This is a genomic window from Thomasclavelia ramosa DSM 1402, from assembly GCF_014131695.1.
Taxonomy (GTDB): domain Bacteria; phylum Bacillota_I; class Bacilli_A; order Erysipelotrichales; family Coprobacillaceae; genus Thomasclavelia; species Thomasclavelia ramosa.
In genome coordinates, this window is the sequence record NZ_CP036346.1 from 2,766,477 (window position 1) to 2,824,147 (window position 57,671).

Annotated in this window: 50 protein-coding genes (2 of these 50 cut by a window edge); 4 read left to right on the plus strand and 46 right to left on the minus strand. The window is 32.8% G+C overall.

Translation table 11 applies throughout. The features are described from left to right. The 29 genes from EYR00_RS13240 to EYR00_RS13380 form a co-directional block, all read right to left on the minus strand. On the minus strand, positions 1-2,981 hold the 5' portion of the coding sequence (locus EYR00_RS13240; RefSeq protein WP_003537033.1) for a discoidin domain-containing protein. Its footprint begins 2,860 nt before the window's first position; 2,981 of the gene's 5,841 nt are visible here — the first part of the coding sequence; its start codon is at positions 2,979-2,981; its stop codon lies beyond the left edge, outside the window. 269 nt (positions 2,982-3,250) lie between these two features. Further along, positions 3,251-4,096, minus strand: a complete 846-nt coding sequence (locus EYR00_RS13245) for a MurR/RpiR family transcriptional regulator (RefSeq protein WP_003537032.1) — start codon at positions 4,094-4,096, stop codon at positions 3,251-3,253. Between the two features lie 148 nt (positions 4,097-4,244). After that, entirely contained in the window at positions 4,245-5,714 is a 1,470-nt protein-coding gene (gene gltX / locus EYR00_RS13250) for a glutamate--tRNA ligase (protein WP_009300690.1), read from the minus strand. Beyond that, entirely contained in the window at positions 5,681-6,163 is a 483-nt protein-coding gene (gene ispF / locus EYR00_RS13255) for a 2-C-methyl-D-erythritol 2,4-cyclodiphosphate synthase (RefSeq protein ID WP_008793060.1), read from the minus strand. The genes gltX and ispF overlap by 34 nt, the downstream gene beginning before the upstream one ends. Before the next feature lie 72 nt (positions 6,164-6,235). Beyond that, entirely contained in the window at positions 6,236-6,937 is a 702-nt protein-coding gene (locus EYR00_RS13260; protein ID WP_009300689.1) for a DUF2238 domain-containing protein, read from the minus strand. 71 nt (positions 6,938-7,008) lie between these two features. Next, entirely contained in the window at positions 7,009-7,749 is a 741-nt protein-coding gene (locus EYR00_RS13265; protein ID WP_003537026.1) for a MurR/RpiR family transcriptional regulator, read from the minus strand. A gap of 4 nt (positions 7,750-7,753) precedes the next feature. After that, positions 7,754-8,527: a hypothetical protein gene (locus EYR00_RS13270; RefSeq protein WP_008793062.1), complete on the minus strand. Its 774-nt coding sequence runs from the start codon at positions 8,525-8,527 to the stop codon at positions 7,754-7,756. 153 nt (positions 8,528-8,680) lie between these two features. Continuing rightward, a complete protein-coding gene (locus EYR00_RS13275) occupies positions 8,681-10,168 on the minus strand; it encodes a carboxylesterase family protein (RefSeq protein WP_003537022.1) in 1,488 nt (495 codons plus the stop codon). Between the two features lie 152 nt (positions 10,169-10,320). Then, positions 10,321-11,925 (minus strand): CTP synthase, encoded by a 1,605-nt coding sequence (locus EYR00_RS13280; protein ID WP_003537020.1) that lies wholly within the window; start codon positions 11,923-11,925, stop codon positions 10,321-10,323. A 399-nt stretch (positions 11,926-12,324) separates the two neighbouring features. Continuing rightward, complete coding sequence (locus EYR00_RS13285) at positions 12,325-13,584, minus strand: HdeD family acid-resistance protein (RefSeq protein ID WP_009009297.1); 1,260 nt, start codon at positions 13,582-13,584, stop codon at positions 12,325-12,327. A 97-nt stretch (positions 13,585-13,681) separates the two neighbouring features. Beyond that, on the minus strand, positions 13,682-16,330 hold the full coding sequence (adhE, locus tag EYR00_RS13290) for a bifunctional acetaldehyde-CoA/alcohol dehydrogenase (protein ID WP_003537016.1): 2,649 nt from the start codon (positions 16,328-16,330) through the stop codon (positions 13,682-13,684). Between the two features lie 189 nt (positions 16,331-16,519). Beyond that, the gene (locus tag EYR00_RS13295; protein ID WP_003537014.1) at positions 16,520-17,209 is read right to left on the minus strand and encodes a glycerophosphodiester phosphodiesterase; all 690 of its coding nucleotides are present in this window, start codon (positions 17,207-17,209) and stop codon (positions 16,520-16,522) included. A gap of 9 nt (positions 17,210-17,218) precedes the next feature. Then, positions 17,219-18,160: a calcium/sodium antiporter gene (locus EYR00_RS13300; protein WP_035110947.1), complete on the minus strand. Its 942-nt coding sequence runs from the start codon at positions 18,158-18,160 to the stop codon at positions 17,219-17,221. Positions 18,161-18,315: 155 nt separating this feature from the next. Then, the gene (locus tag EYR00_RS13305; RefSeq protein ID WP_008793066.1) at positions 18,316-19,107 is read right to left on the minus strand and encodes a Cof-type HAD-IIB family hydrolase; all 792 of its coding nucleotides are present in this window, start codon (positions 19,105-19,107) and stop codon (positions 18,316-18,318) included. A 65-nt stretch (positions 19,108-19,172) separates the two neighbouring features. Continuing rightward, positions 19,173-19,646 carry a superoxide dismutase family protein gene (locus EYR00_RS13310; RefSeq protein WP_003537008.1) on the minus strand — a complete coding sequence of 158 codons (474 nt, stop codon included), beginning with the start codon at positions 19,644-19,646 and terminating at the stop codon, positions 19,173-19,175. Between the two features lie 63 nt (positions 19,647-19,709). Continuing rightward, on the minus strand, positions 19,710-21,140 hold the full coding sequence (locus EYR00_RS13315) for a C40 family peptidase (protein WP_003537006.1): 1,431 nt from the start codon (positions 21,138-21,140) through the stop codon (positions 19,710-19,712). Between the two features lie 309 nt (positions 21,141-21,449). Further along, entirely contained in the window at positions 21,450-26,033 is a 4,584-nt protein-coding gene (locus tag EYR00_RS13320; RefSeq protein ID WP_003537005.1) for a discoidin domain-containing protein, read from the minus strand. A gap of 246 nt (positions 26,034-26,279) precedes the next feature. Continuing rightward, positions 26,280-26,837 carry a transcription termination/antitermination protein NusG gene (gene nusG / locus EYR00_RS13325; RefSeq protein ID WP_003537004.1) on the minus strand — a complete coding sequence of 186 codons (558 nt, stop codon included), beginning with the start codon at positions 26,835-26,837 and terminating at the stop codon, positions 26,280-26,282. Position 26,838: 1 nt separating this feature from the next. Next, the gene (gene secE, locus EYR00_RS13330) at positions 26,839-27,027 is read right to left on the minus strand and encodes a preprotein translocase subunit SecE (protein ID WP_003537003.1); all 189 of its coding nucleotides are present in this window, start codon (positions 27,025-27,027) and stop codon (positions 26,839-26,841) included. An 11-nt stretch (positions 27,028-27,038) separates the two neighbouring features. Next, entirely contained in the window at positions 27,039-27,188 is a 150-nt protein-coding gene (rpmG, locus tag EYR00_RS13335) for a 50S ribosomal protein L33 (RefSeq protein WP_009009294.1), read from the minus strand. Positions 27,189-27,236: 48 nt separating this feature from the next. After that, positions 27,237-27,842 carry a sigma-70 family RNA polymerase sigma factor gene (locus tag EYR00_RS13340; protein WP_003537002.1) on the minus strand — a complete coding sequence of 202 codons (606 nt, stop codon included), beginning with the start codon at positions 27,840-27,842 and terminating at the stop codon, positions 27,237-27,239. A 16-nt stretch (positions 27,843-27,858) separates the two neighbouring features. Continuing rightward, on the minus strand, positions 27,859-28,584 hold the full coding sequence (rlmB, locus tag EYR00_RS13345; protein ID WP_003537001.1) for a 23S rRNA (guanosine(2251)-2'-O)-methyltransferase RlmB: 726 nt from the start codon (positions 28,582-28,584) through the stop codon (positions 27,859-27,861). A 37-nt stretch (positions 28,585-28,621) separates the two neighbouring features. Further along, positions 28,622-28,999, minus strand: a complete 378-nt coding sequence (locus tag EYR00_RS13350) for a Mini-ribonuclease 3 (protein ID WP_003537000.1) — start codon at positions 28,997-28,999, stop codon at positions 28,622-28,624. After that, positions 28,999-30,336, minus strand: a complete 1,338-nt coding sequence (cysS, locus tag EYR00_RS13355; protein ID WP_008793072.1) for a cysteine--tRNA ligase — start codon at positions 30,334-30,336, stop codon at positions 28,999-29,001. Before cysS ends, EYR00_RS13350 begins: the two co-directional genes overlap by 1 nt. 258 nt (positions 30,337-30,594) lie before the next feature. Then, positions 30,595-31,116 (minus strand): hypothetical protein, encoded by a 522-nt coding sequence (locus EYR00_RS13360; protein WP_008793073.1) that lies wholly within the window; start codon positions 31,114-31,116, stop codon positions 30,595-30,597. A 74-nt stretch (positions 31,117-31,190) separates the two neighbouring features. Then, the gene (locus EYR00_RS13365; RefSeq protein WP_003536996.1) at positions 31,191-31,970 is read right to left on the minus strand and encodes a Cof-type HAD-IIB family hydrolase; all 780 of its coding nucleotides are present in this window, start codon (positions 31,968-31,970) and stop codon (positions 31,191-31,193) included. Positions 31,971-32,011: 41 nt separating this feature from the next. Then, positions 32,012-33,442 (minus strand): glycogen synthase GlgA, encoded by a 1,431-nt coding sequence (gene glgA, locus EYR00_RS13370; RefSeq protein ID WP_003536993.1) that lies wholly within the window; start codon positions 33,440-33,442, stop codon positions 32,012-32,014. Further along, positions 33,442-34,551 (minus strand): glucose-1-phosphate adenylyltransferase subunit GlgD, encoded by a 1,110-nt coding sequence (glgD, locus tag EYR00_RS13375; RefSeq protein ID WP_003536992.1) that lies wholly within the window; start codon positions 34,549-34,551, stop codon positions 33,442-33,444. The genes glgA and glgD overlap by 1 nt, the downstream gene beginning before the upstream one ends. Before the next feature lie 14 nt (positions 34,552-34,565). Continuing rightward, on the minus strand, positions 34,566-35,690 hold the full coding sequence (locus EYR00_RS13380; protein WP_003536989.1) for a glucose-1-phosphate adenylyltransferase: 1,125 nt from the start codon (positions 35,688-35,690) through the stop codon (positions 34,566-34,568). 237 nt (positions 35,691-35,927) lie between these two features. On the opposite strand from EYR00_RS13380, the gene EYR00_RS13385 reads away from it, so the two are divergent. The 4 genes from EYR00_RS13385 to EYR00_RS13400 all read left to right on the plus strand — a co-directional run bounded on the left by EYR00_RS13385 (position 35,928) and on the right by EYR00_RS13400 (position 39,196). Beyond that, a complete protein-coding gene (locus tag EYR00_RS13385; RefSeq protein WP_003536987.1) occupies positions 35,928-36,347 on the plus strand; it encodes a cell wall hydrolase in 420 nt (139 codons plus the stop codon). Positions 36,348-36,370: 23 nt separating this feature from the next. Beyond that, positions 36,371-36,769, plus strand: a complete 399-nt coding sequence (gene gerQ, locus EYR00_RS13390; RefSeq protein WP_003536985.1) for a spore coat protein GerQ — start codon at positions 36,371-36,373, stop codon at positions 36,767-36,769. A 129-nt stretch (positions 36,770-36,898) separates the two neighbouring features. After that, positions 36,899-38,719, plus strand: coding sequence for an asparagine synthase (glutamine-hydrolyzing) (gene asnB, locus EYR00_RS13395; RefSeq protein WP_003536983.1), 1,821 nt, complete (start codon positions 36,899-36,901; stop codon positions 38,717-38,719). Positions 38,720-38,803: 84 nt separating this feature from the next. Continuing rightward, entirely contained in the window at positions 38,804-39,196 is a 393-nt protein-coding gene (locus tag EYR00_RS13400; protein WP_003536981.1) for a hypothetical protein, read from the plus strand. 26 nt (positions 39,197-39,222) lie between these two features. On the opposite strand, the gene EYR00_RS13405 is transcribed toward EYR00_RS13400, so the two are convergent. From EYR00_RS13405 to EYR00_RS13480, 17 genes are all read right to left on the minus strand, one after another. Beyond that, positions 39,223-40,392, minus strand: a complete 1,170-nt coding sequence (locus tag EYR00_RS13405) for a bifunctional folylpolyglutamate synthase/dihydrofolate synthase (RefSeq protein WP_003536979.1) — start codon at positions 40,390-40,392, stop codon at positions 39,223-39,225. 107 nt (positions 40,393-40,499) lie between these two features. Continuing rightward, entirely contained in the window at positions 40,500-40,634 is a 135-nt protein-coding gene (locus EYR00_RS15930) for a hypothetical protein (RefSeq protein ID WP_003536977.1), read from the minus strand. Positions 40,635-40,763: 129 nt separating this feature from the next. Beyond that, positions 40,764-41,423 (minus strand): uracil-DNA glycosylase, encoded by a 660-nt coding sequence (locus EYR00_RS13410; RefSeq protein WP_003536975.1) that lies wholly within the window; start codon positions 41,421-41,423, stop codon positions 40,764-40,766. After that, a complete protein-coding gene (locus EYR00_RS13415; RefSeq protein WP_003536973.1) occupies positions 41,413-42,243 on the minus strand; it encodes a Cof-type HAD-IIB family hydrolase in 831 nt (276 codons plus the stop codon). The genes EYR00_RS13410 and EYR00_RS13415 overlap by 11 nt, the downstream gene beginning before the upstream one ends. Then, the gene (locus EYR00_RS13420) at positions 42,243-43,064 is read right to left on the minus strand and encodes a Cof-type HAD-IIB family hydrolase (protein ID WP_003536971.1); all 822 of its coding nucleotides are present in this window, start codon (positions 43,062-43,064) and stop codon (positions 42,243-42,245) included. The genes EYR00_RS13415 and EYR00_RS13420 overlap by 1 nt, the downstream gene beginning before the upstream one ends. 58 nt (positions 43,065-43,122) lie before the next feature. Then, positions 43,123-43,899 (minus strand): alpha/beta hydrolase, encoded by a 777-nt coding sequence (locus EYR00_RS13425; protein WP_003536970.1) that lies wholly within the window; start codon positions 43,897-43,899, stop codon positions 43,123-43,125. Between the two features lie 44 nt (positions 43,900-43,943). Then, positions 43,944-44,228: a septum formation initiator family protein gene (locus tag EYR00_RS13430; protein ID WP_008793080.1), complete on the minus strand. Its 285-nt coding sequence runs from the start codon at positions 44,226-44,228 to the stop codon at positions 43,944-43,946. Further along, entirely contained in the window at positions 44,180-44,608 is a 429-nt protein-coding gene (gene yabQ / locus EYR00_RS13435; protein WP_003536968.1) for a spore cortex biosynthesis protein YabQ, read from the minus strand. Before yabQ ends, EYR00_RS13430 begins: the two co-directional genes overlap by 49 nt. Continuing rightward, positions 44,608-44,907, minus strand: a complete 300-nt coding sequence (yabP, locus tag EYR00_RS13440; RefSeq protein WP_003536967.1) for a sporulation protein YabP — start codon at positions 44,905-44,907, stop codon at positions 44,608-44,610. The genes yabQ and yabP overlap by 1 nt, the downstream gene beginning before the upstream one ends. 49 nt (positions 44,908-44,956) lie before the next feature. Next, positions 44,957-45,496: a GrpB family protein gene (locus tag EYR00_RS13445; RefSeq protein WP_008793081.1), complete on the minus strand. Its 540-nt coding sequence runs from the start codon at positions 45,494-45,496 to the stop codon at positions 44,957-44,959. Positions 45,497-45,578: 82 nt separating this feature from the next. Next, positions 45,579-46,904: an MATE family efflux transporter gene (locus EYR00_RS13450; RefSeq protein WP_003536965.1), complete on the minus strand. Its 1,326-nt coding sequence runs from the start codon at positions 46,902-46,904 to the stop codon at positions 45,579-45,581. A 182-nt stretch (positions 46,905-47,086) separates the two neighbouring features. Beyond that, on the minus strand, positions 47,087-48,454 hold the full coding sequence (locus EYR00_RS13455; protein ID WP_003536964.1) for an aminopeptidase: 1,368 nt from the start codon (positions 48,452-48,454) through the stop codon (positions 47,087-47,089). A 98-nt stretch (positions 48,455-48,552) separates the two neighbouring features. Further along, positions 48,553-50,334 carry a DUF885 domain-containing protein gene (locus EYR00_RS13460; RefSeq protein WP_040434246.1) on the minus strand — a complete coding sequence of 594 codons (1,782 nt, stop codon included), beginning with the start codon at positions 50,332-50,334 and terminating at the stop codon, positions 48,553-48,555. 108 nt (positions 50,335-50,442) lie between these two features. Next, positions 50,443-54,504, minus strand: coding sequence for a chitobiase/beta-hexosaminidase C-terminal domain-containing protein (locus EYR00_RS13465; protein WP_040434245.1), 4,062 nt, complete (start codon positions 54,502-54,504; stop codon positions 50,443-50,445). Between the two features lie 190 nt (positions 54,505-54,694). After that, positions 54,695-56,386: a family 20 glycosylhydrolase gene (locus EYR00_RS13470; protein ID WP_003536961.1), complete on the minus strand. Its 1,692-nt coding sequence runs from the start codon at positions 56,384-56,386 to the stop codon at positions 54,695-54,697. A 254-nt stretch (positions 56,387-56,640) separates the two neighbouring features. Beyond that, a complete protein-coding gene (locus EYR00_RS13475) occupies positions 56,641-56,910 on the minus strand; it encodes an RNA-binding S4 domain-containing protein (RefSeq protein ID WP_003536960.1) in 270 nt (89 codons plus the stop codon). Position 56,911: 1 nt separating this feature from the next. After that, positions 56,912-57,671, minus strand: the final stretch of a protein-coding gene (locus EYR00_RS13480; RefSeq protein ID WP_003536959.1) for a putative manganese-dependent inorganic diphosphatase. The gene runs 881 nt beyond the window's last position; the window shows 760 of its 1,641 coding nt (coding positions 882-1,641); its start codon lies off the right edge, out of view; the stop codon is at positions 56,912-56,914.

The following is a 57,671-nucleotide window of genomic DNA, read 5'->3' on the forward strand; positions in this document are numbered from 1 at the left end:
CTTTGAATAACAGGATTTGGCCCATCTAAATATTCATCCAGAACAGCTTCAATAACATCATAAGAGGATTGTTCTCTAATATCCAACGCCCCTGCTTTAAGCATTTTTACTCCAGGAACATTTCTAAAACATTCAGCATGATATGGCGTATCAATTTCCGTAATTACATTGATTCCATAGTTTTTCATGTCAATCTGATATTGACGATACTCCTCTTTAGTGTAGCTGCCATCAGTAGCTGTAATCATTGGATAAGTATCGCACTCTAATCTAAAAGCTGAATACCCTGTAGCTCCCCAATAATCATTTACATGAACTTGAACTTCATTAAGTTTATAGTATGCCATATAAATCGTCATTTCTTGTAAATACTCCATTGGAATATAAGTACGAGCTACATCTAGCATACCTGCCCGAACCTCATATTTAGGGTAGTCCCGCGCTAATCCTTTAGCTACATTATTCATCCCATCATTCTGCGAAAACATTTGGGTAATTGAAATACCACCATATAAAATTCCTGTTTCATAGTTAGATTTAATTTCAATCATATCATCGATGGCAAGCGTATATCCTTCTTTCCCTAAGTTGTCAACACTACCATCTTTTACTAAAACAATATCACCACTCTTTTCACCACTAGTAACAATTTCAAGTTCATGTTTGATCATCTCTTTTAAATAAAACTGAATTTGTTTAGCAGTAGCTTCCAAACTGGCATCTTTAACAACAATTTTTGAATTCTTTGATAATGTGAATTCTCCTTCATTACCTTTCCATTCCCGTAATCCCGGCATTACATTAGGCTTAGCATTAATACTTTCTTCCTTGTTATAAGCTCCAGGTACAATAAAGTTAATATCGGCTTCACTATAAGCAATATCAGTTTCATCATTCAAGTTTTTAACTTGATATAATACATTAATATCCATATCTTCCAATGGCCGAGTAATTGTTCCATCCATTGCTACAACCTGTTTATTATCGCAACCGTATAAACTAATTTCAAAGCCATCAGGTACCGCTGGTAAAACAATTTTATTACCATTGATTTGTGGCGCTTCCTTATTCAATGACTTTAAAACTTCATCAGCAGTTGTAACTGTATGATCTCTTTCTTTATATACTTCAAATTCATAAATACTGCCACTATATTTATTTTTATTAGTATGGGTCCAGCGTTTTAATTGAACATACTTAACATATCTTGCTTTTGTTGCTTCAATTTGAATCTCTTTAATTTCACTAGGTCCTCCATCTGGAAGATCAGCAGCTTCATAAACATCTTGATAGTTTACACCGTCAGTAGATACTTGAATTTTAAATGCTGGTGGGCATGATTCATAATTGATTACAAATTCAGATACTGTCTTACGACTTCCTAAATCTACTAATAACCATTGATTATCTGCAGTTTTACCAAAAGATACCCGACTGTCCTTAGAAACCACTCCATCTACTGCCATTGGTGCAGTAAAGCGGCCATCACCTACTTCTAATGATGAAGCGCTAACAGGCCGATTCAATGCAATATTACTGTAATCTTTGGCATCTGGATCTTGTTCATATACCTCAAATTCATAAATACTGCCACTGTATTGTTTCCCATTACCACTATGTGTCCAGCGTTTTAATTGGACATATTTAACATATCGTGCTTCAGTAGGATCAATTGAAATCTTTTGAATATTGCTAATTTGCCCCTCTAAATTACTAACCTCATAAATATCACGGTACACTTTATCTTCACCAGCAACTTGAATCTTGAAAGCAGGTACTTGTGATTCATAATTAATCACAAAATTAGAAATAGTTTCTGTTTTACCTAGGTCAACTTCTAACCATTGCTCATCTTTATCTTTAGCCAAAGATACACGACTATCACTAGAAACAATACCATCTACTGCCATTGGTGCAGTCCATCTTCCATCATTCACCTCTAGTCCTGATACACTAACGTCTTTATTTAGAGCTAAATTAGGATATCTTGTTTTAAGATTATCCTGTGCTGTTTGAATATCTTTAACAGCCTTATTGATTTGCTCTTGAGTAGCATTTTGATCAAGCAGTTCCCCTGCAACCAATTTTTCATCTAAAGTGTTGTAAGAAGCGTTACTATATTTACCTTCATCTAAAGCATTAGCATCGCTAATCACAAGATCTAAATAATCTCTAGAAGCAACTGGTTGATCTAATAACTTAGCATCGGCATAAAATAAATTATGATCAGATAAATCTGTTTCAACCATTGTAATATTACTAATTTCTAAATTTCTAGAAGTAATAATATTATCGACTGCACTAGTCTTCATACTTGCATCAGTACCATTAAAGGTATCGTACCACTTTCCACCTTTACCATTTGCAATGTTGTAATCTTCTAAAAATGGATAAATTTCATTGTGATTTTGATCTACATTAAAATCCCCAAAAGCAACTTTATATTCTGCCGGATCTTGATCCATAGTTGCTTTTAACTCTAATAACTGTTTCGCACGAGCTTCTACTGACTCATATGTCAAATGAGTATTATAAACTGCAATAACTTTACCGTTTACTTCAATTTCTCCTTTTTGCCATGCTCGAGCTTCTTTAATTCCCTCACTATTCAAAGCTCCACCATTTGTATTGATTAATTCTAAGTTTGACAGTAGTGCAACACCATAATCACCACCACCAGTTTCAATTGCTTTTTGAAATGAACTGTAAGCATAATCACCTTGCTCTACAAACTTCTCTAACATATTGTATGGATTACGACTTGTATTAATATCCACTTCCTGCAATCCTACGATATCAACATTATTTGTCTTCAATAATTCATTTAGCTTGGTTATATCAGGTTTTTTATTAGCCGCAATATTAAATGTTGCTAATCTGACATTATCGGTTGCTGCAGTAACTTTCATCATTGGCATAACTTGCGATATAACTGTTACTGCTGCAACTAAAGAAGCTATAATTCTTTTTGTTCTTCTCATTTTTCCCTTTCCTTTCTTAAAAAATAGTCTACTTTATACTTAATGTTCCCTCCTTTAAAACACTAAAAAAGGCACGACTAAAAAGCTTTAATTAGTGCTCTTTGGTCTTGCCTACTGAAAGTAACAATCCATTAATATTTATTATCTATCCATATTATTAACATAAATACGTTATTTTTTAAACATATGCATTTCTTTTGGAACAATGTTTCTAAATAAAAGCTCACAAATAAAAAAAAGCTGGCACATTGTACCAACTCAAAGTAAAACTATTTCACTGTCTGTGATAATTCAGTATAGTCAATCAATTTATCCATACTCAATTCATGATTTGAAGCAATCACACAGCCCACGAGCGTATTTAAAACATAACGTATTGCAGTTGTATAAATAACAGGAGCTAGATCTGAATAACTAACTCCAGTAGGAATAGTAATCACTTCTTTACAACAAGTTTCAAAAGTGGAATTAATATATCCCGTAACAGCAATCCCAGGAATTGCAATTTTATGATTTAATCTTATCTTCTCTAATAATTGAACATTATGTTCACGATGATTAACATAGATTGCCAATGGATTAGCCGATTCACTTAAACAATTTAATGCTACCCAAAAGTTATCGGTTGCAATCTCTACAGCTTTTCCAATCCGAGCCATCATATACTTAAATTCGTGTCCAATCTGCTCATTAATTCCATCTGCAAAAATATAGATTATTGTAGCCTTGTTGATCAACTTAGTTATACGTTCAATTTGTTGATAATTCAATAACAATTTTGTTCGATCGATTGTATCTTTTTCAACACTTGCAATTTTTTCCATAACAGAAAAAGCTGTTTCTTGTTTTTTTATTTGAAATAAGATTTTATTATTTCCTTTACTCATCATATTTTGTAATTCATAAGCTAAATCGACCTTAAAATCAGAAAAACTACCATCATAAATTTTTTTTATGACTCGCATTACAGTCGATGCCCCAGTATATGTTGTTTTAGCTAATTCTCTAATTGTAAGATGTAATATCTCCTCCTTATTTTCAATAATATAATCTGCGATTTTAGATTCCGACGCTGAAAAATCTTTCTTTTCGGTCAGTTTTGCTATTATACTCATACTCTTTCCCCTTGCTTATAATAGTAACTTGACCCCTCCTCCGTGTATTCCATTGTATATACAATATAACACAAACAATGAATATATCAATCCTTTTTCTTTTACAGAAAAAAGAAGAGCGTTAAATTAAACGCTCCTTAATCGATATTTACCCTAATCTAGATAATACCTTTTCTTTTCCTAATAAGCAAATTGAACTCGCAAGATCAGGTCCATGCATGATTCCTGTTGTTGCAATTCTAAGTGGCATATATAACATTTTTCCCTTAGCTTTAGCCTCTTTTTGAGTTGCTTTAATACAAGCTTGAATATTTTCTTTAGTAAATTCTTCTAAATTCTCTAATTGCGCTTTAAATACTTTTAACGTATTAGGAATAGTCTCATCTTTCATAAATTCTTTAGCTTCTTCATCTAAATTCAATTCATCTGTAAAGAATAAATCGACTAAACTAACAATTTCTTTACCATAAGATAATTGATCATGATACGTTGCAACTAAATCATTGATCCATTGTTCTGATTTACTTGATAGATCATAAGCCTCTTCTAAAAATGGTCGACATAATGCAACAACATCTTCTAATGATCTTTCTTTAATATAACGATTATTGACCCATGTTAACTTATCTTTATCAAACATTGAAGGTGATTTAGATAATCTCGTTTCACTAAATTCTTTAATTAATTCTTCTTTTGTGAAAATTTCTTGTTCTCCTTCTGGTGACCACCCTAATAGAGCCATAAAGTTAAACATTGCATCTGGTAAATATCCTTCTTCTTTGTATTGTGAAACAAATTGCATGATACTTTCATCACGTTTTGATAATTTCTTTCTTTGTTCATTTACAATTAAAGTCATATGTCCATAAGTCGGTGCTTTCCATCCTAACATTTCAAAAACCATCATTTGTTTTGGCGTATTACTTAAATGTTCTTCACCTCTAAAAACATGTGTTATTTCCATGGTATGATCATCAATTACAACTGCATAGTTATAAGTTGGAATCCCATTGGCTTTAACAATTACCCAATCACCAATATCATTCGATTCAAATGATACATGTCCACGGATCATATCATCAAACTCATATGTCTTATTTGCAGGCACTCGAAGTCTAATTGTATAAGGAATTCCTGCTGCTTCTTTAGCTGCTACTTCTTCAGCTGTTAAATCACGACATTTACGATTATACATTGGTGCAACACCAGCTTCAACTTGGCGTTCATGTTCAGCATCTAATTCCTCTGGGGTGCAGAAGCATTTATATGCTAAACCTCGATCTAATAACTCTTGAGTATATTTACGATAAATATCCAAACGTTCCATTTGACGATATGGCGCATACTCTGGTTTTGGATTTAATGGTGATTCATCTGGAATAATTCCTAACCACGCTAGATTTTCTAATTGGCTAGCCTCACCACCTTCAATATTTCTTTCAATATCAGTATCCTCTAACCTAAAAATAAAATCTCCACCATGATGTTTTGCAAATAGATAATTAAATAAAGCGGTTCTTGCTCCCCCAATATGTAGATGTCCAGTTGGACTAGGAGCATATCTTACTCTTACTTTTTCCATTCTTAAATCCCTTTCTTCTTTAACATAACCACACATTGAGAAACAGCACCTTCTTCATGACCAACAAAGCCAAGCTTCTCACCACGGGTTGCTTTAATATTAACATCAGCAATATCACATTTTAAGATCCTGCTAATATTTTCCTTCATTTTTTGGATATGAGGTGCCATCTTTGGTTTTTCAATCAAAATGATTGCATCAAGATTACTTATTTCGTAACCGCGATCATCCATCATTTCATAAGTTTTTTCTAATAGCACTAAAGAACTAATCCCTTTATACTGAGCATCAGTGTCACTAAAATGTTTCCCAATATCACCTAATCCTAAAGCCCCAATAATACTTTCAATAACGGCATGACATAAAACATCAGCATCACTATGTCCTAACAAACCACGCTCATGTTCGATTTCAACACCACCCAAAATCAACTTTCGTCCTGCTACTAGCTGATGAATATCAATTGATTGTCCAATTCGATACATACTCTCACTCCTCCACGCCATATTCTAACACAAAAACGCCCTATATTCTAGGGCATTTTCAATGCTCAAAGTTTACTTATCTTCTTTCTTAGCTTTCTTTTTGCGATAATCCTCTTTACAGTATTCTATTGTTACAATAGCTGTTGCTCCAGCTAAGTCTAACATTAAATCTTTCATCGTATCGCCTAAAGCTGCATGTCCTTCTAAAGGCACATCTTTTTGGCCATATAAAGTTCCTCGCGTAGACTTCATATACTGCTGATTATTAGTCCCAAAAATATCATCAACCAAATACTCTCCAATTTCCCATAAAGCACCCAATGCTAACGAAAACAATACTACACTAGTGCAAATAAACATATGTCCCATCGATATATTTACACTTTCACGTTTAACAAAATAATCAATTAAAACAAAACCTGCATAAGCTAAGATCACACCTGAAAAAGCATGTAGTATTGAGTCCCAAATAGGTATTTTTTTATAAAAATCAAACACATCACCAAGTACAAATCCACAAAAAGCAAATACAGTTAGTGAGGTTTCTAACATAATCGGAATTTTTAAATCAAGTCGTTCCTTTAACTGTTCTGGTAAAATTATAATTCCTATCATTAACAATAATTGAACAATTGAAAAAATCAGACGTCGCTTCTTTTTCATATCATCAACAATGAATAAAAAAATCACTGCTGCCACTAGCATTGCTAAAGTAAGAATACAAATTATTCCTTTAATTATCTTAAATTTCTTAGTTGATTTAGTTTCAAGCATATTACCGCCTCCATAATATACTGTATTATAACAAAAACAAACAAAAATTCCCATCAATAAAAACTTAAGAATTAATAAACAAATTCATAACTAAGACATAAATAACTCATTGCCTCTTCAAATAACTTATCTAAACGCATTTTACGTTCATATATAAGCCCATCAATATCTACGATAAACTGGTATTCACTTAGTGGTTCTTGTCCTAAATCTACTTCTCCCACAAATGCAACTCGACACGGACAATTGAATTGAAAATATCTAACATCCTTATAAAACATCGTTCGATGATCTAAAAAACTTCTAAACGTTTCATGAAGACTGATAAAAATTACCAGATCATCTTTAGATAATGCATATTCATCAAAAATATCCTCCTCCTTACCTAAATAAATAGGAATTTCAAAATCTATCCCTAGATGAATAAAGGCTTTCATATAAATCATCAAACTAAAACAATTACCATCCCCCAAAACAATAACACGTTTAGCCTCTTTAATTATTTTTCCTAATTTAACAGCCTGTTTGTCTAGCTGTTCTTCCTTATAGTTATATTTTATTGTTTCCAAGGCTGTGATGCCTTTAATACTCTCTAATGTGATTATTTCCCTAAAAGAAGTAAAGGTATTAACCCCCAGGCTATTTAAATACCGCATCAATGATGTTTTTGATACCCCAGCTTCTTTAATAAACATTTCTAATGAATAATCTTTGATTCGATTTCCGAGCATCAATGTTTTTTTACTGATCTGATATTCTACACTCCCACGCTTATTAGCACTTTGAGCCATCATAACCTTCCCCAAAATCATCTGCCTAGTTCTCCTTTATATATAATTCATAATATCTTGTTTTAATCATATCTAGATAAAACATAAAAACATACTGCCCCTCATAATAATCATTATCAGTATTTAATGAAATTAAAAAATCACTCTCTAATAATGCCCCGTGTTGAGTAATTAATAACTTCTTACAAGGACCATTAAAGATTTTTAAACGCATTGTTGTCCCTACCATATTCATCGTTCTTCCCATCATTGAAAAAAGCCATACAAAATCATCTTTTTGAGGAACTAGAGCCTTATCTTCATACATCGAACTACGAATAAAATCCTTTCCAAACAGTTTCATATCTATTTGAAAATCATGTGTTAAATTCAACAATCCCATCGCCCCATACATGATAATACGCTTACTTTGATAGATTTGCTTGCAAATCCGATCAATTAACTCAACATTAAAAAAATCATTAAAATCATTATAATTAGTTAAGTTAAAAATAACTCTTGCAAGCGGTTCTTGTTTTTGCCACTGACACTGTTTTACTACTTGCTCTTTACGAATATCACACCACAAGCCAATCCGTTCTTTCAAGATTGAAAAATTGTTGCAGTCATACAATTTATAAAATCGTTTAAACTGACTCCCATTAATATTAGTTGTTTCTAAGAAATCCTCTAAACTCATATCCTTTAACCAAACACAATTCTCTATCACTTTCCGAGCAATATAGGTATTATTATCATTAATATCGACACAGTTAGCAACATCCAAAATACTATCTAATAAAGTTATATTTTTTATCATAGCGCTTTCACCTCTGGGTATTAGTATACTATATTTCATTAATTTTTTGGTGAAATTACTCGAATTTTAAATAAAAAATCCTCATTTGAAATAATCTTCCATTATTTGAATGTTCAAATAATGAGGTTCATTTCAGTTAGAGGATTTTTATTATTAATAATATTTTTTACTTAATACTACTGTTCCCGCTAACAATGATAATCCAGTCATCATAGCCATCAATTCAACTGTACTATCATCACCTGTTTTAACTGCTTTCTTTGCTTCCTCAGAAGCAGTTGTTTCAGTTTTAGAATTATTCGACTCTTCTTTTTCTACTGGAATATTTTCTGAAGCATTTGTCTGTTTAAATAACCAATTCATTGGTGAACCTTCTTCATTATGGTTAAGTACTTTTACCCACGACCAATGTAATAAACCTTCAGCAATTCCTTCGTCAGCCATTTCTTGATTTGACCAGATTGTTAAGTGATTATTTTTAGCACCTAGATTATTTAAAGCTTCATACATAGCTTTTGAACTATTAACATTGCATGTAGTATCATTTTGAGCATGTGTAAAATAAATTGGTAACTCTACTAAAGAAGCAGTATCAACTTGTTTGCTTACCATCATTTCTTTTGTTTCATCCCAAGTGTATACTTGTCCTTGGAAAGCAGTTTCAAAATTTTCAACAATTTGTTCATAAGAATCTTGATAATTATAATGTACCCACACAATCGGATCCATTGAACAACAAGCTATCGCACCCGCAAAAAGTTCTGGGTATTGCATAATAAAGCGCATCGTTGCGCCACCACCACTTGATGCTCCTGTAACATAAACACGATTTTGATCAACTGTTCCTTCTGCAATTAATTTTTTTATTAACGCTGCTTGTAAAGCGTTATTTTGATCGATCAAAGATTTCTTATCTTCATCAAAAGCTGTCCCGTAGCTATAGTTTGGATTAGAAACTTGAATTTGTAATACCGCTGTATTATATCCTGCCTCTACCCATGCAGTTAAACCTCTATTAGCAACAAGTGTATTTTCTAATTGCCCTGCATATTCTCCACCACCATGATTCCATACTACTAATGGAACATTTTTCATGTTAGTTCCATCACTATTTTTAGGCAAATATAAAGCATACTCACGAGTTAATCCCGCATATGTAAACGTTCCTCTGATTGCATCATCCAAAGTTTTTGTTTTCAATGTAGTCACATTATCTTTATTGAAACTTAACACACCATATTTGTTGCAGGTAACCTGCCAAGGATTTTTACTAAAATCAGGATTGTATCGTCCAGTATAATCAAAGGCTTTTACATTAAGAATAATTGTATTTCCTTTAATTTCTAAACTAATTCCATCATCTAAATAATCATCTGCTAAAGCATTTGTCGCAACGTCGTAGGGTACTGAGCTAACGTTATTAGTAATATCAAAATCTTCAGCCTTTAAATCATTTACTAAATTAATATCATTGACAGTGATTTCAAATGAACTCACTTCTCTTTGTCCATCCCCAACATATGTATTAGCAACAATTGAAGTAACTTTTAATTCCTCGATTGCACTAATATTTGTTGTAATAATGCCTAGGGTCATTACTAATGTCATCATCATTGCAAATAGTTTTTTTATTTTTCTCATTTTACTTCCTCCTATATCAATTATTATAGTTATAAGCGAATACAATGATAATGACTAATTAGGGGAGTTTGTATCTTGATTTAGGACTAAAGTTACTATTTATTCACTAAGTATCATATTACGGTACTATATAAAAAGGATAGGTGCAATACCTACCCATGATATTTTCGCTTATGAGCGGCTGTAATCAAACCCTGAAATAGCGGTTGAGAACGATTTGGTCGACTTGTAAATTCTGGATGAAATTGGCAAGCCACAAAATATGGATGTTCCTTAATTTCCACTATTTCTACCAAATTACGTTCAGGATTAATGCCTGCAATCGTAAGTCCATGTTCAACTAAAGCGTCTTTATACTCATTATTAAATTCATAGCGATGACGATGACGTTCTTGAATCATATCGACCCCATATAATTCTCTAGCATGTGTACCGGCAGCCAGTTCACAATTATAATCACCTAAGCGTTGAGTTCCACCCATATCAGTTAATGATTGATCAGACATTAAATTAATAATAGGATTTTTTGTTAGTTCATCAAATTCTAATGAATTAGCATCTTTCAAGCCGCAAACATTACGGGCGTATTCAATCGTTGCCAGCTGCATCCCTAAACAAATTCCAAAAAATGGTAAGTTATTGATTCGTGCATATTCAATTGCATCTATCATTCCTTCAATTCCGCGGTTACCAAATCCTCCAGGAACTATGATTCCATCTGCTGTTTTTAACTTTTCAGCGACATTATCTTTTGTTATTTCCTCAGAATCAACAAATTCAATATTTACAACACTATTTTCATAATATCCCGCATGTCTTAAAGCTTCATTTACTGACAAATAAGCATCTGGTAATTGAGTATACTTTCCTACCAAAGCAATTGTTATTTCATGATCTAAACCTTTAACCCGTTCAATCAAACTCTCCCACTCACTCATATTTGGTTGTGGGGCCTCAATTCTTAGATGTTCAAGGACAAGATCATCCATATGCTGATCCAATAACATCATTGGCAATTCATATAATACTTCAACATCATAATTTGAAATTACGTTTTTTGTTGGAACATTACAGAATAATGAAATTTTATCTTTAAGCTCTTGTTCAATATACTTCTCACTTCGACATACAATAAAATCTGGCTGAATCCCTAAACCTCTTAGCTCCTTAACACTATGCTGTGTTGGTTTAGTTTTAACCTCATGACTCGCTCCAATATAAGGTAATAGTGTCGTATGAATATAAAGAGTATTATCATAACCTAAATCTAAGCGTACCTGTCTAATTGCTTCTAAAAACGGTAAACTTTCAATATCTCCAGTCGTTCCTCCAATTTCAGTAATTACAATATCTGCATTAGAACTTGATGCTGCAGCATAAATTTTTGCTTTTATTTCATTTGTAATATGCGGTACCACTTGTACCGTAGCTCCTAGATAATCCCCTCGACGTTCTTTAGATATAACATTACTATAAATTCGTCCTGTAGTAATAGATGAATTACGATTTAATTCTTCATCAATGAACCTTTCATAATGCCCCAAATCTAAATCGGTTTCAGCACCATCTGCCGTTACAAAAACCTCACCATGCTGATATGGTGACATCGTTCCTGGATCAACATTGATATAAGGATCTAATTTTTGCATAAACACTTTTAACCCTCGCTGTTTTAAAATTCGACCTAACGATGCAGCAGTTAAACCTTTACCAAGGCCTGATACGACCCCACCTGTTACAAATATATACTTTGCCATTTTCTATTCTCCTTTTTGTTTTATATCAAAATAAAAATGTCTTCCTCTGGAAGACACACTGTTGCCCTTTTACATTCTAGCAAATTTTTATTATCTAGGCAAGAATTTTTTTGCACTAACAAATAAAAAAAAGGAAGCATTGGGGAATACTTCCTTTAATGTATAGGTCGTTCTTGGGGAAGAAGGGGGTGACCTATACTTATATATTATCTTGTCTTGACGACATTTGTAATAATATCGGAGAAATGTGAACACTTTATGAACTTTTAAAAAAAATGTATAAAAAAAGGAACAATTTCTTGTTCCTTTTCTGCATAGGTGATTATATGGGAGAGGGGTCACCTATGCAAAGTATTATTGTCTTTCTTTGACATAACCATAATACTCCATTATTATGTCTCATTTATGGTCAATTGTCAATTGGTTATAAACATTTTTTGAAATAATAACACCATTTGCCCTTTGATATTCCTTCTCTAAATAGTTTTGATAAGTACCCGGAGAAATAATTCCATTTAAATCAATAATATCCATTCCTGCTTTTCCCATAATTGCTTCAGCTAACTTAACACAATTAGACCCTAAAACAAAATATGTTTTATAGCGTCCTCTTTTAAATTTAAAAAAGCTAGCTCCCGTTCGTAAATAAAGACGGCTGGCATAGTCATTACAATCATTCCTATCTTTATATGAACGCGGATACCAAGGGTAGGTATTTTCTTTTAACTTTTCAATTTCTCGTTTTACACTCGCTAACTGTTTAACTGTTAAACGAACCCCATAACTAAAAATCGTTTTATGATCAGTTTCGATGCAAAATGGAATATAACTTTCTCGTGGAGCAATAAACAAAACACCATCCCCAATGGTTTCAAATAATCTAATAGAATCGTAATCATAGTTTCCATAAGATATTACTTGATTATCGATACATATATCGCAATGTCCAATTGTCCCAAATCCATCTGGGCTAACATGAATAAAAATTTCTACATTTGCGTGATTCTGATCGTCTAAAAACTTCTCTGTTGGCTCAACTGCTAACCGTTCATTTATATAATCCATCATCACTTTTGGTACAAGGGCAGAAATAAAGATTGGTACGGGTATTCTGATCCGTCTCTTTAAACTGTCTTTATGCTGCTGGGGAATAGCGGTAAAGATTCCATCAATAATGTAATTTATTCCTAATAATAAGCCATAACCGCCAATGAAGATCATCATTGCATTAGCATCAGCATATCTCCCTAATAACAGTGCCAAGCCATAGATGATCAAAAACAGAGCCCCACACAAAACTGGAAATCGTTTACTCACTTTATCTTTTTTATAGTTTAAATAAGAAATAAATTTTATAATTCCATTTAATGTTATATAGATTGCAAAAATAGCAAATAATAATCTAATTGGAATCGCTGTATAAGACAAAATAAATATTCCTACTCCAATATTTCCAATTATATTAATTAAATCTCCTCTAAAGCGACGTCTTAAAAATACACTTAATTCATGAAGACCATTAATAATCAAAATCCATGCCAATACGTCAAATACACGCATTAAAAAATCTTCTCGCTGAATAATTGCCATTGATGAAATAACAATTAAAATCAACCCTAAAACACAATAATATATTGAATTATAAATATTACGTCGCATTAAATCACACCCCGATACTTTAATATATGCCCATTATAACACAAAGTGTCTAATAAAAAAGAGGCAACACTTGGTGTTGCCTCAAAGATAAACATTATTATTTATCGAATTTATTTTTATAATCCCAAATAGTTCTTAAGATTGCTTCCATATCATGTACCATAGGCATTCTTGGATTTGCTGGAGTACATTGATCTTCATAAGCATTCATAGCCATTCTGTGAATTGCTTCATCCCAATCTTTTTTATCGATTCCTTGAGATTCGATGTTAGATGCTAAATTAACTTTGTGACATAATTCTTCACAAGCGTCAGCAAACATTTGAACACCTTCTGCAGGAGTTTTAGGATTTAATCCGATTAATTGAGCTAATTCCATATATTTAACATCAGCTTTGAAGTTTTCAATTTTTGGCCAGATGTTTAATTTAGTTGGCATACTTCCGTTATATCTGATAACGTGTGGTAATAAGATACCATTAGTACGTCCATGAGGTACGTGGAATTCCCCACCAATTTTATGAGCTAATGAGTGGTTCATACCTAAGAATGCATTAGCGAAAGCCATACCTGCGATTGTTGCAGCATTGTGCATTTTTTCTCTAGATAAAGGAGTTCCTTCTTTAACTGATTCTTCTAAGTAATCAAATACTAATTTAACGGCTTGTTTAGCCCATCCATCAGTAAAGTCAGAAGCTAAGATAGATACGTAAGCTTCAACTGCATGAGTTAATACGTCGATACCTGTATCAGCAGCAATTGCAGCTGGTAAAGACATAACGAATTCAGGGTCAACGATAGCTACTGTTGGAGTTAAAGCATAGTCAGTTAATGGATATTTCTTGTTACAAGATTTATCTGTAATAACTGAGAATGGAGTAACTTCTGAACCTGTTCCTGAAGTTGTAGGAATACAGATTAAGTTAGCTTTTTTACCTAATTCAGGGAATTTGAATGCACGTTTTCTGATATCCATGAATTTTTGTTTGATATCATCGAAACATACTTCTGGATTTTCATATAATAACCACATTACTTTAGCAGCATCCATTGAAGAACCCCCACCTAATGCGATAATTGTATCAGGTTGGAATTTGTTCATTAATTCAAGACCAGCTTGAACTGTATCGAAACTTGGATCTGGTTCTACGTCAAAGAATAATTCTAAATCAACTTGATTTCTTCTTCTTCTAATAACATCTTCGATTTTTTCTACATAACCAAGATTGTACATACCTCTATCTGTAACGATCATGGCTTTTTCCATTTTTTTCATGTCTCTTAAATATTTAATCGAATTTCTTTCGAAATAAATTTTTGGAGGAAGTTTAACCCATTGCATATTGTTATTACGTCTCCCGATTCTCTTAATATTGATTAAGTTAACAGCACTTACGTTGTTTGATACAGAGTTATGTCCGTAAGAACCACAACCTAATGTTAATGATGGAATAAATGCATTATAAACAGAACCAATACCACCGAATGTAGATGGAGCGTTTTCGATAATACGGATTGCTTTACATGCATGTCCGAATTTCTTAGAAATTTCATGATCTTCTGTATGAATTGCAGCAGAGTGACCCAAACCATTGAATTCAACCATTTGAGTTGCTTTTAAGATACCATCATCAGTATTTTTAGCTTTTAATACAGCTAATACTGGAGATAATTTTTCTCTTGTTAATGGTTCATTTGGACCAACTTCTTTACATTCTGCACAGATAATTTGAGTATCTTCTGGTACTTTGAATCCAGCTTGTTCAGCGATCCAAGTAGCAGGTTTACCAACTACGTTTGGATTTAACTTAGCAGCGTTTACGTTATCACTGTATGCTACAGCACCAAACATAAATGTTTCTAATTTTGCTTTTTCTTCTTTATTTACAAAGTAAACTTTGAATCTTTTGATTTCTTTCATGAATGCATCATAGATTTCAGTATCAACGATAGCAGCTTGTTCAGAAGCACAGATCATACCGTTATCGAAAGATTTTGATAATACGATGTCATTTACAGCTCTAGGTAATACACAAGTTTTTTCTACATAAGCAGGAACGTTACCAGCTCCTACACCTAATGCAGGTTTACCACAAGAGTAAGCAGCAGCTACCATTGCGTTACCACCAGTTGCTAAGATTGTAGCAACACCTGGGTGTTTCATTAATGCAGTAGTTGCATACATTGATTTAAGATCTAACCATTGGATACAATCTTCTGGAGCCCCAGCAGCGATTGCAGCATCTCTAATTACTACAGCAGCCATTACTGAACATGCATGAGCACTTGGATGGAATGAGAAGATAATTGGGTTTCTTGTTTTTAAACAAATTAATGATTTGAAAATTACTGTAGAAGTTGGGTTAGTTGTTGGAACGATACCACAAACAACACCTACTGGTTCAGCAATTTCAGTGATTCCTAAAAGTGGATCTTCATTGATGATACCAACAGTTTTTAAGTGACGTAAGTTACTTGTTACATATTCACAAGCAAATAAGTTTTTAACTGCTTTATCTTCAAATACACCACGTCCAGTTTCATTAACTGCAGCTTCAGCTAATGTACCATGAGCATCAAGTCCAGCAACTGAACATTTAGCTACGATGTAATCTACTTGTTCTTGAGTGAATTCTTCAAATTTTGATAAAGCTACTTGAGCTTTTGCAACTAGTTGATCAACATGAGCATCGATTTCTTCATTAGTTGGTTCAACTACTTTGTTAACAGCTTTTTTTTCTGCCATTATTTCTTCCTCCGATTCATTGTGAAATATTTAATTTGTTTCCACCGATAGTGTACCCCAAATTTGCAAAAAACACAAGTAATATTGTGCATTTTTTCACAACAAAAACACTAACTTCACAATGAAAACGCTAACACTTGTATCACTGCTTAATTTACTGGATGAGAAAAAATCTAGGGTCTTTTTACCCTAGATATCTTTATTCGTAATTATTGTTTTAACACCCTCATCAACTAAAAAATCTTTAATATCATCACTATCTACTGTCCAAGTATTTACATCTATACCCCGACGCAAATAATCATTGATTTCCTTTTCATTTAAAAAAGTATATTTAGGATGTGCTCCATTAAAACGATATTCAAATACTTTAGCTTTATTGACTTGATAATTATCTTCATACAAATAGCCAAGATAAATACTATCATCAAGTTCTCTAAGATTAAGCAAACTCTCTAAATGAAACGATGAAAACATTACTCGATCTAATAAGCCCTTTTCTTTGATCATCATATAAGTCATTCTTTCAATATTCGGATACTGAATCTTATCAGTTTTTATTTCAATATTTAAGATTACATCTTTACCAATACAATAATCTAACAATTCCTCTAACAACGGAATTTTTGCCTCGATTCCATCAAAACGATAGTTAAAATTAAATTGGCACAATTGATCATAGGTATAATCTTTTACATACCCTTTACCATTAGAAGTCCGATCAATCTTTTCATCATGAATCAAGACTAGCCTATTATCTTTCGTTAGTTGTACATCTGTTTCAACACCATCAAAATTACCATCAATTGCAGCTTTAAAAGCTAACATTGTATTTTCTGGATATTTAGAACTATATCCCCGATGACCTAATTTAATCATATATTTCTCCTATAAAATGCTTACAAAATATGCCAAATAGCCAATCAGCATAATAATTGCCCCACTCTTTTTTAAATACCCATCGCTACCAATAAAAGTATATAATAGAAACAATGCCCCAATTGCAACGATTCCATCAATAATAAAACCACTTTCAAAAGCAACTGCTTTTGGGGAAATTAAAGCTGTTGTTCCTAAAACAAACAAGATATTAAAAATATTACTTCCGACGATATTACCAATTGCCAGATCACTCTTACCTTTCCAAGCTGCTGTCATTGAAGTCACTAACTCCGGCAACGATGTTCCAAAAGCAATAATCGTCAATCCAATCAAACGTTGACTAACCCCTAATTCTTCAGCAATATATGTAGCTGCATCAATCGTTAGATTACTACCAATTACAATTGCCGCCATTCCTAAAACAATCATGATGATTAGTCGGAGCAGCGTATCTTTTTCATCTAATTCTTCAACTTCATCCAATGGCACTTCTTCACCCTTTTTAACCAAACGATATAAATAGTATAAAAACAGTAAAAATAATCCCCATAAAAGCACTCCATCAAATCGATCAATCGAGCTGCCAAACTTTCCTAACATTAATAAAACTAGAGTTATTACCATTACAAAAGGAATTTCATATCGATATGTATTATTATTAACCTTCAGTTTAGCGATACACCCGGTAATTCCTAGAATCAACAAAACATTCATTATATTACTGCCAATAATATTTCCAACTGCTAAATCAACATTACCGCCTAACGCCGAAGTAATAGAAATAGCAGCTTCCGGAGCGCTTGTACCAAAAGCAACGATCGTCAAACCTATTACAATTGGGGGAATATTTAGCTTTGAAGCCAGCTTAGAAGCTCCCTCAACAAAAATATCAGCTCCTTTAATCAATAAGACAAAACCAGCTATTAAACAAAATAATTGTAAGATCATATCTAACAAGGCACTAACACCTATCTCCTTTCTCAAATCTAAAAACACTATGGTTAAAGTATAGCACAATCATCCCTTCTTTCAAGCGAATGTTGTAGACATCTTTAAGTATACCCGTTTAATAAAGAACTAACTGAAAAACAGCCCTAAGGCTGTCAAATTAATTCAAAATGTTTTAAAGCTTTAACAATGCCATCATTTTCGATTCGATCAGTTTCATAGTTAGCAACAGCCTTCGCCTCATCAACAGCATTTCCCATTGCTACACCAATCTTAACTGTTTCCAACATCTCAATATCATTTCGTCCATCACCAAAAGCAATAGTGTCATCAATATTTCGATTAATTCGTTCTACCAGTTTTTCAATTCCAACTGCTTTTGAGACACCCTTTAAAGTTAAATCAAAAGAATAATCACTTTGATGTCTTTGGACATCAAAATATTTACTCAATGCATTAACCATTGGCGAAATATCTTTTTTGTCATTAACAACAATCATCCCAATGTAAGTTTCTATCGTTTCTGGATCAAAATCATCAATAACTGTCTCCGGTTTCATGCCCCAATTTTTTGCAAACCACTGATGACGTTCATCATTTTGATCACGGACATAGATATAATCACTACTTTCAAAATAATAGTTAAAATCGTATTGTTCTGATAACGCCATCGTTGCTTTAATTGCCTCACTAGGAATTATTGCTTTATATACTGGCTCACCATGATATTCTACATAAGCTCCGTTACAAGTCACATACCCACTAAAAGGATAATTCATAACCCCTTCAGTAATAAAACATTTACACCGTCCTGTAGCTAAGAAAACATCATGTCCATTTTCTTTTAATCTATCTAATGCATTTCTAGTATTTTCAGTAATTGAATAGATATCTAAATTACACTCAATCAGTGTTCCATCGATATCAAAAAATAATAATTTACTCATCTTCATACCTCCGCCACTACATTGTACCATAGTTAGATTGTTTTTTAACTTAAGAAAAGTAAATATTATTGATATAATTCCCTAATCACACCACAAGCAATCATCGGCCCAGAATTTCCCGATGGCTGAGTAGTAAAATCATCAACATTTCCATGAATTATAATAGTCCGCCCAACAATTTGCTCTGGTGTAAATTTAGAAATATATACCGCCATCCAAGCTTGTCCGTCCTCAGAAAATAAAGGTGGCAGATCCCCAGTATGATATGGATGTGGACAATTTGTCGTACTATAATGTCCTCCAGCATTACCAAAAGGATTTTCCGGTGTCCCACTACAGCTAGAACCTTCATGAATATGCAAACCATGTATCCCTAAACCACAACCGGTAGCCGGTAACCCTTGAGCCTCAACCACAACGATCGTTCCTTCTTCAAAACTATATGCTAGCATTGTTCCCGTAACTGTTGCTCCTGTAATTAAAGCATAAGCTTTAGGACTAGTATTACATAATACCCTAATAAGATCAAAACTATTCATTATATACCTCCCCTATATTCTTATGCCTAAATATAAAAAAAAGAAAAGGACAAACGCCCTTTTCTATAAATATCTTCTTGCACACACGTAATTACGATTTAAACTAGACACTTTTACAACATCTCCAGTTTGTGGTGAATGAACCATTTGTCCATTTCCAACATAAATTCCAACGTGAGTAATTCTACTTGTACTTGAACCAAAGAAGACTAAATCTCCTGGTTGTAAATCTGCACGATCAACTGCTTTACCACCTTGAGATTGAGCTTGCGCAGTTCTTGAAAGGGAAATTCCATGCTGACGATATACCCAAGATGTAAATCCTGAACAGTCAAATGAATTTGGTCCCGTGGCTCCCCATACGTATGGGCTACCTAGTTTTGTATAAGCAGTTTCTAAAATTTTACTTCCCGGTGTATAAACCTTTACATTTAAAGTTGCAACTGTTTGATTACCAGAACTATCACTTACTGTATAAGTAACAGCTTTATCTCCTGTGCTGCCAGTATCAATATTACCGATTACAACATTACCAGTCACATCACCATCTTTATTATCAATAGCTGAGACTAAATATTGTCTTGGATCAAAAGCATCACCTTTAATTACCTCAACTGCATTTGTTGACAAATTAACTTGTGGTCCACTTATATCTTTTACTGTAAAATTCAAAGTTGTTAAAACTTCATTTTTAGCTTCATCTTGCGTACTAACAGTAATTGTTTGTACTTCATTTTCTTTCTTAGTGTCTACTTCACCAGTAACAGTGTTGGTAACAGCACTTTGATCATCAGTAGCTGTTAAAAAGTTCTCTAATTTAAATTCGCTACCATAATCAATTACAATATCATTTCCTTGTGATAAAGTAACTACTGGAGCAGTCAAATCAGATACTGCAAAAGTAAACGTCTTTTCATTTACATTCCCAGAAGAATCGGTAACTGATAATTTAATATCTTGAATTCCCGCTTTAGTCGTATCTAATTCCTGATTCGATTCAATGAATGGCGAAACATCACCATCAACATTATCTGAAGCAGTTACATAACTGGAAATATCTTGACTTCCATTGATCGGTACTTGTACGACATACCCTGTCTCGACTCCAGCAACCTTAAATTTTGGTGCCTCATCATCAACAACATCTACTTTAATAACTTTAGATGCTGTGTTTGAAAAACTATCTGTTGCCGTGACTGATAAATCATATGTACCTAACTGATTAACATTCACGCTGCTAAGATCATTTGCAGTAACTTCGATTTCCGGACGACTATCTTGATTATCTGTAATATCAATAGCATCTAAATCTACTTTGTCACCATATGAAACCTCGATTCGATTAGAAACAATTTTTGGTGCTTCTTTATCGACCGCGGCATAACCTACTAACATAAATACTGATACCCCTAAGATTGGGATAAACATAGCTTTCCGTTTGATAATATTTTCATTAATAAAATTATTCAATTGTTTAACACGCTGTTCTTTCATTAACTCACTTCCTATCTAAAACGTACCATTGCATAATAACATATCTGAATTAAAAATGCAAATTTTCTTGATTCCATCATACAAATTCTAATTATTAAAGAAGAAGTTTAATATATGAAACCATCTAAAATCCCCATGATTCCTTAATTTTTTCAATTTTTTTGCCCCTAATCAATTAATCAAACTCCTTTTTTTCATATTTTGAAATATTTTAAAGAACGGGATCAAACTGCTATATTATCAAACCTAATTTTCTAAATCATACACAAAGAGGGACAGCGTTAGCTCTCCCCCTATCTTTAATTATTTTTAATTAGATCTTTTTCTTTTTTTACTGAAATAAAACACAATTGATGCCAATGCTAATCCTGACGCAGAATAAAGCACATTTATATTATCTCCCGTTTCAACTTTATTGTCAATAGGTTTATCTTGACCATTTTTGTCAGGATCAGTTGGAGTTACTTCAATTTCCTTTAAATTCTTTTTAGCTTCCAACAGCCTATTCATTGCATCCCTAATTTCTTGTTCTGTAGCATCAGCTTCATTAAAGATCGATAAAGCATACTCGTAAGCCGCCTTAAATTCAGCTTTACCATTTTCTTGGTAATTATTCAAATCAATTGTACCACAAATATTTAATAAAGCTTCTAAATCTGTTTTATCAACTGATACATCTGTTTTTAGTTCTAATTCATCAATTGCATTAGTTAATGCTGTAATTGCTGCATTTACTTCTTCTTGAGTAGCATTTTCATTACCATTGATACTAATTGCATTTACTAATGCTGTTTTTAAAACATCTACTGTTTTATCGGTATATTTTGTAGTATCGATAGATTGTGCTTCAGCAATAACTCTTTCAAGCTCTGTTTTAACCACATCACCAATTTCAACCAGACTATCAATCGCTGTTTTTAAAGCACTCGCAGCGTCATCAATCTCTGTTGATGAAGCATCTGCTTTATCGAGAATCATTTGAGCATTAGTTAATGCTGTTTCAAAATCATTCCATGAAGCAGTTGTATAATATTCCTTTTCATAATTAGCTGCTAAGTTGACTACTTTTCTTAATTCTGCCTTAGAGTCAATTTGACGTACAGTAAATTCCGAAGCACAAGCAAATGATTTTCCGCCATTTCCAGTACCTTCTAACGCTACAAATTTAATATATCGAGCATTCGCTGCATCAAAAGTAATTTTCTTTAACGAAGCATTGGCAGCCAATTCTCCTTCAGAAACCTTTTGATATTCATCTGCCGCATTTTCTTTAATATATAATTCATATTTAGTAATTTGCCCATTGGTATTACCATCTTGTCGTGGTAGATAATCAAATTGATTAATAGTATGAACTTCTTTCATATCAATCTCTACAGTTGCTGGTAAAGCTTGATATGGGGAATAATTACTATGCCAGAAAGTAACCTCATTGTTATCAAATGCATAAGTAATCGGTCCTTCATTACCTGCTTGAGGATTTTCATTATCTGTAGATACAGTAAAGTTACTGCTATCTACCTTTGTATAATCAGTGTCATCACTTTGACTACCAGTAGTTGAAATCTCTAAATTATCAATAATCCCCTTGAATGATGTTGTCTTACTTCCAATTCTTTCTAATGGTAAAGTTAACGTTGCGTATTTACCACCAGTTGCATTTTTAGCTAAAGTATCTACTAATTCACCATTAACATACAATTCGGCCTTATTAGCATATCCCTTTATTTCTAATTTTACCCATTCGTCTTTAGGTAATTCATAATTAAATGAATAATCATAACCGATTCTTGAGAAGCCTACTTTTCCAGTATCTTTTTGTGACATTTTAATTGAACCCTTATCTGATTCAAATAAAACTTGTTCACCAGTTGCGTCTTTATCCATTTTCACCCAGAAAGATACACTGTTATTCGGTCCCATATCTGCTAATGGTGTTTCAATATAACTTTCACCACCACTTAATTCTAGGCCTTTAGAAAATTTTCCTGCTACAGTTGCAACATTCTTTTTATTAACGACATTATACTCGTTTCCTGATTTATCAACGATTTCACTCTTATTAAAATCATAGTTTAATACTGTATCGCTTTTGCTCGTTACAACATCACGCGGATTTGAATTTGGGGCAGTTCCTAATGAATTAACTACTTCATTTAATTCATTATATTTTAAATCTTGACCATCGCCCCATAATTTAGATGACATTGCCGGTAAAGCTTTTTCAAAACGATCATAAATATCATATTCACTTATACCATTCGCCTTTTTATCAACCATATCATTCCAAATTGCATATGCAGAACCTAACATTTGCTCATCTCCGGCCGGAATGATCGTTCCACCCATATTATTAGGCTGCCAGTTATTATAAATATTTTGACTATTTAAATAATCGTTATAATAACCTGCCCCCGGCACCATATATAAAGTTCCATCAACCATATTAATTAAATCAAAACCTTGTTTATACATTTCATTGGGGTTAGCCCAACTTGTATTCCAAATGTTCATTTGCACATTTTCAGAACGAACTGGTGTAGAACCTTTGCGCATTGATAAACTTCCCCACAAACGAACATCGCGTCCTGTATCTTGAATAAATTTTAACATATCATCAGTATATTGACGGAAGTTTTCTGCGTACTTACCATCATATTCATCAGTACCTACATTAACTGTTGTATTTTGATCAAAAACCGGATCATCACCATTCATATATTCATTAAAAATTGATTGAGTAAAAGCTAAACTCTCATCATACATACTATCTAGATCCAAATGATCCCAGTGACGTGCTACAGATTTATCTTTCATCGCTAAGTCTGGACGAACCTTCGTTAAAGCTAGAGAATGAGCTGGCGTATCAAATTCAGGAACAACCGCTACCCCCATATCCCGACATTCTTGGATAAATGTCCGGAACTGATCTTTTGTATAAAAAACATCTTTGCTAGTTAGATCAGCTTGATTTAATCCACCATTACCACCCGCTTTTATATCTGATTCTAGTCTAAACCCAGAATAAGCATCAAAAGCATTATCACCATAATCTTCAACCCAAATATAGTTATCATTTAAATGTACTTGGAAATCATTCATTTTATAATAAGCCATATTTTTTGCAATATCTTTTAATATATCTAATGAATATGGCATTCTTCCAACATCCAGCATGAATCCCCGAACTTCATATTTAGGGTAATCACGAGTTTGCCCATTAGGGATCGTATTACTATTTTGCTTTAAAATTTGTAAAATTGATTGTGTTGCCCAGAAAGCCCCTGTTTTGTCGACTGCTTCAACTTTAACACTATCTCCAACAGTCATTAAATAACCTTCTTCTTTTAACCCGGTATCACTACTTCCTAATGTAAAATAGAAATCATGCGCCCCTGGTGTATTGGCATATACTACTTCAATTTCTTTACCAGTTTGTGCTTGATAATCAGCCTTAAATGTTTTAGCTAAATATGCTAAATCATCTTTATAAGCTGGATTGATCACAATCCGAGAATCATCGCTAATTGTAAAGCTTCCTTCTGTTCCTACCCATTCAGCTAATTCTGGAACTACTTTAGGCTTAGCATTAATGCTGACATCAGGACTATTTTTTCCTGGAATCGTGACATTATATGCACCTGTGATCTTTTCTTGATCACCTTTTTTTACTTTATAATTTACAGATACTATTGTATCCACAATTGGCTGATGAATCGTTAAATCACGATCTAAGATTTGTTCATAATCAGCACCAATAAACTCAATTTCAAATCCCTCGGGAACTTGGGGCAAAGCCATCTTTGTATCTCCTTTAGCTACCGCTGGAATTACTAGATTATTAATTACATCATCAATCGTTACAATCTGTTCGCTATCTACCTGTTGTTTAACTGCATATGCTTCGAATTCATATAATGATACTGTAGGCCAATTAACACTCTTACCATCTCGATCTTCCGCTAGATTTTCAAAATCTGAAACAACAACTCTTAAATAACGAGTATTAATCGTATTGTCAAAATTAATAATATCATCAAATTCTCTAGGTGCTTTAGTAAGTGTTTTTACATCTTCCCAGCTTGTCCCATTTTTTGACGATTGAATTTTGTACTTTGTTGCATTACGGCGTTCCCATTTCAAAGTGACTGAAGCAATATCTTTAGCAGTTCCAAAATCTAAACTAATCCATTTATCATCATCATGATTAGCCGTACTTGCCCAACGTGTTTTCATATTTTCATCAACAACGTTAGCTGGGCCAAAACTAGTTGTTTCAGAACCACTAGCTACAGCCGTTGCCCCAACAGCTAAATTTTCATAAGATTCCTCACCTAAAACTTCAAATTCATATAGCGATACAGAAGCCCAGCCAGCTGCCTCAGTATCATCATAATTATCTACTGTTAATTTAACATAACGTGCACTCACACTATTTTCTAATGTTACTGTTGTAGTTAACGAAGTGATATTGCTATCATCTGGTTTAGTATATACTGGTGTATATTCATTATTATCATTAGAAATACTAATATTAAAACCTTTAATATTTTTTCTTTCCCATTCAATTTTAAATTCACTAAACGCTTTTTCTTCCTTTAAATCAATGGTTAAAACCATCGGTGTTGTTCCCATATTCGTTGACCAGCGTGACTGATCAGGTTTAGCAGCATCGCGATTTACGATTCCATCAATTGCTTTATCTGGCCCCCAATAACTTGTCTCGCTATTGTTTGCCGTTGCTGTCCCATTCAACGCATGATTGACTTTAGTTACAATATCACGAGGTTTTACATCATCAGTTGCAAAAACCATACTTGGCGCCAATGTACTAAATGCCATTGATAGTGTAATTGCTGAAGTCACTAGTTTTTTTACTTTCGTTTTCTCCATACCCGTTTCTCCTCATTTTCCCGTATCATTACTAAATAAAAACAAAAGACCAAAAATCAACAGTAAAAAACTGTATGATTCTTGGTCTTGCCTACTTAAAGTAACAATCCTATTTCTATTTTAGTATACCACTTTATAAGTCCACGTCAACTATTTTTCAGTAAATTTAGTCGCAATAATCGACATTTTTAAGTAAAATAAATTATTTGTTTTACTTACTCATAAAAAAAGATTTGTAGATAAATTCTACAAATCTGCTTTTTCTAATTGTACTAATTCAATTTCCATTGGTGTTAAGTTGCCTAAGAAGTCCACTAATACTTTAGCAGTTTCTTTTTCTAAATCAATTGATTCAACCTTACCACTTTTACCAGCAAATGGTCCAGAGATGACATTAACTTCATCACCTGCAGCATAATCAACCTCAATACTTGATGTACTTAATCCCATTTTCTTTAAAATTGGATCTAACTCACTTTTTTGTAATGGGAAAGGTTTTGCTCCACCACCTGATGATCCAATAAATCCTGTAACCCCAGAAGTATTACGGACAACATACCATGCTTCATCAGTCATGATCATCTCAACTAATACATAACCTGGGAACATGTTTTTAGTCTTATTGATTTTCTTACCATCTTTAATTTCAGTTTCAACATGTTCAGGAATAACAATTTGAAATAGGATATCTTGTAATCCCATTGATTCAACACGTTTTTCCAAGTTTTCTTTTACTTTATTTTCATGACCAGAGTATGTATTAACAACATACCATTGTCTTCCTTCATCATTCATTCCTGTCATTTTAGTTCATCCCCAATGTCTTTAAAATAAATGCAATAATTGCGTCACCGGCAAAGAAATATAACCCCATTACAAAGCAAAATAGTAGTACTATTGCTGAATTTTGAGCTAGTTCTTTTTTTGATAACCAACTGACATTTTTAATTTCTTTTCTAATCCCTTTTAAACTAAACCAATCGCGAAATTTCACACTTAGTCCTCCTATTTCGTTTCCTTATGCAAGGTATGCTTCCCGCATTTTTTACAGTATTTGTTTAATTCCAGTCTTTCTACATTTACACGTTTGTTTTTTGTAATGGTGTAGTTCCGTGACAAACACTCACTACACACTAAAATAACTTTTTGTTTCATATAATCAGCTCATTTCTACGCTATTATAATTTATCATAAATATACAGACTAGTCAAATAGATTTGAATTTTCCATCTTTTTTTGAATCCGATAATTAGCATTATAGATACTTCTAATGTCTTTATTAAGCTTCAAAGCAATATCCTGGTCTTTAAAACCACACTTATGATAAGCAATTACCGTTTGTTCCCAAGCCGAGCAAACATTTAAAATATACGCATCAACCCTCTTTTGTTGTTCTTGATCAATTAATAGTAGATCTGGACTCTTATTATCAGCGATTGCATCTACATATCTGATTCGCTCATCATCACTACAATAATCATCCAAAGAAAATAAAGTTTGCCGTTCCCTAACTACTTTACCTTGGTTTTTGACAATTAAAGAACTAATCGTATTTTGGATCACCATTGAAATAAAACTTCTAACCTGCATGCCACGATCAGGACGATAATTATCCAAAGCCAATAAACAACGAATAATTACTACTTGAAGATAATCTTTATAATCACTCTGATATGATGTCATCGTATAACAATACGCCGGCATCATCATCTTAATTTGCCAGTAGCAATATTCAATCAAAAGTGCCTGTGCAATCGGACACCCCTGACGATATAAATAATACAATTCTTCGATTTCGTAACCATTCATGGTTACCTCCTTCCTACTATAAAGGATTACGAGAATTATATACCTGATATAAAATCACTGCTGTTGCCACAGAAGCATTTAACGAATTAATATGCCCTACCATGGGCAAGACAACATTGATATCACAACTTTTTTTAACTAGTCTTGATATTCCAAAACCTTCTGAACCGATTACTATTACCAAAGGCATATTATAATCAACCTGACGATAATCTTGGGATTTATCTAAATCACAGCCAACAACCCAAAAAGAACGCTTTTTTAAATCCTCTAATGTTCTAGTCAAATTTGTAACTTGAGCAACCTTAACATGATCAATAGCACCTGTTGAAACCTTTGCAACCGTCCCATTTAAACCAACACTACGATTTTTCCCAATGATAACACCATCAACCCCAATAGCATCACAAGTTCTTAAAATTGCTCCTAGATTATGTGGATCTTCTAACCCGTCAAGCATTAATAATAGTGGCTGTTTACCATCAGGAATAGTATTGATGATCTCATCAATACTATAATAGCGATATTCTTCAATTTCCGCCATCACTCCCTGATGACTAACATTTCCAAGTTTCTTGATAAATTCAGACTTATCAACAATCTTGAATGGAATTTTTTTTCTTTTACATTGCTCAATTATGCCATTATCTTTAGCATTGTTTTGGACATACACAGTATATACACTCTTATCTCCCTTTAAAGCTTCTAATATTGTGTTTTTACCATATATATATTGTTTCATATTTTTCACCTAATTTCGTCTCAAATTTATCTCGATTTTATTTATTATTAATATATTGTTTATACCGCTCAAAGATCACTTTAATTCGATCAAAGTTTTCTTCTAAGTATAAAGTCCCAATGACTGCTTCAAATCCTGTTGAATGCATATGATCAAGACTTTCATTTTTACTCCCTTTGGTATTGCGTCCCCGTTTATAAGTTCCAACTTCATCAGCACTAAAAAATTCTTCATCCAGCATATCATGCATAAATGCAGCATGTGAGCTTGCCGATACATATTTTACTGCTTCACGCTGAAGATCGTTCGGTTTAACAAAACCACTTTCTTTAACTAAATAATCACGTACTAGCACCTCAAAAATACTGTCACCCAGATAAGCTAATACACTTGCATTGATTAATTCCGGGCGCATTAAATGATCCCCTTTTCAATTAATTGAGTTCTTAATTTGTCAGCAGTTTCAAAATCCTTATTTTGTTTAGCTTCAAGCCATGCTTGATATATCTCTAGTTCCGCTGCATTTAATTTACGCGGTTCAAAAACAAAGCCAATCACTGCAGTCATTTTTAATAGTGTTTGATATTCAATTGCTATAGCTTTATCATTCTTTTCTTTTTGACGGAAAGCCAGATTCAATTTTTTTACTTGATCAAGAATTTTAGTTAAAGCCAGCGATGTATTTAAATCATCTTCTAAAGCTCCAACCATCCCATCAACTGCCGCTTTATTATAATTTTCATTAGCGATATGATTAACTTGTAAATACAAAGAAACTGATTTGATTACATTATCAACTTTAGCAACTTCTTTTTTCACGCTATTCAAAACTTCTTCCGTTAAATTTAATGGATTACGATAATGACTTGATAACATAAACCATTTAACTACATTACAGCCCAATTCAGCAACCATATCTTTTGCCCAAATAACATTTCCTAGGGATTTAGACATTTTTTGATTATCAATATTGATCATTTGGTTATGCATCCAAGTATGTGCAATCGGATGATGATGACAAGCCATTGATTGAGCAATTTCATTTTCATGATGTGGGAATTTCAAATCCTGTCCCCCACCGTGAATATCAATCTTACCACCTTCAAAAATATCGTTGATCATAACTACACATTCAGTATGCCAGCCAGGACGTCCTTTTGACCATGGACTATCAAAGCGAATACCCTCATCCGTCTTTTTCCATAATGCAAAATCAGTTGATTCTTCTTTTTTATCATTTTCATCGATTCGTTCACTCGCTCCAGCTACTAAATCTTCGATTTTGATCCCTGATAATTGTCCATACTCATCAATTTTAGATACTCTAAAATAAACATCCCCGTCAACCTCATAAGCATAACCACTCTTAACTAAATTATCAATAAATTTTATGATTGCATCCATCGTATTCGTAACTCTAGGTGCATAAGTTGGGAATAATAAATTCAAATTCCGACGAACATCTTCATAAGCAGCAATATATTTATCAGTAAGTTCTTTTTCAGTTATTCCTTCTGCCTTAGCCGCCTTAATGATTTTATCATCAACATCAGTAAAGTTTGATACAAAAGTCACTTTATATCCTAAATACTCAAATGTTCTTCTAAGTACATCAAAGACGATCATCGGGCGAGTATTACCAATGTGAACATAATTATAAACCGTTGGCCCACATACATAAATACTTACTTCACCTTCGCGAAGCGGTTTAAATTCTTCCTTCTTATTTGTAAGGGTGTTAAATATTTTCATCATTACCTCCATAAATAAAAAAGCATATTACTATCAGGACACCATTGTGTTCTTCCACCCGATAATAGATGCTTTAAGATTACTATTAACGCTAGTTCACGTTCTTTCTTTTCAAAAGACTCAGATAAGGGCAGTTCAATTATTTCCATTTAGCCGTTTCCACCATCAGGCTATCTCTATTAACTTCTAATAATCTACTTCGTTTACCTATAATTTAAATATATGTTTATCTTAACAAAATCATTCATGAAATACAACTTATTTACCTGTTGCCATAGAAAAACTCTGCAAATATACTGTCATATCTTTATCGTTATCCTCAAAATCATCTTTAGCAGCACGATATCCATAAATATAAGTATTATCATCACTAAAGTAAACTATCTCTTTGGCTCTAATTCCAGTATCACTATGAACAAATACATATTGATAAACATCAAGACCACTGTCTAAAACCGGTTTGGATACCTCAATCTCCGAAGCACCACTTTGCTCAATTTCACCAGTATATAATTCATCTTTATCTTCAACAACATTATCAGTTTCATCTTTAATTACTTTAAAATACAATGTGTTGTTGTCCTTAGAGAATTCTACTGTATCTGTATCAGTTGCATTTGCAGTAATCTCATAATTACTTGGATAATAAAAACTAACTCCATCATCAGTACTATACTTAGTTCCACTTTTTTCTAAGTTAACATCTTTATCCCGCGCGCCACAAGCTGTCACAAGACACAAGCATAAAGTTGTAACAAGTATTTTCATTATTTTTTTCATTACAACCACTCCTCTACTATCCCATTTTACACAACTCTCCAACCGATTACAACCTTATTTAGCCCACAATTATTTTATAATAAGCCAAAATATCGTAAAGCCGACACAATCCCATCATTGTCGACATTATCTGTTATGTAATCACACACTGCCTTTGTTTCTGCACAGCCATTTTCCATACAAATTCCCGTACCAACAAACTGGAGCATATCTATATCATTATGTCCATCACCAAAAGCCATCGTTTCCTCAACCTTGATTTTATAATGATCCAAGATAGCACTGATTCCTTCTTGCTTCCCACCTTGCTTGGGAATAATATCATAAGCTCCATCATGCCACTGAGTATATTTGCAATGTTGCGTTAAAGCTACCAGTTCTTCTATCTCCTCTTTTGTTACAAAAGGATCGATTTGATAAACATCATTAATCAAGGCTCGTGAAACATCTTTTTTCGGTGGTAATGAGGTATTGATTGCCGTCTGTGCAGCAACAACCAGATCATTAATTAAATTAATATACAAATCATCTCCTTCAACAAAACTACAAGCCAACTGATGTTTAGTTACATGATCAACGATTCTTTCTACATCTTTAGAATTAATGGGATTTTTATAAATAACCCCTTCCTGATTAAAACAATACCCTCCGTTCAATGTTAGATAACCATCAAATGTAAATTGAGCATTTATCCCTAACTCATCTAATTCTAAATAGTGACGTCCACTTGCAATAAATAATTTGATTCCCTTTTCTTGAAGCTGTTTTAAAGCTGCTATTACACCCTCACTAAGCACTGATCTGCTTTTAGAAATCAATGTTCCATCTACATCAAAAAAAATTGCTTTTATCATACCTTCTCCTTTGGAAAGGAAAAGACAGATTGCTCTGTCTTTTATCCTATTAACGAATTAAATACTTTTAAATATTGGTCAGCGCTAGCATCCCAATCTAACTTTGCCTGCATTGCTCTAGTCATGATTCCTTTCCATGCCTCAGGATCTTCATCGTAAACCTTTAAAGCATAGTCAATTGTTTTCATCATTTCATGAGCGTTATAGTTTGCAAAACTAAATCCAGTTCCAGTATCAGCATATTCATCATATGGCTCAACGCTATCTTTTAAACCACCAGTTTCCCTTACGATTGGAATCGTTCCATATCGAAGAGACATCATCTGTGATAACCCACAAGGTTCAAATAACGATGGCATTAAGAACATATCACACCCTGCATAAATACGACAAGATAACCCAAAATCGTATTTTAACTGTAATGAAACAGTATCTTGGTGGTGATATGCGATTCCTTTTAAAGCATCTTCATAAACCTGATCACCGGCACCAAGAATCAAGATTTGAACCTTACGACTGCACATTTCACTAAATTGATTGATAATTAAATCTAATCCTTTTTGTTTAGTTAATCGTGTCACGATCCCAATTAGTGCAACATCTTTATCTTCAGGCAATCCCACTTCTTTTTGTAAAGCTAATTTATTTACAATTTTATCTTTAAACACCGTCTCTAAATCATAATTTTTAACGATTTGAGGATCTGTTGCTGGATTAATTACATCATAATCAACACCATTTAAAATACCATACAAATCATATTTTCGCATTTCTAAGATATTTTGTAAACCTTCTCCATACTCTGGAGTTAAAATTTCACGTGCATAAGTTGGTGAAACAGTTGTAATAATATCACTATAGAAAATAGCTGCTTTCATCATATTTAAACATCCATCATTTCGACAATTACCATTATAGTATAAATAATTATCTAATCCAAATAACTCACTTAACAATTTAGGGTCAGCTTTTCCCTGGAAAGCAATATTATGAATTGTAAAGACGATTTTAATATTATCGTAATGTTCATAATAACAATATCTTTCTTTATACAACATCGCAATCATCGCTGTTTGCCAATCATGCAAATGAAGAACATCCGGCTTAATATCAAGATGAGAAATCAATTCAAGAACTGCAAAATCAAAATATGCAAATCTTTCATAATCATCATCATAGCCATACAAACCAGGTCTTCTAAAATATTGTTCATTATCAATAAAATAGAAACGTACCCCGTCTAATTCATAAGTAAACACACCACAATATACTTTTCGCCATCCTACCCAAATATCAAAACTAGTGACATATTCAATTTCATCAGCCAATTTCATATCTTGATACTTTGGCAGCACTACAATACTTTCAACACCTTTCTTTACCATCTCTTTTGGTAAAGAACCTAGGACATCTGCAAGCCCACCCGATTTGATAAACGGCGTCGCTTCAGATGTTGCAAATAAAACTCGCATTAAACCACATCTCCTTCTTTAATATACAATGGCGTAGTTGCATCACCTTTTAAATTCAATTGCCGTTGTACTTTAGAAGTCTTATCCATAATTACATTTTCTAGATGCGCTCCTGGATTAACCACTGAACCTGAGAATAGAATACAATTTTTTACTACTGCACCGGTCCCAATTACTACATCACGTCCAATTATGCTATTTTCCACCGTCCCATTGATCATTGCTCCATTTGCAACAAATGATCTTGTTACATCTGATTCTGTTAAATATTTTGCTGGAGGTGTATCATTTGTGATTGTGTAAATCGGCCAGTTGCTTTTAAATACTGCTGATGACACATCTAAATCTAAGAACTCTAATGAATATTTATAATAATGTTCTAATGAATCAATGCAGCGTGCATAACCTTTATATTCATAAGCATTAATTTGTTTTTCATCACATAAATAACCCAGTACATCTTTTAAACTAAAGAATGAACTGATTTTTTGCGCCTGCTTCATTACTTTTAATAAAGTTTTTGTATTAATTACATAAGTTTCTAATGAAATACTACGATCTTTACGACTACCCTTATTACGTTCTACAGCCGTTACAACTTTATCTTTGATCGTTAAGCAATCACATCCAATATATGCTTCATTAGCATCATGAACTTTCTTATATACCATTGTAATTTCAGCACCGGTTTTTTCGTGATTTTCAATTACATCTTCATAATCCATTGTTGTTATGATATGTGCTGGAGCAATCACAACATAATCAGCCTTATTAGCTTCTAAAAAAGCGATATTTTCAATTAAATTATTAATATCATGATTATAATTAGGGTTATTGGCGTATTTTTCATTATATAATAATGAAACCCCACCAGCTTTAGAGTTAAAGTTCCAAGAATCACCATTACCTAAGTGTTTAAATAATGATCTTGGTTTTTTTTGAATCAATACTCCGACTGCATCAATTGTTGAATTTGACATATTAGATAATACGAAATCAATCAATGCATAACGTCCTAAAAAACTAACAGACGCTACTGGTCTTCTCTCTGTAAGACCGACAAAATCTACATCTGAGTGTAAATTAACTATACCAATTGCTTTTACCATCTCTATTTCCTCCCCTACTTATTATCACTAACCAAAGCGACTTCTTTAGCTTCTTTGTTGATCTTAGTTTTTGCACGAATAACTACACCTTCATCAACAATTGCTTTATACACTTCAGCGCCTTCTTCAACTAATACCCCTGGCATTAATACTGAATCAATAACTTTAGCCCCTTCACCAACATTAACGTTGTTGAATAAAACTGATCCTTCAACATTACCATTAACTAAACATCCTTGTGTAATCAAAGAATTTTTAACTTTAGCTTGATCCCCGATAATTTGTGGTTTTCCTAAAGTATCTTCAGTATAGATCTTCCAATCTTTCTTGATGTTATATAAATCAAGATCTTTATCTTTTAACAAGTCCATGTTAGCCTGCCATAAGCTTTCAACAGTTCCAACATCTTTCCAATATCCATCAAATTCATAAGCATATAATTTCTTGTTATCATTTAACATGTCAGGAATAATGTTCATTCCAAAATCATGTTTACTATCTTCTTTTTTGGCATCTGCAATTAAATATTTTCTTAATTGCTTATAAGTAAAGATATAAATCCCCATTGATGCTAATGTAGATTTTGGTTTTTCTGGTTTTTCATCGAATTCATAAATAGTTCCATCTTCATAAGTATTCATGATTCCAAAACGGCTTGCTTCTTTTAATGATACATTTAATACAGCGATAGTGGCATCAGCTTTACGTTGTTTATGAGCTGTAAGCATTTTATCATAATCCATTTTATAAATATGGTCCCCAGATAAAATCAAAACATATTCTGGATCATATTGATCGATAAAGCTAATGTTTTGATAAATAGCATCAGCCGTTCCAGCATACCAGGTTGCTCCTACTTCACCACGTTCACGAGCCGGTAAAATTGCAGCTAGTGATTGTTTTCCATCAAGTCCCCATTTAGTTCCGGCACCAACATAAGTACCTAACAATACAGATTCATATTGCGTAAGCACCCCAACAATATCAATCCCCGAATTAGCGCAGTTACTTAAAGGAAAGTCAATAATACGATATTTACCTCCAAAGTGTACTGCTGGTTTAGCTACTTTAGCTGTTAGGGCTTCTAGACGTGTTCCACGTCCACCAGCTAAAATCATTGCGACAATCTCTCTTCCCATTTTTAAATACCTCCTTGTCTAATGTAAGCGCTTTACCTATAATTTAATTCTACCATAAATTAGAAATAAATTCGAGATTAATTATACGAAATATAATTATTGTATCTTGTCATATATTATACTCTCATTTATTTTTTAATAAAATGATATCATAATTTTTATCCCCGCAATTTTCCCTAAATTCAAACAACTATCATTTTTTATAAATAACTGCATATATTATAACGGGGTGATAATTTGGCACGAATTAAATACTCAACCGAAGAAGTCGATTTACTAGCGCGGCTTATTAAATCTGAAGCTTTAGGTGAAGGAGAACAAGGTATGCTATTAGTTGGTAATGTAGTTATCAATCGCGTTGTTGCAAACTGTGATGTTTTTCGAAACACCCGAACCATCACTGAAGTAGTCTACCAAAAGAATGCTTTTTCCGGGGTCGGAACCCCACTCTTTAACGAACCAGTCAACGAACTGCTTCGGCAAATTGCATTACGCTGTATTAACGGCTATCGAAATGAACCGGCAACTAATGCCCTATGGTTTAAAAATCCCGGTACCAATGTCGCTTGCCCAGAAAAATTCTATGGCAATTTATCCGGTCGCTTTAAACAACACTGTTTTTATAACCCAGGCTTAAAATTAAATTGTGATTTATAAAAAATTATACGAGGAGATCGATTATGGATTATTTTAATGACTTAAACCCTTATTTAGTACGGCAGGATCCAGCTCCAGCTGAAACCCCTGATACTACCCCAACGCCAGCTCCGGCCCCTACCCCTAACCAAACCCCAGGAACACCTTCTACACCTTCAGTAACTCCAGCACCAGTTATTGATCAAGCATATGTTGAAAATATTTTACGGATCAACGTTGGGAAATTAGGTACCTTTTACTTTACGTATACCGGCAGCAATGAATGGCGGGACAGAATCTTTAAAGGTATTATTGAACAGGCGGGACGAGATCATTTTATTCTTCACGATCCCAAAACCGGTAAACGCTACTTATTACAATTAGTCTATCTTGAATGGGCTGAATTTGATGAAGCGCTTAATTATCAATATCCATATCAATAAGGACTAAGTCCTTATTGATTCTTATTTATTCTTAATTTTTTCTTATCTATCTTAGCATTATTTAATAAAGCTTAACTTTTACCCATTTCTATTATTTAAAGCATATAATGCCACCATGGAGGTATTTATATGTGCGGAATTATTGGATATACTAATAACGTTTCCAACAATCAAAGCGTTATTGAAAATATGTTACAAAAAATTAGTCATCGCGGACCAGATGATCAAGGATACTATCAAGATAGTAAAATCACATTAGGGATGCGACGTTTAAGTATCATTGATTTAGACAGCGGTAACCAGCCTTTATTTAATGAAGATAAATCATTGATTCTCGTTTTTAATGGTGAAATATACAACTATCAAGTCTTACGAGCAAAACTCATCTCTTTAGGTCATACTTTCACGACTAATAGCGATAGCGAAGTAATCATCCACGGATACGAAGAATACGGTAATGATATTGTTAATCATTTACGAGGAATGTTTGCTTTTGCCATCTACAACATACATACTAAGGCGCTTTTTATAGCGCGTGATATTTTTGGAATTAAACCATTATTTTATACAATTGTTAAAAATGAATTAGTTTTTGCTTCAGAGATCAAAGCATTGTTTGAATATCCGGGAGTTGAAAAAAAATTTAACGAGCAGTGCCTTTCAAGCTATTTAGCTTTTCAATATAATCCTTTAACAGAAACATTTTACCGAGGCATCTTTCAACTCTTACCAGCTCATTATCTTGAATTTACTGATAATCTAAAACTAACCCATTACTTTAAATTCAATTATAATCTTGATGATAATTTAAAAGAAACCGATGCCCTCAATATGCTTGAATCAACGCTGAAAGATTCAATCAGCCACCATCGCCTAGCAGATGTTGAAATGGGTTCTTTTCTATCTGGAGGTATCGATTCTTCTTACTTAGCAGCAAACAGCCAAGTAAAAAAAACTTTTAGTGTCGGCTTTGAAGATCATCGTTGTAACGAACTCCCTTTAGCCCGAGAATTATCTCAATATTTAGATATTGAAAACTATCAAAAAGTAATTACCAAAGATGAATTTTGGCATACTATCCCTACTATTTTAAATATTCTTGATGAACCAGTTGCCGATCCTTCGATCATCCCACTCTATCATTTAACTAAATTGGCTAGTCAACATGTAAAAGTAGTATTATCAGGAGAAGGCGCTGATGAATTATTCGGAGGTTATAATATCTATCAAACCCCCCTGACCCTAGCCCCAACGAAAATAATTCCTTTCTTTCTTCGTAAAGGTCTTAAAAATATTTTAATAAAGACCAATTATGAATTTAAAGGTAAACAATATTTAATCCGAGCTGGACAAAAGATAGAAGAACGATTTATTGGAAATGCATTTATTTTTCAAAACCATGAGCTAAAAAAACTAATTAAACCACAATGGCCTATATACCCACCACAAGTTTTAACAAATGCTTACTACCGTGATGTTGCAAGAAAAGATGATATCACTAAAATGCAGTATATTGATTTAAACTTTTGGCTAAGGGGCGATATTTTGCGTAAAGCTGATCATATTTCCATGGCTAATTCACTTGAAGTGCGAGTACCCTATCTAGATAAAGAAGTATGGGCTATTAGTTCCATTTTACCAACAAATTTGCGGGTCAACAAAAAAGCAACTAAGTATATTTTTCGAAAAATGGCAGCAAAATCCCTTCCTCTTCAAAATAGTGAACGAAAAAAACTTGGTTTCCCTGTTCCCTTAAATGAATGGATCAAAGAAGAACAATATTATCAGCCTATTAAAGAACTCTTCAACAGTAAAAGTGCTCAAAAATATTTTAATTGTGACTATTTAAATTATCTTCTTGATGAACATTATCAAGGAATTCACAATAATGCGCGAAAAATTTGGACCGTCTATATTTTTCTAACTTGGTATAATCGTAATTTTGACTAAGAAGATTTTATCTTCTTTTTCTATGCTTTTTCATCTTATCTCTCTTTCAAGAATGCATAAGTTATATTAGAAAGGAGGGAAATAATGAATTGTCTAAAAAAACAATTATTAATCATTAGTTTTGCACTTATTGTTGCAATTGCTATATTTTTAATATTTGGTAGTTCAATTTATATCAATCAGATTTTCTTTATCATCAATGCATTCCTCGGTATCTTTGGACTCGTCAGTATCTTAATCAGCGAAGCTTTAACCCCGCCAAATAACGCTTATACTTGTTGCGGTAATCTAGCTACGCTCGGCAGTAGTGGCTTAATCCTAATTTCTCTATTAGCAATTATCATTGAAGCCTATGCTTATACAAGTGTTATTAGCCTAATTCTCGCTGGGAGTTTTTTCTTCTTAGTTTTGATGCTAGGCGGTATATGGTGCTATCTCAACCTTCGCAATCACTGTCATCGTAACTATTATTGTTGACAAACAAAAAGGCAGGTAAATTTGAATCATACCTGCTTTTCAATTAAATTATTTTGAAGATATTTACGGACCGTGCTAATAAAATGTAACGAGCCTGTAATAATTAAATGATCATATAGATCAATATTATTTTTAATTGCTTCTTTAAAATCAATTCCTTCTAATTGTAGCCGTTCATCTGCAAATGTTGCTTGAATCAATGGATATTCACTTAATAAAGCTTCCATTTGTTCAATATCTTTATCCCCCAAAGCACTGAAGATAACTAATGCCTTTTTTATTTGTTGATCATGTAATGTCTTAATTAGTGCCTTGATTCCATCGATATTATGTGCCCCATCTAAATAAATCTTTCCAAACTTTTCAAATCGGCCTGGCCAGCTAAATCCATCTAAAGCTCGTTGTACTAAGGAATGATCTAACTCAATCAAATAGTCACATACATTAATCGCCAATGTCGCATTAGCAACCTGATAACTACCACAATTACTTAACTGGTAATCATAACCTAAACAGCTAAAATGATAAGGATATCGATAATCACAATCTATCTCCACACTAACTACTTGACTATTTTTAATTTCAGCTGCAGCTTTAAAAATATCAATCAAATCATTATTTATTTCGCTAGTAAAACAAGTTTGTTCAGGTTTAATGATTCCAGCTTTATGATGAGCTATTTGTGCTAAAGTATCACCTAACATAAACTGATGATCATAACCGATATTAGTTATCACACTGCAAACACTATCAATTACATTAGTTTTATCATTTAATCCCCCGATTCCTGTTTCAATAATTCGATAATCTAGTTCTTCTTCATCAAAATAACGCAACATGATCAAAATATCAATTTCAAACATCGATAATTGTTCGCTTTCAATAATCTCAACAAGACTGTTAATAATCATCAGCAGTCGTTCATCACTTATCATTTCCCCATTAATACAAATACGATCATTATGACAAATAAGATATGGTGATGTAAATGTTCCCACACGATACCCATGTTCAACCATAATATCTTTAATAAAATTAGTTGTTGAACCTTTACCATTAGTTCCAGCTATATGAATAATATTTTTTTGGTAAATGTTAAAGCCATATTTTTTAATTGTCTCTTTAAACTGTTCCAAGGTCCGCTTAGTTCGCTTTGACTCTATATACACTAGCGCACTTTTAATATCATTAAACATTATTTTCTCCTCTGCAAGTAATTTAACTTATTCTAATACAATTTATCTATAATGACAAATAAGGATTCAAAATAAAAGGACTTCTTTTACGAAATCCCTCTTTTATCTTATAATTGAATCTTTTTTTTGAGCCGTTTAACAAACCACACCATTCCTACAACTGCAACAAATATTCCAAGTCCCCAAATAACCAATGTTCCAGCACTAACCGGTGCCCAAATAATCCCAATACCACTATTCATTTTAGTCCCCTCCTTTTTTCACTTTTAATTATAACATATTTAATATATTTTTTTAATGAATCCTATAACGATTAAGAAAACTTAAGAAAAAGGTTGCCTTTATCAGTATAATTACTGATAAACCAACCTTTAAATATTATCAATTTGCCAATCAATCATTGGCATTCCATTCCTAATCAAAAATTCATTTGCCTTACTAAAAGGATGTGAACCAAAGAATCCCCGATGTGCTGATAGTGGAGAAGGGTGCGCACTCTCTAAAACCAAATGACGTGAAGTGTCGATATATTGTTTTTTAGCACGGGCATTATTTCCCCATAAAATAAATACTAGCGGCTTTTGGCGTTTATTTAAAGCTTTAACAATATTTAAAGTAAAAGTTTCCCAACCTTTACCAGAATGACTATTAGCCCGCCCTTCTTCAACTGTTAACACATTATTAAGCAACAAGACTCCTTGCTTAGCCCATTTTGTGAGATCTCCATGATTAGGAATCATTGTTCCTAAATCATCTTGTAACTCTTTATAAATATTAACCAAACTTGGGGGAATCCGAACCCCCGGATAAACACTGAATGCCAATCCATTTGCCTGATGAAGTTCATGATAAGGGTCTTGTCCTAAAATAACTACTTTAACATTTTCATAATCACAAAGATTTAAAGCTCTAAAAATATTTTCTTTTGGGGGAAAAATCGTTTTATGTAAATATTCATTTTCAACAAACTGATGTAGCTGCTTATAATAATCTTGTTGAAACTCAATTTCAACAATATCTTTAAATCTCATTAAAAATAAATTTCTCAATCAATTCTGCCACAACACCTTCGTTGTTGTTAGCATTTGTTGTATAATCACATGCAGCTTTAACATCATCTACAGCATTGTTAGCAGCGACTGATAAGCCCGCCACTTTTAACATTGCCATATCATTATAATTATCACCAACAGCAATCGTTTCTTCAATAGCGATGCCTAATTTATTTGCTAAATCAATCAATCCTTGTCCTTTATCCACCCCAAGAGCATTGAATTCCATGTAACGATTTGATGAATAACTAACCGCACAATGTCCATCAGTAATTGGTTTTAACCCCTCTTCTAAACTCATTAAATAAGGAACATCAACATTTTGATACAAAATCTTAGAAATTGGTGTATCCTTTAAAAAATCAACACTATTAACTTCAGGATATACCGCTTCTAACTTTTGATTTTTAATTCTTTGGCGTTCCGATTCACTTAAATTAAACACATATAAATTATCAGGCGTATAAACATGGATACAAACATCAAAATTTAATCCTGCTTCAAAAATTTCTTTCATCTTACTAAACTCTAAACCTTTGAACTCAATAATACGATTATTTTTATTTTCTGTTAAAGCTCCACCATTAAAAGAAATTACATATTCACCCTCAAGGTCATATAATTGTAATTCTTTTAACTCTGGTTGAATTTGCATAAATCCTCGTCCTGTAGCTGGAACAAATTTCACGCCATATTCTTCTCGGGCTCTTTTGATTGCTGCGACATTTTTCGCTCCAACCAAATGCTCATCATTTAATAAGGTTTCATCTAAATCACATGCTATTAGTTTATATCCCATTATTCTGCCTCCAATACAAATTTTTCTATTACTTCTTTTACTGCTCCTTGATCATAATCAACTTCAGTGACATACTGCGCTAATTCCTTAATGTCATCAGTCGCACATGTTACACATACCCCTAACTTAGCCGCTTTAATCATTTCAACATCATTATAATTATCACCAATTGCAATTGTTTCATTAATATCGATGCCTAAATAATTAGCTAGCCAGCGCAACCCAAAACCTTTATCAATTCCAATCGCATTAAATTCTAAATAACGCCCTGAAGAATAACTAGCACAAGCTTTTCCTTCAATCATCTCACTGACTTCCACTTCAATCGACTTTAAATACGGCATATCTCTTTTTTCATACAAAATCTTTGCTATCTTTTCATCTTTCAAGTCATCCATATTGTATTCATCAATAACAACGAACGGTGCCTTTTGATCCGTTTTACGCTGTACCTCATCAGGATCAGCATTATAAATATAACACATGTCAATTGTGAAAATAAGTACACAAACATCAAACTCTCGAGCCTTTTCAAAAAGCATTTTAGTTGTTTCAAACGATATTCCCTCAAAATTTAAGATACGATTATTTTTATTTTCTACAATCAATGCCCCATTAAAACAAATTGAATATTCACCTTCTTGATCATATGCATCGATTTCCTTTAAAATCTCCGGAATCATATTATAAGCCCGCCCTGTAGCTGGAACAAATTTTAATCCTTTTTTACGAGCAGCTTTGATTGCTTCAACATTAAATTCTGGTACGTGATGCTTTACCAATAAAGTCTCATCTAAATCTGACAACATTAATTTATACATAAAATATCCTCCAATACTTTAATAATAGCATAAATTATTAAAACCTCGAATTATTTTCTTATTTGTAAAATAGGTCCATAAAAATCGGCACTCGTTGACGCCATTCATACTCATTGTGACCAGCTTCTTCAAAGAACCGTCCTTCGATCCGATTACTTTTCTTAATAAGCTCATTGTATATTGTCTCATTACTCTCATAGTAGATACGGCTCATCTCTTCATCACCATTACCTTCATTACCACCTAGATCAAGATAAAAACATTGCGTAGCACTTAAATCACTCCGATGGATCAAATCAATAAGTTCATCCATATAAAACCAATATGCACTAGATAGCGATGCCGTCTTTTTAAAAATATGGGGATATTTTAATCCTGCATAAGTTGTAATGATTCCACCCATTGAACTACCAACCATCGCACTATCTTCAACAATCGTAGGGAAATGAGTATCAATATAAGGTTTTAACTGCTTAATAATAAAGCGTAAATACTTGTCCCCTTCACCACCAATTTCTAAACTATCATCACCATATTCCATCATTAAAATTTCTTTACCAATTCGCCATGGTCCATACTCATCTTCACGTTTATTTAAACGGTTATTGCAGGGAATCGCCACCATGATAACATCTAAGTTCTGCGCTTGAACATAATCATAAAATCCCCAACTAATTTTCATATATGAAGTCTCATCAAAAAAAGCATTTTGACCATCATTTATGTACAAGACCGGATAACGCTTATTACTAGTTTCATAATCATCAGGTACATAAATTGTGATTTTACGCTTTCTTCGCAATGATCTCATATACATATTCTCTTCTATAAACATAAATTACCTCCAATAAATAATAAAAATAAGCACAAAGTGCTTATTTATTCTACGCCCGGAATGATCGCTACTTGTTCACCTTCACGCGTGAAAACATAATTTTCACGTGCGTAACGAGCTACGTAATCATCATCATTCAATAAACTGATCTCATTTTCTAAAGCTTTTTTTTCTTTTTCTACTGCTTTCTTTTCCTTTTCCAAAACCGCAATTTCATCTTGACGCTGGAAGACAGTTATGGCGCTATTAAATAAAGTCAACATCAAGCCGCAGCCTATAATCATGTAGGCAAATCCTTTGACGGTTTTATAAACTTTTCTTTTAGCCATTTTACCACCCTCTTCATGCGTTTTATTATACCACTTATTTTCCTAAAAATGAATATTATCGGTCTTAAAAGATATTTTAACATACTTACAATTATTTCAATCAAAAAAAACATATAATAGCTATAATAATTAAGATAGAGAACATATCCAATTACCATACTAATAATAAAATATATTCGAACGACCCCATTATTAATAACTAACAGACCAAGATAATAGAGATACCCAAAAATAATACCAATAACAATCTGTAAAATGAGTCGAAAAATGCGTTTGTGGTATTTATAAAACAAACGATTGATGAGACTGTAAATAAAAGTGAAAGTGAAACCAAAAACCAGTGAATAACTAATTCCTTGAATTTGTTTTACTAAGTCCATTATTTAAGCAGTTTATTAAAAACACTGTCTTTTCCTTTTTGATTCTTTTTATTTGAAACATAGGAAATAGCATCAATGTTGCCTTTAATACTAACCTCACATTTTTCTTGGTCTAACCTTGTCAACGATAATTCGGTCCCCGTAATATTTAAAAAACCTAATGATGTTTCAATTAAAAATTCTAGCGAATCAAAACTTTCAATGTTTTTCACACCTGTTAATTCAATATTTTTACGGTCTTTTAAATAAACATTATGATAAGGTGTGTGTTCAAAACGAATACTGTTATTATTATCCATATTATTACCTCCACTAATTAATATGCTGATTAGTGGAATTAAGAACTATTTATATCTGTTCGACATCTTTATGACGATACCATTTTAACGCTCTGGTTTGTATTTCTTTTGTAAAAGCTTCTTTACCCTTTTTATATTTTTTGATATTATCAGGATATTTTTTAGCTAATGAAAGCTTCAATTCACCATACTCCCTAGCAATATCAGGATTATCTTTTAAATAATCATAAAAAGAAATCAGCAATTCAATTTTATCATGACTTCTTTCATCAAATGCATGAACATGGATTGAACCATCGCTTTTATAATAAAAACGTCGACCTGAAATCCCGTCCTCCCCACAACATTCATAGTCTTCTTTTTTAAATAAAGGATCTAACTGATCTAATTTATTTATGTCTTCAACGATGATCAAAATATCAATAATCGGTTTAGCAACTAATCCAGGAACTGCAGTTGAACCAACATGTGTAATTGTAATTAATTCATCTAAAACGATATTGCGAATCACATTTGCTTCCAGCGCATACTTACGAGGCCAATCTTCATTATACGGAACCACTTCAACTTTTACCACAATTTTCACCATCCTTAATCCCATTATAGCATGACTTCTCTAGTTTAAAAATAGTTCTTTTTATCAACATTTTTGATAACTAAAACCGGATTCATCAATCCCCCAGTTTAGTCCGTTTATAGCTAATATACAGTAATAAAGCAGCTCCAGTCCAAGCAACAATTTCTGCATAATAAATTCCTTCCTGCCCCATAAACAGTGGTAAGAAAAGTGCTATTCCTACACGCATCAATAATTCTACAATTCCAGAAAACATTGGAATAACTGTATTTCCCAATCCCTGTAAAGCATTTCGATAAGTATGTAATATATATAAGATCGGTAGGCAGACCGCCATAATAAACAAGTAGTGATAAGCAACCTCAAGAACCGCATTAATTTCATTTTGACTTCCTGATACAAATAAAGTTAAAATATTTCGGCCAAAAACAATCATAATAAGAGCGATTATTAATGAAGTAACAAGTGATATTAATGCTGAAGCATTAACACCTTCTCGAACCCGTTGATATTCAAGAGCTCCATAGTTTTGCGCATTATAAGTAGTTAAAGCATAACCAAAAGAAATAGCAGCTGTTTCAAGTAAACCATATAATTTATTCGTTGCAGTAAAGCCGGCTACAAAAATAACTCCATAACCATTCACCACAAATTGAACGATCATCCCACCAATTGAAATAATTCCGTTTTGCAAGGCTAAAGGAAGCCCTAATTTTACTAATTCAAAAATTAAATGCCGCTGAATTTTAAAGTGTTCAGACTTTAAGCTAAAAATGCTTTGTTTATATAAAACCAGTAAACAAAATAAGCTGGCAAATAGCTGAGCTAATATTGTTGCGATCGCAGCTCCAGCTATTCCCAAATGAAAAACACAGACAAATAACAGATCCAGCCCCACATTTAATGAAGCTGCAATTACCATTGCAAGTAATGGTGTTTTACTATTCCCAAAAGCCCGTAGAACACATGATAGCAAATTATACATCAAAGTAATTGTCACACCACCAGCCATCACTCGTAAATAAGCAATTGCCCCTTGAATAATATCATTAGGTGTTTGTAAGAGTTTGAGAATTGGAATGATTATCAGCTCACCACTAATCGTTAAAAGTAGTGCAATTACAAGACAAGCAATAACAATATTACCAATTGTTTTAGAAATTCCCTCATGGTTATTTGCACCATATAAATTAGCGACTTTAATCGAGAAGCCCTGTGCGAACCCCATAACAACACTAAGGAGCATCCATTGGATCCAGCCTGCAGCCCCCATACTAGCTAAAGCTTTTACCCCTAAAAATTGCCCAACAATAATCGTATCTACGATTGTATAAAACTCTTGTAAAATATTTCCTAACATCAGCGGCATAGAAAACATCAAAATCAATTTTAGGGGATTACCCTGAGTCATATTTTTCATCCATTCCACCTCCAAGCCTAAAACATTATAACTAAAATTACAATTCCTGCAAGTCTTTTTCTAAGCAAGAAAATGGTTTAATAAACGGGCAACTTTCTATAACTTATCACTGTTATCTGCAATTATCTTATGGTTTATCATCTTTAGTTCAAATCCAAAAATAAAAGATATCCGAAGATATCTTAAATTTGTTTCAAGAATGTGCGATATGCTAGATAAGCTTCATATACATCCACTTTACTAACAATTTCCATTGGTGCATGCATATTTAACACTGCTACTCCTGCATCTATTACATTCATATTATAATTTCCAAGGATATAAGCGATTGTTCCCCCACCACCTTGATCAACTTTACCTAATTCTGCTGTTTGGTAATAAATATTATCATCATCTAAGATTTTTCTAATTTCTGCCATATATTCAGGATTAGCATCATTAGAACCACTTTTACCACGAGCTCCAGTATATTTATTAAAAACTATTCCCTTACCTAAATATGCAGCATTTTTCTTATCGTTAACACTTAAATACAATGGATCAACTCCAGCGCTAACATCACTTGATAACATTTTTGAATTAGCCATGGCTTTTCTTGTTTTAACGAAACTATCTGTTCCTTGTTTCAACAATAATTCGCTAACCGTATTTTCAAAGAATAAAGACTGTGCCCCAGTTGCTCCAACACTTCCTATTTCTTCTTTATCTACTAAAATACAGCAGCTTGTATAATCAGGCATTTCTATATCTAAAATAGCCATTAATGATGTATAAGCACAAACACGATCGTCATGCCCATAACCAGCAACCATACTACGATCTATTCCATAGTCACGAGCTTTCCCACTAGGTACGATTTCAATTTCCGCACTTAAAAAATCTTCTTCATCAAAATCATATTTATCTTTTAGAATTTTTAAAACATTTGCCTTTACAGCATCTTTTTCATGATCCTTTAAAGGAATACTTCCAAAAGTAACATCTAGGTCTTCTCCTTCAATTACTTTCGCACCATCTTTTTTCAATTGATCAGCAGATAAATGAACTAACAGGTCACTAATTCCAACGACTGGATCATTTTCATCTTCACCAATATTTACATTTATCACAGTACCATCTTTTTTTACTACAACACCTACCATTGACAGTGGAATAGTTACCCATTGATATTTTTTTACCCCACCATAATAGTGTGTATCAAGCATTGCAAACCCTTCACTTTCATATAAAGGGTTTTGTTTAAGATCCATTCTTGGTGAATCAATATGAGCACCTAAGATTCGCATTCCATCTTCTAGCGGTTTTTTCCCAATAACAAATAAAGCAATATTTTTTTTCATATTAGTAACATATACTTTATCACCCGGTTTTAAAATATCTACCTCATTTAACTCTTTATATCCATGTGCCATTGCCAGTTTAACAGTTTCACTGACACATAACCGTTCTGTTTTACCTTTGGTAATATAATTTTTATAACCTTCATTAAAAGTCATAATATCATTAATTTGTTCATCATTATACTTTTCCCAAGCAAGTTTTCCGTACATATATACATCTCCTTTTCTTATGATACATATAGTATACCAATTTTTTCCAACTTACAATCATAATACTCTAACTGTTTTTTAGATTCATATAAAATCTTTTATTTAGCACTCTTAATATAAGCTGCTACATTTCTTTCAACAACTGTAAAAGGTGCATTTCCACTCTTTAAAATTGCCTCATGAAATTTCTTATCATTGAACTTATCACCCAATTTATTTTGAGCTGTTTCTTTTAAAAGCATAAATTCTTCATAACCAACATAATATGGCTCAAACGCAGCCGGATTAGCTTGCAATTGTTTATATTGAGTTTTTAAACTGTCCTCCTCTAGATTAATACCCTTTTCAGAGATAAAGTCACTAAAATCATCAAGTGACCATCCCTCATAATGAATTCCAATATCACAAAGAATCATTATATCATAACTTGCTAATTCATTTTCCTTAAGCGCTTCTAATACATTTTTATCAATGCCTGTTAGATATTTATATGCATAAAATTGGGCATATACCGCATATCCTTCTGTATAAGCACTTGAATTAGCTAAAGCCTTTTGATATGGGGATTGAATATTTTCATACATATATGCATACTGATACATATGCCCCGGATAACCTTCATGGGCTACTGTTGAAAAAGTATCAAGATCTGATACCTCACCAGTCGATGGATTGACCCGTAATTGTTTTATACCGTTACCATCCAAAGGCGGAATATTAAAATATGCTGCGACGCCAGAAGAAGATGCTATTTCTTCATTAATATCCCTAATATTATAAGATAAACTACTAACATTAGGAAAATCTTCAAATAGTTGAGCACTAATATCATCTAGAATTTCATCATAACTAGTATACTTTGTAGTTGGTATTTCACCACCACTAGTAAGAAATTCTCTAACACTAGCATTTTTAATCACATTCTCCTGAAGCTTGGAAATATGTTTGTCTAAACTGTCTTCCATTAATTCTTTTATTTCCATTACTGATTTATCAGAACCAACGGCATTTTGCAATAACAGTTCATAATATTCTTTTCCATTTTTAAACTTGACTAATCCTTCTTCATTATTGCCGGTTAGACTTACTTCATCCATTAAATCTTTAACAGCTTGATAAGCAGGAATAAAAGAAGAATTAAAAGCTGTTTTTAATTGCTCTTTATATGTATTGCCAACACTCTCTTCTAAATTTAAAGTATCTATATTTTTATTTATATCAGATAAAATTAAACTATTTTCACCACTTTTAATCACATTATCACAATACTCTCTAACCGCATCAACATCTATCATTAGCAAATCACGTTTTGCCTGTTCTTTGGTATAGTCAATAGCTCCTTGTAAATATGGTAAGACATCATTCACTAAACTAATAATATCCTTTACGTCTTGTTCATTTCTAAGCGACCAGTCAGCTAACATAGTAGGAATCTGATAATGTATTCCAGAAATACTCTCAAACAATTGTTGATAATAATCAAATTTATCATCGCTCATTTCACGAGCTAGATTATTTTGAAATTCATAAATATCATAAGTATCCTGCTGTTCTTTAGTTAGTTTTGAACGCTCGAACTTCTTAAACTCCGCCCACGAATCAGCATCTTTCTTCTCCTGATTTCTCATGCTTTCTTCATCTAATCGCACCCCTAGATTTACTGTTAACTTTGAAATATCAACATCAAAATTCTCAGGATGTTCTAAAAAAACATGCGCAGTTGTATAATCACTTTCCATTGTTTCAATAAATTGTCTTTCAATAAATCGATCAAAACTCGCTCGTTCATCTTTGTTGTTAGTATCTGCTGTACAGCCACTCAAAGATATTATCATTACTAATGATAATAATAGTAATGATATTCGTTTTAATATTCGCATAAATTGCCTCCTCATTGTGCCATATATTTATTATAACGTTTCTTTAAATACATAACCATGCATTATATCAAAAATAGTAACGAGAATTTATCTCGTTACTACCTCTAATTAAATTTCTTTTCTTCTTTTCAATAAGATAACACCTGCTATCATTGATAATCCTAAAATCATTAAATCACCAATAATATTTTCATTATCCCCTGTTTTGACCGGCTTATTTACTGAAACTTCTGATTTTGATGAATCTGGTTTTTCAACCACATCAGGATCAATAACTGTTTCTTCTTTAACCGTAATTGTAAAAGCTGCTTCACTTATATTACCTGCTTTATCACTAGCTTCTACTGTTACTGTATATACCCCTGCTTTACTACAATCAAAATCAGTTGTAATATCTGCTTTCGCAATATCAATCACACCATCTTGATCATCCTTAATAAATAAGTCGAGGATTTCACTTACTGTTGCTTTTACACCAACCATAACAGCCGCATCATTACCTTCTATTACCGGAGCAATCAAATCACTACTTACTATTTTAAAATGTTTACTTAATACATCAGCAATACTAGTATTTCTCGTAAAGTCAAAATTTGACCATTTTGCTTTAACTGTTTCAAAATCATCAGTATTAATATTCACATTGGTACTGTCATTTTTAGGCATTGTGTACATTCCCCAGCTGCTATTTGCTCCAGCAACCTTATATGTCCAACTTGTATATGACCAGCCTTGTTCATCAAAAACACTTAAACCATATTCCCAACTATCCATATTTGTAAAGAAAGTGAACTCACCAACAAAAACCGGTACATTATAATTAGTATCTTCATTTACATATTTTATTTTACTATTAATAAAAGCTTTTTGATATTCTAAATTATTAATATCATCCCATCCATAGAAATGATATTGATAAACAACATTTTCCCAGCCATATAATGTTGGAGCTGGTAGGTGCGTTGGTTCCCAAATTGCTTGAATTTGAATGATATGATCTTGATCAATTGCTCTTACTGCCTTATAAATACGATCATACACTTCAAACTGTTCAGTACCTAATGCTCCACCTGGTTCATTTAATAAATCATAACCAGCAACCCACTCATTTCCATTGTAACGAGCTGCAATTGCTTCCCACAATTTAATTGTTTTTTGAATATTTTCTTCTTTTCCAAAAAAATCACCTTGATCAGGATAAGTAATATCACCGGAATGATCTTTACCATTTTGTGAGCCAAATGCACCATGCATATCAATCAATGTATAGATTCCATGTTTAGCTGCTTCTTCTATAAACCAATCTAAACGATCAAATGCAGTCTCTTTAAGCGTTCCGTCTAAATTAGCCATCTCAAAATAAGTGATTGGTAATCTAAGACAATTTACTCCTTCTTCTTTTAAAGTTATAAAATCAGCTTCTGTAAACCAATTATCTTGATAAGTATTAATTAACTCCCAAGCTTTTGCTTCACCAAAACGTTTTGTAAATGTTTCCAGCATTGTTTTTTGATCTGGTGCGCTAGTTGGACATTGCCATTCTTCCATAACGAGCCAGCCACCAACATTAGTTCCTTTTAATTGAATTTTTTCTCCAGCACCATAATTATTACGAATTACTTTTCCATCTGTTTTTAAGAAATTTGAAGCTTCTTGATTAACTTTAATTTCATTTACAGTTATCTCACTAATACCATTTTTTGTTACTGTAATTGCTTTGACCACAGTATCTTGTTTAACATAAAACGGTTCCTTAAACTCCATACTGTCCCTAGAAGGTATTGAGCCATCCACTGTATAATAAATCTTACTATCCTGAGTATCGCTGCTCATTGACACTAACTGCCTTTGACCATAAGTACCACTACCTGGCGTAATCACTGGGGCCTTAGCTTCAGTAATCGGATTAATTATATATGTGTGATTTGTAACCACACCAATATCATTACTATTTTTATATGTTGCTCCAACAGTAAAAGTTGTATTTTCACTAACCCGTAGCGGTTGAGTATAATGATTTGATGCCACTGTTGGAACGCTGCCATCTGTTGTATAATAAATTTCTACTTGATCATTATTTGGAACTCTAAATTCCACCACTACTGAACTATCATAAGTTCCCGCTGGTTTGTCAGCTTGAACAGCTACTGGCGCAATAATATAATCTAATGTTGTTACTGCACTTGTTTTACCATCTCGTTCAGCAATTGCTTTAACTGTCATTGATTTACTAATTGTAAGAGGCTGATCATAGCGTGATGAAGTCAGACTTGGAACACTGCCATCTGTTGTATAATAAATATTCGCATCAATATCACTAATTAATTCAACCGTCTTACTACTAGTAAATTTAGTTTCCGGAATGCTCGCTGTAACTTCGGATGGCACTGTTGGGTATTGATATTTAAATGTCATTACATTTCCAGCACTATCACCTTGATAAGTTACCGCCTTAAGCACGGTAGTTTCACCTATAGAAATTGGCGTTGTATATTTAGAACTTGTTTTTGAAGGAGTCGACCCATCAATCGTATAATAAATAGCAAGATTATCTTCATTACTTAATGTTACTTTAATTGGTTTTGTATACTTTCCTGCTACTTTATCAGCTTTAACATCACTAGGGATATTTGTATCTTTTATATATGCTAATTCCACTACTTCACTATATTTTCCATTATCAAAACTAACTGTTTTGAGTGTTGTTGTTTTAGATAATTCTATTTCACCGCTATATTTAGTACTATCAACATTTGGGGTACTACCATCCATTGTATAATACATTGGTGCATTGTTATCATTTTTTAAAGTTACTGCTAACCTATCTTTAAAAATATAACCATCGCTTATATTGGCTTCCGGTTTAGTCGGTACTAAACTTGGCAATCCCGAATATAAATAATTATCAAAATAAATATCATCTAGATAATATGTTCCTGCGTTCCATTCACCAATTCTAATTCCCGCTATTTTAGTTTTATCGATCTTATTAAAATCAGATACTTTGATACAATATTGGACCCATTTATCCTTTGTTGTACTTGGACTTCGCCATCCAAAATCTGACTCCTTTCCATCAGTATCAATCAATGATACTTGAAGGGTGTTACTTCCTTGGGTATCTTTGATATAGAAAATTAAATATTTTAAATCTGCCGCATTAACAGCATGATTAAAATCAATTTTTATACTTCCTTTACTAGTACTAGCGGCTTCACTCTTAGTTTTTACATATTTTAGACTTTGTTCACCACTATGTTTTTCATTTGTAACAATTGTCCCCGATGCCCCATTAGCTGCACTAAAATTATTTTGGTCTTCAAATGTTTGAACAACTACAGGTGTATAAATCCGATTATCTTGATGATCAATAATATAATCAAATTCATAAACTTCACTAATATTTTGATTATCGACTACAATTGCCTTTAAAGTCATAGACTCATCGATTGTAAGACTATTGCTATATTTAGTACTGCTAATAGTTGGCTGACTTCCATCAACTGTATAATAGATTGATTGTCCTTCTCCAGCCGTAAGGGTAACTTCAAAACTATCATTATATGTACCTGTGTTTTTACTTGCACTTAATTTTAAATCTTTAGCCAAGACATCTGTAAATTGAACATCATCAATTAAATAACTACCTTTATTCCATTCACCGATAACAACACCAGTAATCTTACTTAAATCAATATTTTTAAATTGATCTAAAGATACAGATAATTGACTCCATTTACCCGCCGTTACATTCCCTGTCCAGTTGCCACTAGTAGCATTACCACTGGCATCAATTAAATGGACTTTAGCACTATTCGTTCCATTGTCTTTGATCCAAAAAGTTAAATACTTGTAGTTTGAAACATCGACTGATGTCTCTTTTGTTATTACCAAACTACGTTCACTAATACTAGGATCACCACTATTGGCAAGCTCTAGTTTAGCTACTAATTTTCCCGTTCCTGTTGCAAATCCCTCAATAAAACTAACCGCCGCATTGTTTGATCCGTCAACATTTGAATCATTACCTTCAAAATCCGCAAATACCAATGGTTCTTTATAATTGGACTCATTTAAGGCAAAAATTCCTGTCGGTACGAAACTTAACAGCATTGCTATAATAATTGCAATCGAACCAGCTTTTTTAATTTCTCTAATTACTCTCTTCATAGTTCCCTCCATTTAATAGAATGATTATAATTCATTGGTATAAATAAAGTTTATACTATATCATTATAAATGTAAAGGCTTTCTTTGTGCACTGCTAATATTTAACTGCAATATAAAAGAAGCCTAACTTTAATAAAATTAGACTTCTTATTATGAATCAATGACTATAACTATTTATTTTTATCGTCTATTAATATGTTTTACGTTTTTTTAAAACTAATGTGCTAGCTAAAATACTCATTGCCGCAAAACTTAACCAAACCATTGTATTTGTTGTATCACCTGTTTTTGGTGAATCTACTTTTTCTGAATTTGGTTTATCTGGTGTTACTGCCTCTTTCTTTTCTAATGCCGCAAGAGCCTCATTAATAGCAGCTGCCATCGCATCAACATCTTTTTGTTTCGTGATATCTAAGCCCCGTTTAACAGCTTTAACAGCAGCATCAACTTTTGAAAAATCTGTATACTCATCTTTATTTAAAGCCTCAGCTTTTGCAATTGCTTCGTCAACTTTTGAATAATCTGCATCTTTTAATGTTAGATCGATAATTGCCTGTTCAATAGCGGCTGCATACCCATCAACAATACTTTGTTCTGTAACTCGGATGCTACGATCAATATTATCAATTGCTGTATTAAGCTTTTCTACTGACTCAGTTGTATAAATGCTTAGATCTTCAGGAATCTTAGCAATTGCTTCATCAACTTTTGTAAAATCTGCAGGACGAATCAAATAATCTGTATGTTTTTGTGAATAAAGATCCATTAACTTTATAATTCTATCCATATCATGCTCTTTGCTAGGAGTATCGCACCATACACATTGCATACTTCCAATAATTGGTAATTCATTTGAAGCACCTGTTACATCAGTAAATTTTTTATTGTTAATATTGTTTACAGTACTATTGTAGTTATATCCTCCGGCATCAATATTTCCTAATACCCAATACCATGCATCATTAGTATTTAAGATCTTATGACCTTTATTTACAAGATATTCAGCTTTAGCGACATTGAATCCCCACCAGCCAGCAGTCCAGTATGAAATGATAATATCTTGATCAAATGTTCCAGAACTATCTTTTTTATTATAGTAGATACCATCATTAAAACACATTGGCTTCATTCCTGCATCTTTAATGATTTTTGCTAAATCGTTAGCATAAACAACAAATTCATCATATAAACCAATTTTTTGTAATTCTCCCCATCCTGGATTACTGAACACATCATTGGCATATTCATCAGCACCAAAATTGAAGATTTCAGATACATTTGCATTTGCAAAATAGGTAACATATTTTTTTACTAACTCTTTAGTGAATGCAATAGCTTCATCACTTTCGATATTAACTGTACGTTCTGATTCTTTTCCATTATAACTATAACGTACATTTTTCATCCCTAATTCTTCCATTGCAACTAAAATAGAATCCATATGACCAGGACTATTAATAACTGGAATAATGTGTAATCCTCTTTCTTTAGCATAAGCAACAATCCGATTCATTTCAGTCTCATTTAAAGCATTACCGTTTGGATCTTTATAATAATGATCATTTCCTGCTGTAATTGCTTTTTTCACCGCTTCACTTGCATATGTCTTACCATCAACAGTAATTGACATATCATCTAGGAAAAAACGTAATGCATCATTCCCTAACAAAATTTGAACATCTGTGTAACCATTTAAATAAGCTTTATCAATAATTTGTAAAAGCTGTTCTTCTGAAAAGTATTTTCTCCCGGCATCAATAGAAAACACCCGCTTCATTCCTTCTTCAGCTGCATAAATCTTTGCCATACCAACATTTGCAATCGTCCCAAAAAGCATTGTCAGCACCAGCATAGCTGAAAATAATTTTTTTAATCCTTTCATCTTATCCTCCTCTTCCGTATAGAACAGCGATAATATAATTAATCCTATTAAATAAAATATAAAAGACCAAATTGAAATTTATACGAAAACAACTGCATATAGCTACACGTTATTCGTATTTCTCCAATTTGGTCTTGCCTAATCTAATAGTAACAATCCTATCGCCATATATTATGATAACTTTTCTAATGAGTAAAAGTCAACCAATATAATAAAAATATATCATTTTATAAAAAAGAAACCAATACTGGTTTCTAATTTAAATCTCGCTCAATTCGTTCTTCATTAATTATTTCATATAACATCGTACTATCTTCTTTTAAGACATGTTCGCGAAGTTCTTTAACCTTAACAGTCAGACGACTACGTCCAAATTCAATTTCGATTTCATCACCAACTTTAAGTTTTGTGCTTGGTTTAGCGACTTTACCATTAACTTTTACCCGTGAACTTTCACTAATTTCCTTTGATAAAGTACGACGCTTAATAATTCTCGATACTTTCAAAAATTTATCTAATCTCATCTTATTTACTCATTACTGCTGTGATTGCTGGAACAACTTGTTTTTTTCGAGAAATTACCCCTTTTAATGTCGCTTGATGATCATTTAATTTAATATTAAATGCTTCTTCAACCAAATATGGTTTAGGCCCAGCAACAAAGATTTCACTATTAGCATTAATAATATCTGTTAATAATAATAAAGTAAAATCTAAACGGTTGTCTTCTGCAAATTTGTCCATATAATCAAGCATATCTGCTTTATATGGCATAAATCCTTCAATATCCATTGAATTAACTTGTCCAACACCAACAGTTCCTTGTTCAAATGGGAATTTTTTGAAATCTTGATTAAAGATTTCTTCAACTGTTTTACCAACTAATGAAGTTCCTGCTTTAAACATCTCCATAGCAAATTCTTCAATATCAACCCCAGCGATCTTAGCTAATTTACGAGCAGCCTTAGTGTCTACAGGTGTACATGTTGGTGATTTGAATAATAATGTATCTGAAATAATTGCTCCTAATAAAGCCCCAGCAATAGATTGAGGAATTTCTACATCATTTTCATCAAAAATCTTTGTTACGATCGTTGCCGTTGATCCTAATGGTTCACCCCTAAATAATAATGGTCCGATCGTTTGAATATCGGCAACACGATGATGGTCAACAATTTCTAAAATATCAGCTTCTTCAATTCCAGGAATTGATTGACCACGCTCATTATGATCAACTAAAATAACTTTCTTTCTTAATCCTTTTAATAAAGCAAAACGAGAAATA

What these genes read in the sequence shown, in the direction of transcription:
- EYR00_RS13245 (WP_003537032.1), bottom strand. Translation starts at nt 4,096, where the DNA reads ATGAGTATAATAGCAAAACTGACCGAAAAGAAAGATTTTTCAGCGTCG.
- gltX (WP_009300690.1), bottom strand. Translation starts at nt 5,714, where the DNA reads ATGTGTGGTTATGTTAAAGAAGAAAGGGATTTAAGAATGGAAAAAGTA.
- ispF (WP_008793060.1), bottom strand. Translation starts at nt 6,163, where the DNA reads ATGTATCGAATTGGACAATCAATTGATATTCATCAGCTAGTAGCAGGA.
- EYR00_RS13260 (WP_009300689.1), bottom strand. Translation starts at nt 6,937, where the DNA reads ATGCTTGAAACTAAATCAACTAAGAAATTTAAGATAATTAAAGGAATA.
- EYR00_RS13265 (WP_003537026.1), bottom strand. Translation starts at nt 7,749, where the DNA reads ATGATTTTGGGGAAGGTTATGATGGCTCAAAGTGCTAATAAGCGTGGG.
- EYR00_RS13270 (WP_008793062.1), bottom strand. Translation starts at nt 8,527, where the DNA reads ATGATAAAAAATATAACTTTATTAGATAGTATTTTGGATGTTGCTAAC.
- EYR00_RS13275 (WP_003537022.1), bottom strand. Translation starts at nt 10,168, where the DNA reads ATGAGAAAAATAAAAAAACTATTTGCAATGATGATGACATTAGTAATG.
- EYR00_RS13280 (WP_003537020.1), bottom strand. Translation starts at nt 11,925, where the DNA reads ATGGCAAAGTATATATTTGTAACAGGTGGGGTCGTATCAGGCCTTGGT.
- EYR00_RS13285 (WP_009009297.1), bottom strand. Translation starts at nt 13,584, where the DNA reads ATGCGACGTAATATTTATAATTCAATATATTATTGTGTTTTAGGGTTG.
- adhE (WP_003537016.1), bottom strand. Translation starts at nt 16,330, where the DNA reads ATGGCAGAAAAAAAAGCTGTTAACAAAGTAGTTGAACCAACTAATGAA.
- EYR00_RS13295 (WP_003537014.1), bottom strand. Translation starts at nt 17,209, where the DNA reads ATGATTAAATTAGGTCATCGGGGATATAGTTCTAAATATCCAGAAAAT.
- EYR00_RS13300 (WP_035110947.1), bottom strand. Translation starts at nt 18,160, where the DNA reads ATGATCTTACAATTATTTTGTTTAATAGCTGGTTTTGTCTTATTGATT.
- EYR00_RS13305 (WP_008793066.1), bottom strand. Translation starts at nt 19,107, where the DNA reads ATGAGTAAATTATTATTTTTTGATATCGATGGAACACTGATTGAGTGT.
- EYR00_RS13310 (WP_003537008.1), bottom strand. Translation starts at nt 19,646, where the DNA reads ATGAATAGTTTTGATCTTATTAGGGTATTATGTAATACTAGTCCTAAA.
- EYR00_RS13315 (WP_003537006.1), bottom strand. Translation starts at nt 21,140, where the DNA reads ATGAAAGAACAGCGTGTTAAACAATTGAATAATTTTATTAATGAAAAT.
- EYR00_RS13320 (WP_003537005.1), bottom strand. Translation starts at nt 26,033, where the DNA reads ATGGAGAAAACGAAAGTAAAAAAACTAGTGACTTCAGCAATTACACTA.
- nusG (WP_003537004.1), bottom strand. Translation starts at nt 26,837, where the DNA reads ATGACAGGAATGAATGATGAAGGAAGACAATGGTATGTTGTTAATACA.
- rpmG (WP_009009294.1), bottom strand. Translation starts at nt 27,188, where the DNA reads ATGAAACAAAAAGTTATTTTAGTGTGTAGTGAGTGTTTGTCACGGAAC.
- EYR00_RS13340 (WP_003537002.1), bottom strand. Translation starts at nt 27,842, where the DNA reads ATGAATGGTTACGAAATCGAAGAATTGTATTATTTATATCGTCAGGGG.
- rlmB (WP_003537001.1), bottom strand. Translation starts at nt 28,584, where the DNA reads ATGAAACAATATATATATGGTAAAAACACAATATTAGAAGCTTTAAAG.
- EYR00_RS13350 (WP_003537000.1), bottom strand. Translation starts at nt 28,999, where the DNA reads ATGCGCCCGGAATTAATCAATGCAAGTGTATTAGCTTATCTGGGTGAC.
- cysS (WP_008793072.1), bottom strand. Translation starts at nt 30,336, where the DNA reads ATGAAAATATTTAACACCCTTACAAATAAGAAGGAAGAATTTAAACCG.
- EYR00_RS13360 (WP_008793073.1), bottom strand. Translation starts at nt 31,116, where the DNA reads ATGAAAAAAATAATGAAAATACTTGTTACAACTTTATGCTTGTGTCTT.
- EYR00_RS13365 (WP_003536996.1), bottom strand. Translation starts at nt 31,970, where the DNA reads ATGATAAAAGCAATTTTTTTTGATGTAGATGGAACATTGATTTCTAAA.
- glgA (WP_003536993.1), bottom strand. Translation starts at nt 33,442, where the DNA reads ATGCGAGTTTTATTTGCAACATCTGAAGCGACGCCGTTTATCAAATCG.
- glgD (WP_003536992.1), bottom strand. Translation starts at nt 34,551, where the DNA reads ATGGTAAAAGCAATTGGTATAGTTAATTTACACTCAGATGTAGATTTT.
- EYR00_RS13380 (WP_003536989.1), bottom strand. Translation starts at nt 35,690, where the DNA reads ATGGGAAGAGAGATTGTCGCAATGATTTTAGCTGGTGGACGTGGAACA.
- gerQ (WP_003536985.1), top strand. Translation starts at nt 36,371, where the DNA reads ATGGATTATTTTAATGACTTAAACCCTTATTTAGTACGGCAGGATCCA.
- asnB (WP_003536983.1), top strand. Translation starts at nt 36,899, where the DNA reads ATGTGCGGAATTATTGGATATACTAATAACGTTTCCAACAATCAAAGC.
- EYR00_RS13400 (WP_003536981.1), top strand. Translation starts at nt 38,804, where the DNA reads ATGAATTGTCTAAAAAAACAATTATTAATCATTAGTTTTGCACTTATT.
- EYR00_RS13405 (WP_003536979.1), bottom strand. Translation starts at nt 40,392, where the DNA reads ATGTTTAATGATATTAAAAGTGCGCTAGTGTATATAGAGTCAAAGCGA.
- EYR00_RS15930 (WP_003536977.1), bottom strand. Translation starts at nt 40,634, where the DNA reads ATGAATAGTGGTATTGGGATTATTTGGGCACCGGTTAGTGCTGGAACA.
- EYR00_RS13410 (WP_003536975.1), bottom strand. Translation starts at nt 41,423, where the DNA reads ATGAGATTTAAAGATATTGTTGAAATTGAGTTTCAACAAGATTATTAT.
- EYR00_RS13415 (WP_003536973.1), bottom strand. Translation starts at nt 42,243, where the DNA reads ATGGGATATAAACTAATAGCATGTGATTTAGATGAAACCTTATTAAAT.
- EYR00_RS13420 (WP_003536971.1), bottom strand. Translation starts at nt 43,064, where the DNA reads ATGTATAAATTAATGTTGTCAGATTTAGATGAGACTTTATTGGTAAAG.
- EYR00_RS13425 (WP_003536970.1), bottom strand. Translation starts at nt 43,899, where the DNA reads ATGTTTATAGAAGAGAATATGTATATGAGATCATTGCGAAGAAAGCGT.
- EYR00_RS13430 (WP_008793080.1), bottom strand. Translation starts at nt 44,228, where the DNA reads ATGGCTAAAAGAAAAGTTTATAAAACCGTCAAAGGATTTGCCTACATG.
- yabQ (WP_003536968.1), bottom strand. Translation starts at nt 44,608, where the DNA reads ATGGACTTAGTAAAACAAATTCAAGGAATTAGTTATTCACTGGTTTTT.
- yabP (WP_003536967.1), bottom strand. Translation starts at nt 44,907, where the DNA reads ATGGATAATAATAACAGTATTCGTTTTGAACACACACCTTATCATAAT.
- EYR00_RS13445 (WP_008793081.1), bottom strand. Translation starts at nt 45,496, where the DNA reads ATGGTGAAAATTGTGGTAAAAGTTGAAGTGGTTCCGTATAATGAAGAT.
- EYR00_RS13450 (WP_003536965.1), bottom strand. Translation starts at nt 46,904, where the DNA reads ATGAAAAATATGACTCAGGGTAATCCCCTAAAATTGATTTTGATGTTT.
- EYR00_RS13455 (WP_003536964.1), bottom strand. Translation starts at nt 48,454, where the DNA reads ATGTACGGAAAACTTGCTTGGGAAAAGTATAATGATGAACAAATTAAT.
- EYR00_RS13460 (WP_040434246.1), bottom strand. Translation starts at nt 50,334, where the DNA reads ATGCGAATATTAAAACGAATATCATTACTATTATTATCATTAGTAATG.
- EYR00_RS13465 (WP_040434245.1), bottom strand. Translation starts at nt 54,504, where the DNA reads ATGAAGAGAGTAATTAGAGAAATTAAAAAAGCTGGTTCGATTGCAATT.
- EYR00_RS13470 (WP_003536961.1), bottom strand. Translation starts at nt 56,386, where the DNA reads ATGAAAGGATTAAAAAAATTATTTTCAGCTATGCTGGTGCTGACAATG.
- EYR00_RS13475 (WP_003536960.1), bottom strand. Translation starts at nt 56,910, where the DNA reads ATGAGATTAGATAAATTTTTGAAAGTATCGAGAATTATTAAGCGTCGT.